Here is a 57,671-nt window from a genome sequence, read left to right as displayed (position 1 = left end):
TCGTCGAGGTGATGTTCCGGGCGGCGTACATGCAGCCAATGCACCGCTTCAAGGTCCTGCGCCGGCCCAAGGGGCCGAACGTGAAGTCGCCGCGACGGCCGGAGCCGCTCAACTTGCAGCCCGGGGAATGGGTGCGGGTGAAGTCACTGGAGGCGATCGAGGAAACGCTCACGACGACGGGGAGCAACCGCGGGTTACATTTCGATATCGAGATGGTCCCATTTTGCAACCAAGTGATGCAAGTGCGGGGGGCAGTCACCCAAATCATTGAAGAGCATACCGGCCGCATGCTGCGCTTTCACAATGAATGCATCAAGCTGGAGGGCGCTGTCTGCTCGGCAAAGCTCAGCACGGGGCGCTTCTTCTGCCCGAGAAAGATCTACCCGTATTGGCGCGAGGCATGGCTGGAGCGCGCCGACGGGCCGCCTGGCACGCCGAATGCAAAGCCCGGTCGTACGGCGCCGGCAACCTGTCTCGGTGGTGTGGCAGCTGCAACGCAGGGGGAGGCGAGCGGAAGCGATGAGCGCATATGATGAGGCGGTGCCGAACGTCAGCATCTGTCTGCCAGTCTACAACGGCGAGAATTACGTAGCTGAGGCAATCGAGTCGCTGCTCGCGCAGACATTCACCGACTTTGAGCTGATTATCACCGACAACGCCTCCACGGATCGGACAGAGGAGATCTGTCGTAAGTTCGCCGCCGCCGACCCCCGCGTCCGATACCACCGCAACGTGCGCAACGTCGGCGGAGCCCGCAACCAGGCGATCGCCATTCAGCTCTCTCGCGGTCGCTACATTCGGCTCTCGGCGCACGACGACAAGATTGCGCCGACCCACCTTGAAGAGTGCATCGCTGCCCTCGAGCAACGGCCCGATGCCGTCATTGTCTTCCCCAGCACCGTCGTTATCGATACGGTCGGCGCCGAAGACAGCCGGTACCGTTCCAAGCGCGGTACTGGTGACACGCCATCACGTCGCTTCCGTGAGTTACTCTTTCGGGATCACAACTGCGACGCGATCTACGGCGTCATGCGCGGTGAGTTCCTGCGCGGCGTGAAACCTCTGGAGAACTTCATCGACGCTGACAAGGTATTCCTCTGCCGGCTGGCGTTCCAAGGACCTTTCGTATCCATCGACCGTCCCCTGTTCTACAAGCGCTTCCACCCGAAGAATTGGGTCGGCAATTGGCGCGACCGGATGGCTTGGTTCAACCCCGATGCCAAGGGCAAGGTCTCGTTCCCGAACTGGCTCGAGCTGTTTAGCTTCTGCAATGCAATCGCGGCGGCGCCGATCCCGCTGAAGGAAAAGTTGCGCTGCGGCGCGAGCATGGTCCACTGGGTCGTGCGCTACTCACCAGGTTTAGCGAAGGATCTGCTTGTTGCAGCAGGCTCGTTGGTTCCGCGCGCACGGCCGCGGGAGGGAATCTACAATTGGGAATAGAGACGGGAAGACTTCATTGCCGTCAAAAACGATCTCAAGCGTCCGGCAGCCTTCGACGGGCATGGCGTGACGGTACGACGTTTGTAAACATCGATCAGGGGGCTCCAGAGCAATCACGTGAAAATCTTTTTGACCGGCCACATGGGCTATATCGGCACGGTGATGACGCCGGCCCTCCTCGCTGCGGGACACAGTGTTACGGGTTGCGACACCGATCTTTATGAGCGCTGTACCTTCGCCAACGGCGGAAAGATCGTCGATATTCCGTCGATCCGAAAGGACATCCGCGATCTTGAACGCAGCGACCTGGCAGGCTTCGACGCCGTCATTCACCTTGCGGCGCTTTCCAACGATCCGTTGAGCGATCTCAACCGCGATCTGACGTATGCGATCAATCACCGTGGCAGCGTGCACGTTGCTCAGGTTGCCAAGCGCGCAGGGGTCGGACGCTTTGTCATGGCCTCTTCGTGCAGCAATTACGGATTGGCGGGCGACGATTTCGTTGACGAAACCGCCGCACTGAATCCCGTGACGGCATATGGCGAATCGAAAGTCTGGTCCGAGCGCGACATCGCGAAATTGGCGAGTAGCGACTTCTGCCCGACGTTCCTGCGCCCCGCTACCGCCTACGGACTTTCGCCAAGAATGCGCTTCGACATCGTCCTCAACAATCTCGTTGCCTGGGCTGTGACAAAGCGGCTGATCTACCTGAAGTCGGATGGCACACCCTGGCGGCCGATCGTGCATATCGAGGATATTTCGCGAGCCTTCGTTGCCGCGCTGGCTGCTCCGGCGGACACAGTCTTCAATCAGGCATTCAATGTCGGCAGCACGTCGGAAAATTACAGGATCAGCGAGATCGCAAACATCGTCGCCGAGGTCGTGCCGGGCTGCCGAGTCGAATATGCGGCCGACGCTGGTCCCGACAAGCGCTGCTATCGTGTTAACTTTGATAAAATCACTCGCGCATTGCCGGATTTCAAACCGCTATGGACGGCGAGGGCCGGTGCTCAACAGGTTTACGAAGCGTTCAAGGCATCCGGCTTGACCCTCGAAGAGTTCGAGGGTCCGCGCTACCTGCGCATCGCGCATATCAGAGGGCTCTTGGCGGACGGCATCATTAATCAAGACCTTCGTCATGTGAGCGCAAATACGGCTCTAGTGCAATAAATCAGGAAGAGCGATCTGATATCAGAATGCACGGCGGGGCATCGCTTTTCAGGAAAAGCCATCGGTCGCGATCCGAGGGAATTACGGATGATCTTCACTGAAACCAAGCTCAAAGGCGCTTTCATCATCGACCTGGAGCGCCGCGAGGATTCGCGAGGATTTTTCGCGCGTGCGTTCTGCCGGAAGGAATTTGAAAACCACGGCCTGAAGCCGGATATCGCTCAAGCCAACGTTGCCTCGAATCTCAAAATGGGAACGCTTCGCGGCATGCACTTCCAGTTTCCGCCGGCAGCGGAGACCAAGCTCGTTCGTGCACCGAGAGGCGCCATTCTCGATATTATCGTCGATCTTCGGCCGGAGAGCCCAACGTTCCTCGAACACATTGCCGTAGAATTGAATGAGGATAATCAGCGCGCAATCTATGTTCCGGAGCGTTTCGCGCACGGCTACCAGGTTCTTCGCGACAACACGGATACGAGTTATCAAGTCGGCGAATTTTATTCGCCGGAAAACGAGTCCGGGTTGATGTACAATGACCGTCGGCTGGGCCTGTCATGGCCTCTGGACGTCAGCGTCATTTCGGAAAAAGATCAGAAGTTCTCGGCCTTCGACGACGTCGAGACGATCGTGAAGAAGCGGATGACTGTAGCCTGATCTCGGCGCACGGAGATCTGGAGAGTTCGCAGCCGATCGCCGGCGGCGATGGAGGAAAGGCCAGATGTATCTTGTCGATACCGCGCTGAAACAGCGGCAGGCGGAAGGGCGCCCGATCCGTGTCGGCATCGTCGGCGCTGGCTTCATGTGCCAGGGCCTGACCAACCAGATTACGAATAGCGTCCCGGCTATGCGTGTCGTCGCGATCTCCAATCGCAAAGTGAACAGAGCGGTCGACGTATTCCGCTACTCCGGCCGCGATAACCCGGCGATCGTCGAAACGCAGCGAAAGCTCGACGAGGCTATTGAGGCCGATGTACCGGCCGCAACCGAAGATGCGATGCTGCTGGCTCGTTCGCCCCATATCGACGTCATTGTGGAGATAACCGGAGCCGTCGAGTTTGGAGCCCGGGTCATTCTCGAAGCGTTCAAGCACGGCAAAGACGTCGTGCTGATGAACGCCGAGGTCGATGCAACGATTGGCCCGATCCTCCAGGTCTACGCCAAGAAATACAACGTTGTGCTTTCCGCCTGCGACGGCGACGAGCCCGGCGTCCAGATGAATCTCTATCGTTGGGTCGTCGGCCTTGGCTTGACCCCGCGCGTTATCGGGAATGTAAAAGGTCTTCAAGATCCTTATCGCAATCCGACGACGCAGAAAGGCTTCGCCGAGCGTTGGGGTCAAAACGCGGCGATGGTGACGAGCTTCGCTGACGGCTCGAAAATCAGCTTTGAGCAGACGATCGTCGCCAACGCGACGGGTTTCAAAGTGAAGTCACGCGGGATGTCACGCGGTCTTGAATACCGTGATGACATCATGCAGATCGGAAAGATCTACGATATCGACGAGCTCCGCGAGATCGGTGGCATTATCGATTACGTGGTCGGGACGCCTCTGACGAAAGTGTACGTTCTGGCGGAGCACACCGACCCCAAGCAGCAGCACTATCTGAACCTCTACAAGATGGGAGAAGGGCCGCTGTACTCCTTCTTCGTTCCCTATCACCTCGTGCATTTCGAGGTCCCGAATGCAATCGCTCGGGTTGTTCTCTTCCGGGATTCGCTGGCGCCGCCTCTGGCTGGCCCCGTGGTCGAGGTTTGCGCGGTCGCGAAGCAGGCTCTCAAAGCCGGCACCGAGCTCGACGGCTACGGCATGTACATGACCTACGGCGAGGCCGTTAATGTCGATGAGATGAGTCGCGGAAGGTATCTCCCGGAAGGACTGGTCGAGGGCTGCAAGCTCAAACGCGACATCCCGAAGGATTCAGTTCTCACTTACGATGATGTGATACTGCCGCCGGACCGATTGGCGGACAGGCTGCGTGCTGAGCAGTATCGCCATTTCCGCGGCGAGACCTGGTTGGATGATCTTCTCACGATTGCGGCCTGATGAACGTAGTTCCGGTGTGAAATCGTTGCGGAAAGCGAAGGCTTAAAGATGCTCATGAAAAGAGGGCGGCAAGAATGAAGGTCGTTCTTTTTTGCGGCGGTCTCGGCACACGCATCCGCGACTATTCGGAAGCGATTCCGAAGCCGATGATCCCCGTCGGTCATCAGCCGATTTTATTGCATATTATGCAATACTACAGCCACTTCGGGCATCGCGATTTCGTCCTGTGCCTCGGTTACAAGGCGAACGTTATCCGGGAATATTTTCGCGATTTCGATCCGTCCGCTTACAGTGACTGCGTCATCTCGGAGTTCGGCAAAAAAGTCGAAGTCCTCGGTCCGCGGCCGCCCGACTGGCGCATTTCCCTCGTCGACACGGGGATGTGGCGCAACATCGGGCAGCGCTTGGTGGCAGTGAAGCATCTCGTTCAGGACGAAGACTATTTTCTCGCAAACTACAGCGACGGCCTCACTGACGCTCCGATCCCCGAAATGATTGATCGCCTGAAGAAAAGCGGCGCCGTAGGATTGTTCGTGGCCGTCCGCCCGCCGTTCAACTTTCACCTTGCGGAATTCGGGGACGACGGATTGGTCCACCGCATGCGGTCAAACCAGCAAAGCGATACATGGATCAACGGCGGATACTTCGTCTTTTCCAATAAGATTTTCGACTACATTCAAGACGGGGAGGAATTGGTGTTGGAGCCGTTCAACCGCTTGATCGCGGAGCAGCGGCTTATCGCATTCAAGCACGAAGGATTCTGGCGGGCGATGGACACCCTGCAGGACAAACGCGTGCTCGAGGAGATGGTCGAGAAGGGCAGCATGCCCTGGCGTAATCATTCGAATGGCACCGGGTAAGGAACACCAGATGCTTCCGCTCAAGCTTCCGGCCGCAGGGGAACGGCTCTCCGTCCTGTGCCTCGGTGCCCATTCCGACGATATCGAAATCGGCGCGGGCGCCACACTGCTGCAATGGATCGCCAAAGGCGCCAAGCTCGATATCATGTGGTGCGTCTTGAGCGGGATTGGCGATAGGGAGGCGGAGGCACGAGGATCCGCGAATTCTTTTCTTCAAGGTGCAGAAACCGCCAGCGTTGAGGTGATGTCGTTCAGAGACGGATTCTTCCCAACGCAGGGAGAGCAAATCAAGGGTTGGTTTGAAGCGCTGAAGGACCGGTTCAAACCGGACCTGATTTTGACGCACCGGCAGGACGACGCCCATCAGGATCATCGGGAGGTCTGCCGTCACACGTGGAATACGTTTCGCGACCACCTGATTCTTGAATACGAGATTCCGAAGTGGGATGGCGATCTCGGCCAGCCGAACCTTTACGTTCCTCTCGAGGAAGTCAATTTGGCCCGCAAGATCGAACTGCTCATGAAGCATTTCGGCACGCAGCGCTCGAAGCACTGGTTCGACAAAGAGACATTTCAGGGGCTCGCGCGATTGCGCGGCATGGAATGCCGGGCGAGCGAGCGCTACGCAGAAGCGTTCGTGGCGCGCAAGCTGACTGTCGCATGACGATGACGCCGCCGGGGGCCCTCTCCATACCAGCACCCGCATGGGTCGAGCGTGCTGCGACGCATGCGTCGCTTCTCGGCCGTCTGAATACCGCAATATTCGGGCAAGGGCTTACCGGGCATGGTGCCGCGAGAGGAATCTTCGGTCATGCTTCCTAGGTCGAGCCCCATATGAGCAAGGCACACGCGCTCAGTATCCCATCGCTTGACGGCATTCGGGCCATCTCGGTTCTGATTGTTGTCTTGTCGCACTCCGGCTTCTCGGCTGTGCCGGGCGGGCTCGGCGTCACAATATTCTTTTTTCTAAGCGGATATCTGATCACCACCCTCATGCTCGCGGAATGCGAGCTCACAGGTGAAATCGATATTTTGAAGTTCTATGCGCGTCGCGTGTTCAGATTGATGCCGCCGCTGCTGATCACTCTCGCGATCGCCTATAGCCTCACATATTTCGGATGGCTGAAAGGGGGCATATCTTTGTACGGGCTGGCAGCCCAAGTTTCGTATTTTGCCAACTACTACGGCATTTTTTTTGATCCGGGAAACACCGTTCCGGATGGAACGGGCATCCTGTGGTCGCTCGCGGTCGAAGAGCACTTCTACATGTTCTACCCGCTGCTGATGTCATTGCTGCTGGGTAGCCATGTGCGTCCACGCACGATTGCCGCGTTGCTCGGCCTCGGCTGCCTCGCCGTCCTGGCTTGGCGCCTCCATCTCATCGCCACTCCAGGCTTTACGTCCCTTCGAACCTATTACGCGTCGGATACGCGGATCGATTCGATCATTTACGGATGCATCCTGGCCATCGTAGCCAATCCCGTCAAAGCCATGCAACGAGGCGGCGCCATGTCTCCAATGCAATGGGCGTTGCTGGCAATCGCGGGGGGCATGCTGCTCGGGACTTTGCTTTATCGCGATGAAGCGTTTCGCGAAGGCATCCGCTATAGCCTCCAGGGCCTCGCCTTGATGCCGATATTCTATTTTGCGATCCGGTTCTCCGATCGCCCACCGTTTCGGTTTTTGAATTGGCCTTTGGTAAAAAAAATCGGCGTCTACTCCTACGTGATCTACCTCAGCCATTACGTGGTCATCAGACTTTTTGCGGCGGATTTCCCCGCAATCGCCGCGAATCCCTACCTCATGTTCCCGATTGCTCTTTTGATCTCGATCGCCTTCGCGGCAGCCGTTGATCGCTTCGTTGACCCCTATTTCAGGCAGCTCAGACGACAGTTCCGCCCTGGGGCTGTCCCAAGACCTGCCATTTTAAGGGTTAGCGAGTGACGGGGGTGGCCCGACCTATTGGGGATGCTGGCCGTTTCGCGATGATCGACGGGCTGCGGGGTATCGCGGCTCTTTCTGTCTTTCTTTATCACTGCAACGAAGGTCAACACCTTACGAACCTGATGGCGGCCGCTCCCGCTTGGCTCGAATGGACTGTCCGGCACGGCCACCTTGGCATTGCGGTCTTTTTCGTCATCAGCGGATTTGTCATTGCACATTCGTTGCGCGGACATGCAGTCACAATTCCTCTTTTAGGCAGATTTTTGCTTCGCCGATCCGTTCGCCTGGATCCGCCGTATTGGTTCGCGATCGCACTCACGATCGCTATGGCCGCCATCTCCGCGCACTTCATTCAAGGCAAGGAGTCATTGTCGATTTCGACAGGGCAGCTCGTTGCGCATGTCTTCTATTTGCAGGAGGTGCTTGGATTCCGCGAAATTGGTCCAATCTTCTGGACGCTTTGCCAGGAGGTGCAGTTCTACCTGATATATGCCCTTCTTCTTGCCGTGACACGCAACGATCCGGCTCAAAGCATGCAGGGACGCGCAACCGCCGTGGGCCTCGCGATGGCGGCACTGATAAGTTTGCTGTGGCCGCTCGGGATCGTCACTTGGGAGCCGTGGCGCGGCAGCTTCCTTCCGCTATGGCATTGCTTCCTGCTTGGCGCCGGCGCCTATTGGACGTGGCAATACCCACGAATGGCAGTCTATTATTTTGCCTATGTCGCAATACTGGCGTTATCCGCGGCCTTGAAACTTGACGAAGTGACGTTGGCCTCCGCGCTGACAGCGGTTGCCTTGTGGTATGCAACCAGATCCGGCGGGATTTATCGCTGGTTGAGTTGGCGGTGGTTGCAGTTCTTGGGGCTCATCTCCTACTCTCTCTACCTCACACATAATCCCGTTTCTGGCGCTCTGTTTCGCATCGGCTATGGCCTGGCGGGCCGCTCGGCTTTAACGGAGGCCTTCTGGTGGGTGATGGTAATCCTGGGGTGCATTCTGTTTTCCGCAGCAATGTGGTGGCTGATCGAGCGGCCGAGCTTGACACTTGCCAAGCGCGTCGATCTTGAGGTGAAGAAGCCGGCGTCATCGCCGCTGCTCCTGGAGAGCGCAGCACGAACAAAATGATGGCCGCAATTCAGCAGCTTGCAATCGGCGGCGCTAGTCCGGATCATTGTTCAGTATCCGCGAACTCAGTCAACTCAACCGTCCGCAGAAAGACCATCATCTTAAAGGTCTACGGCCTATCGCTTGCTGGAAGCCGATGGTGATGGTCGTGAAAGCTCACCCGCCATCGTTGGCTGACCGACCTCGACCTGCCTCAAAGTCATGAGACGGTGTTGGCTCTACGCTGATCATTCGGCTCGTCGGCTCGGAAAATGTTGCACACCGCCCATTTTGACATCGCCCACCCCATTGTTTTTGGGCGCGCTTGCCCCAGCCCTGAAAGGTTTGAATACAACACCAATCGGGCACATGAGATGCCAGCAACAACGCCAGGAAAAAGCACCTAAAGGAAATATTGACGCGGCCGCTCGAGCATTTGCCTCTCTATACGTAAACCACTCTTACATGTTATTCTGGAAGTGTAGGGATTTAATGGCTAACGCATCGCGCAATTCATTGGCCTTCCAGGGTAAATCCGACATCATGCTCGCAACAGACGACAATTTTTCGATGCCGGCGGAGCCTCATAAATCGAGCGTCGGTCAGTTTAACCTCTCAGACATTCGCTGGATATTGAGACGGGCTTGGCTGTTCCCCGTAGTCGGAACTCTAATCGGGTTGCTCTTGGCCCTTACGGCCATAGGGTTCATGCCGCAGCTTTACACGAGCACTGCTCGTATTATCGTCGACCGGAGCGTCAATCGATTTTTGCAGGACAGTAAGATTCTAGACCAGCCAACTCTCGACGATGTCGATATGGCGGGCCAGTTCTACGTTCTGTCTTCGGACAGTATTATTATACCCGTTATCCGCTCGTTGAATTTGACCCACGACCCGGAATTTGTTGGTCGGACTGGCGCGCGTACTGATGAGGCCGAAGAAAATCCTTGCGCAAAGAGTTTGGGTGGCCCGTGTTTCTCATACGGCATCAAAAAACTGAAAGATCAAYTCAAGCAACTCATCGGTTGGAAATCCGTCACCCCGCTTGATCCAGATACCTTGCTCGAAAGGACCGCCGCTGAAAAGTTTCTCCGGCGACTGACGATCGAACGGGGAGACGTCAATAACGTCATCAGCATCAGCTTCAGTTCGGACGATCCGACGAAGGCCGCAAAAATAGCCAACGCCATCGCAGCCACCTATATTGCGAAGATCGGCGAGCGCAAAGTTGCGTCCAACAGGTTGGTCAACCAAACTCTTGAGGAGCGGCTGCAGGAAACCAAGCAGCAGTCGATGGATGCGGATCGAGCGCTCCAGGAATTCAAGGCAGCTAACAATTTAGCGGGCACGGCAACCCCCGATAATGCACTTATCGGACGGCTGCGCGCCGAGTATGTGGACTTGGAGAGAAAGGCCGCCGACATAGCGGACGCCGTCGGGCCGGACCATATGGCCGTTGTGAAGCTTCGCAAGCAGATGGAAGGCTTGAATGCAGCGATCCGCGCAGAAACGGAGCGGATTACCGGAGCCGAAAATCTGGCAACAACGGACCCAAAACGCGAATATCACAACATCGAAGAGGACCTTGCACCGGAAGCGCCCAGCGACGAACTTCTTGCGCGTTTGAAGAAGTTGGATAGCGCGACGCAGGCCAAGTTCCGCGATCTCGATTTCACCGCGCACACTTTGCGCGTTCTCTATCATACTGGTCTGCGCAGGTTCGACGAACTGAACCAAACTCGCCCTGACACCGAAGATGCCCATATCATTACGATGGCAGCTCCGCCCCTGCAAAAGGACGCCAATAAGTCATTGCTGGTGCTCGGCGGCGGTATCGTGTTCGGGTTCTTGGCAGGCGTCGGAGCGGCGGTCGGGCGAGAATGGGCGGCTGGTGTGTATCGCACCCCAGAGCAGGTGACCCGGGACACCGGCGCATATTGCGTAATCCTGCCGACTGTCAAAATGCGAAAAGGTAAGGGTGGGCGTCTCGACGACTACGTTCTCGACGCGCCGTACTCGCGATATACGGAGGCTATTCGCAAAGTCAGAGCGTCGATGCGAGCGTATCCGAGCCCAAATAGCGATAAGGTCATCGGTGTTGTTTCGTCCGTTGCGAACGAAGGCAAGACGACCGTCGCCCATAATTTCGCGTCTCTCTTGAGTGCATACTCGAGGTGCAAAACGCTGATTATCGATTGCGATCTCCACCGGCGGAACCTCACAGCCGAGCTGGCGCCGGACGCACGCGAAGGCTTATTGGAAGCTTTGGACGACCCCACACACTTGGCGAAGTATATTTCCAAGCGCGAGCGATCTGGGGTGGATGTGTTGCCGTGCGCTCTCTCCGAACGCAATCCGAACGTAGCGGAGTTGCTGGGTTCAGCCCCGATGGAGAAACTGCTGGCCGCTGCCCGCGAGTCTTACGACTTCATCATAATTGAGATTGCCCCGATCGTGTCTGTCGTAGACATCAAGATGATTGAGCATCTGGTCGATAAATTTATCTTCGTCGTCGAGTGGGGAAAAACGAAGCGTAGCCTCGTCGAAGAGGCTCTTTCCGAAGCCGAAATCATTCGAGATCGTATTGCGTGCATGGTCCTCAACAAAGCAGATCCGGCCACGCTGCGAACCATCGAATCTTACAAAGGCCAGAGGATTGCGGAGTACTTTGAAGAGTAAGAACTCCCTTCTGAGGGGTGTTCAGTAAATCCAATCCTCCGACACCCCATCGTTAACGGTGATCACGGAGCATTCGGTTAACGCGTGATGGAGGATTGGGCCGCACGCTGTCTATTGTGATGTTGCATAGGCATTCGGGCTCCAATCGGTTCCGCGCCGAGCTGATTCGGTCGTGCTGATCAACCAAAATTTTCCATCAGTTAGGTCGGATTAGACCCCGCTCGTAGCTGGTGACGCGGCTCGGCCACACTTACGCTGCATTCCGATCAAAGTCAGACTCTCAGTAGTCGAATCATTTATATCAGGCCTAGTCTATGTCCGGCTTTGGGAGGCCGGGCATTCGGGTGTCTGTTCGCAACGGGTAAGTTAAGAGGGGGGCGATGATCGTCAGCTGGCCAAAGATCATCTTGCCTATGAGCGTAATCGCCATCGTTGGCATGCTCTCGGGCTGCACCCAGTTGCCCGTAGTGGGCCCCAGTTATCGCGACATTAAAAGCGGTGCAGCCACAACATTGACCAATGGCCGAGATCCGCTCCTGGTTTATACAAGCCGGGACGCCGTGGATTTCAATTATGCGCTCATCGATCTCAATCCGTTTGTTCTAAGTGTCCTGAGTGGAATCTCACCGGATTCATTCCAGGGAACATTTGGAGAGCAGCGTGGCCCGGTGCCCGTGATTAGGGTCGGGGTGGGCGATGTTGTGCAGACGTCCATTTTTGAATCGTCAGCGGGCGGACTTTTCGTTTCTGGGGACGCGACAGGCCGGGCAGGGAACTTCATTACGCTTCCACCCCAAACAGTCGCTGGCAATGGAACGATTTCGATCCCGTACGCGGGCCAAGTCAAAGCCGCCGGGCGGACATCGTTCGAAATTCAGAAAGACATCGAGGCCAAGCTCGCCACGCGCGCTATCGAGCCTCAGGTTGTCATCAATATAACCGAGCAAAATGCCGATGCGGCTATCGTTATTGGCGACGCAGGACACGGCAGAATTAAGCTGACGGGTTCTGGCGAGCGCATCTTGGACCTCATCTCCAAGGCGGAGGCCGGAGGCGGTGGCACTGGCACTGGCAAGCTTGCGCCATATGACCTGGAAATAACGCTACAGCGCAAAAATCGGATTGGAACAGTCCGCCTCTCCAGCATCATCGATAATCCAAGCGAAAACATATACGTCAGACCCGGCGACGTCATTTACGTGCATCGACGGCCAAGAACGTTCGTAGCGTTCGGCGCGTTAGGAAATGCTACGGGCGGGACGACAATCGGCGGAGGCGATGTATCCGGACTGGATGGCATCTTCCAATTTGGCCAAGAGCGGCTGGCACTCAGCGAGGCAGTTGCTAAAGCGGGCGGCCTTCTGGATCAGCGCGCAAATCCATCGCAGATATTCATATACCGCGGAGAGCGACGTCAGACGCTCGAGAAATTGGATGTGAATCTCAGTAAGTTCCCACCCGGTCAGCAATTTATACCAACTGTTTACAGAGTGAACTTTCGAGACCCCTCGTCCTTCTTCATGGCCCAGAAGTTCCAGATGCGGGACAAAGATCTCCTCTACGTTGCCAACGCGGATTCCGTCGAGGTCGCGAAAGCCCTTAACTACATGACCCTCTGGAGTTCGTCCGCGGCCGGTTACGTGGGTAATGCCGCGACTGTCCTGACGAGCGCCCAAATTCTCGGGGGCGGTGGACCGGCCACGGCTTTGATCGTCGGAGCGGGAGCGCCGTAAGTCGATCTTCCCTTCGCTACGCCTAAATTGAATCCGGTTATTTGCGGGCTCAATCTCTAATATTGGGGCGAGCCAGGCATTCTTATCAAGTCGTTCCGGGCCACGACATCACAAGGTGTCGTGGCCATTTTCATACGGTTACCGCGCGCAAACGCGGCGCGAATGGCGGTTTCATATTGATTGATCACCGTCGTTAGGCAAATGCGTGGATTGCAGTTGCAGAATTTTCTTGAAAAGCCCCAACGCCAACCAGCGTTGTCGATGACGCAGGTCAAAGGCTGTCTGGTCAAATCCACTTATTACCGGTATCGGGGCCGAAAGCCCTTTATGACAGCGGCTTCCAGGAGACCGGCTAATCTCCCGCAATAGTCGCGATATTCTCTGGTAATTGAAGACTCTAAGGGTCGTAGCCGCCAAATCGACATTACGCTAAGTACGAATGCGAAGGGATTTAGAGGAAGCTCATGGCCGATGATCGCCGCGTCGTTGTCGTTGGGAGTGGTCCGGCAGGCGCAATGGCAGCGCTCGAGCTTGTGCGCAAGGGCATTCCCGTAACGCTGTTGGAAACCGGAAACGAAATCCAACACGGCACGCTCGTCAGGATCGGCGGGAGAAACCTCTATCGCCGCCTTCCGCCAATGCGAAAGGACGATGGCTTCATTGTAACGGGCGATCCGGACACCAATCTAGACTACACTTACGCGTTGGGTGGCCTTTCGAACCAATGGACTGGCGCCGTGCCCCGCTTCTGTGCCGAGGACTTCACCGCTGGCGCGCAGGTCCACGAAAAATATCGATGGCCGGTTACCTATGACGAGCTCGCGCCATATTATGAGATCGCCGAGCGGACGATGAGGGTGACCGCCGCTGCGAAGAGCGTTCCAAGCTTGCCCGCCGGCTACAGCGATTACCAGCATCAGATTCCGAGCGACTGGCAAGCCGTGGCTCGCTCGGCATTGAAGCACGGTCAAGGATTGACCACGATGCCGCTTGCCGACGGGCCGCCGTTCCTGCTGCTTCGCCGCGGTACCGCGTTCAATAGCTTCTCCGTTCTGTTGGAAAAGCTCCTCGACGAACCCTCCTTTCGCCTCATCACCGGAGCGCATGTATTGCAGCTTGAATGGGACCGGATGAAGAAAAGGGTGGGAGCTGCGGTCTACCATGATAACCAGACCAAGACCCAAAAACGCATAAGCGCCAGCGCATTTGTAATCGCCTGCGGTCCGCTCAATTCACCCAAACTTCTGTTCAACTCGGCCTGCGGTGATCATCCTCACGGTCTTGGAAACAGCGCTGGGTTGCTCGGTAAGTATCTCCACGATCATCCGCGTGAGTGGTGGGCCGTGGACGTCGATAGGCCAATCACTTCTTTGGCGCCGCCCGCATATCTGACACGGCTTCCCCATTCGGCATCCGACCCGCTCCTCGCATGCTCGTGGACGATCGGCGCGTTCGATACGATCGGCAAGATCAAGAGTCGCTTTGGACAAAAGACCAGATCATTCGGAGTTCAAGTTTTCGGAACGATGATTCCCGATGAGAAGTACTACGTCCGCCCCTCCGAAACTCAGAAGGACGAGTTCGGACTTCCAACACTGGCGGTTCACATTAAATTCGAACAGGAAGTCCTGGCGAACGTCATCGGGGCACGGGAGCACTTGCTTCAGCTCATGGCAGACGCTGGCTACAAAGCGAAAATTCGAGATATCGTGCCGCAACTTTTTCCTGGAACGGCTAAGCACTATGGCGGGGCAACTCGGATGCATGTTTCGCCGAAGTATGGCGTGACGGATAGCTACCAACGGCTGCACGACGCTCCAAACGTCCTCGTGGTTGATGCAAGTTGTTTCACGACCGGGGCGGAAAAAAATCCGACACTGACTGTGATGGCGCTGGCGGCACGATCGGCCGACCAGCTTGCGCGCGACCTGAAAGCCGCGTGACGGGGAGGGGCCGGCGTGCAGTACAGGGACTTCGGAAAAACCGGTTGGAAGGTCTCTGAAATAGGCTTCGGAGGCGCGCGGATCGGCGGCCTTCTCGCTCAGGACGGCGGCCGGAAGGGCTCGCTCACGACACTCGCCGCAGCGCTCGACGCCGGCATAAATTTTTACGACACGGCGGACATGTACTCGCAAGGAGAGAGCGAGGTCCTGATCGGGAAAGCCTTTCGGAAGTCCCGAGGCAAAGTCTTCATCGCAAGCAAGGGAGGCTATTGCACGCCCGCGGGGAAGAAACTCATTCAGTTCGTAAAGCCGCTCGCCAAGCCAATTGTCCACGCGCTTGGTCTTCGGCGCATGCGTGCGCCGTCGTCGACTGCTGGTCCCATTCCGCAGGACTTTTCACCGGGCTATCTGCGCAAGGCGGCGGAGGCATCGCTGCGGCGCCTGCAGACGGACTATATCGATCTCTATCAAATGCACAGTCCGTCGCCGGAGACGCTACGTAGCGCGCAATTTCAGGACACGCTCGGAGTGTTGGCGCAGCTCAAGACAGAAGGAAAAATACGGCACTATGGTATCGCGCTCGATGCTGTGGACGACGCGCGGCCCTGCCTCGGCCTGGAGGGCATTTCAAGTTTGCAAATTCCCTTCGGCATTCTCGACATGGAAGCGCTCGACGGCGTCTTTGAAGAGGTTTCGAAACGCCAACTCGGCATCATCGCGCGCGGCTGCTTTGCAGGAGGTGCGCTGAAAGGATCGCTCACGGAGGCCGAGCTTCGAGCCTCGGAACCAAAATGGGAGCGCGTTCTAAATCTTCGGCGCCTGGTCGAGAAGTTAGGTCGTTCGCCGACTGAAGCTGCATTGCAGTTTTCACTGCGCGAGCGCCGCATCGGTGTCAACATCATTGGGATGCGGACCCTCGATCAGCTCGCAACCAATCTCCAGCACTATTCGTCGCCCCCGCTCTCGGATGAAGAGTTTCAAAGGCTGTTGATGCATCGATCCGTTGTTGAGGCGTAGCCTACCTTGCGCCAGCGTGCGCATCGGCGATCGCGCTGTGCCAGGTGCCTCAACGGGTGGCGAGTCAGCTAAGAAAAGACGGAGATTGAGTCTTGCTCATCTCGTCGCGCAGGCCTCGATAGTATTGAAGATTAAATAAGCCGCTGTAGGCAATTTCTTCTAATCTTTCGACACGAAGCATACCCGCGGCATCGGCGGCGAACTTCAGAGCGGACGTCGTGAGGGAGGTCAGTTGCGGTCGGCCCTTGCACATGCCGACAAGCGAGCGGATCAGAACGTGACGCTGATGAAACTCATTCTCGATCGCGGATAGCAACCATTTCTGATTCCGGTCACGCGCAAAAATGACGTCGTTGCCTCCATAGGTATATGCGGCGTTGATCCACGAAGTGAAACTGCGCTCGGCGAAATGCATGCCCACGGCATCCATTGCGAAGACGAAATCCAATCCCCGGTCCGCGAGGCGATAGGCAAGCTCGACATCTTCTGCGCGACGAAAGTTTTCATCGAAGCCGCCGGCGGCCAAAATACGAGCCCGAGGGAGTGAGGCGTTTCCGGTATAGAATTGTCGAGCAGATGCCTGCCAAATACCGCCCTGCAAAGCCCTGTACTGCTTCATAAGCATCTCTTGCTCCCAGCGGACCCAGGGAGTCATCACGAAGCCGTCAGGTGAAAGCAGTGGCCCAATGACAGCCACATCGCGCGCAGCCTCATTGTGTGCGCGCACATGCTCGGCCAGAAGCTGCGGTTGCGGCACGACGTCGTCATCAACGAAGACGATAAGCTCTCCTTTCGCCTTGTCGATGCCGAGGTTGCGCGCGGCCGCGGGACCGCGATTGGCCTGCGTGAACCATCGCAAGTTTCTCTCAGAGCGGTACCCTTTCAAATAGTCGTCGGTGCCGTCGCTGGAGCCGTCGGATACAACAATGACCTCGTAGCATTCCGCTGGATACTGCTGGCGCTCGAGGGCCGAGATGACATGCTGCAATCTGCCGAGGCGATTGTAGGTCGGCATGACGACGCTAATTTGAGGGGTGCGCATCTGCACTGTTTCTATCCCGCGGATTTGCCCCTTCGGATTAAGCCTTTCGCCAAACCGAAGTGGAGCAAAGAGCGCTCGTTGTCCTGATTAGCTTTCAGCAAGGGTGGAGACTGCTAACACGGGATCTCGTGCGCTGTCAGGGGTTCCGCTGCATAAGTCGATCCCGGCCGCACTCTTCGCCAACCAGCAGCCCAGAGTTCATACTGCAGAAATCGAAGCGTCCGCAGATTCGCACCCGCCGGGCGCCACCGATAGCCACGCCCGGACGCTCCCTCTGCACGACTTTCTCAGTATTCTTTGTCCACGAGAGAGCGGGCGAAACGCAAAGCCGCGTAGGTGACCGGAACCTTCACGAACAGCTCCTCGCGAATCCGTCCCGCTCTGGTCGGCTTGAACCAGTTCGGGAGGAATTTGATCTTCCCGCCTTCAGCTGCAAACGGATCAGCGAGGTTGTTGCCGCCGTCCTCCCAGGTCATGGCAAGCATCGGACGCGGGACTTTCGTACGGTTCGCCGTTCCGCGATGCCATACGTTCGAGGTTCGGACCAACACGTCCCCCCGCTTCAACGGAACGCGCACGGCCTTGCGTGCAACGCCCTCCAGGACGAACTGCGTGTACTTATAAAAGCGTTTGTGCGTCCCCGGGATCGCTTCCATGGCGCCATTCTCGATCGTCGAGTCCACGACCGCAACGTTGGCGATCATGAAGTCACGCGTGAACGGACGGTCGAGGTGATAGTGCTGGGTGTGGCTACCGGGCAGATTGAAGTTGCACCCGACATTCGGCATGCGAACAACGCGGGGATCGATCTCTTTGATCAGGTCGATGATGCCCTTGTCCTGCAGCGTATCGTAGACGAACCGCGCACCGGCGCCAGGGAAGCAGTTGAGATGGCCGCTTTTCAGGCCTCCTCCCGAAAACAGCGCGCCCGACTTCGATTGCGCCTCGAATTCCTGCTCGAGGGACTTATGCAATTCGGCCAGCCGCTCCGGCGAGACGACGTTGCGAATGACAAAGTAGCCATCGCGGGCAAACGCCTGCTTCAGATCTTCCTTTTCAGCTGCGGTGAGTGGACTAGCTTTTTCACCTGCCGTGCGTGCACTTTCGTCAACTGTCAGCATCGTGGACCTCCGTCAACTCCCAATGAATTCGGAATGTTTCGCAGCGCTTCACCTCTGGATGCGGCCACGAGATTTTCGTAGTGCCTCGCCACTTCGCGACACTGCTGGCGCGGCGTAAAGCGGAGCCGGATTGTTTGCCGGGCGTGCTCGCCCAATCGCCGGCGGAGTTCGGGATCGCCCATCAATGTCGCGATTTCCCTCGCGACGGCCTCGGCGGAACGCTCCTCCACAAGCCGGCCGTCCACGCCATGCGTAATGATCTCGGGAACACCGCCTGTTCCACAGGCTATGACCGGCTTCTGCATCGCCATCGCCTCGGCGATCGCGAGACCAAAGGGCTCCCCATAGGAAGGATGCACGAACAGATCGAACTCACGAAGGAACGGTCGAACGTCCTTTTGAAATCCGCCGAAATGGAGGCGGTCCGCGACGCCGCCTTCGTGCGCCATCTTTTCGAAGTCCGTTCGGACCTCGGGTACGTCGGAGCCGAGTATCATGATGTGCAGATCGGGGTGCGTGTCACGCAGGAGAGCCGCTGCGCCAATGAGCTCGCGCTGTCCCTTCCATGGATTCATCCGCGCAACAATTCCAGCGAGCGGTGCATTCTCAGGAATGCCGAACTTCAGGCGAATGGTCTTCTGGCCTGCAGGCTCTCTTTGGGGGTCGAAGTGGTCGGTATCAACGGCGTTATGGATCGTATGGATTTTCTCCAGATCGAATCCCATATCACCTAGTCCATTTCGGATATAATCCGAGATCGCGAATATCGCTTTGGCATTGCGCATTCCCCAAAGTGTCGGGCCGGTGTGATAATTACCGAGGTGCGAATGCATGTGTACGACAGAGTTGGCCCCTGTCACATATCCGAGGAGGCTCGCGTAACTGGCATCTCTCGGCCGGTCGGTGGCGTGAATGATTTGAATGCGATTGCGGCGAATGAAGGCGGCGGCCCTCGCCAATGACACAGCACTCGGCCCATAAGCGAGCGCCTTGCCCAGCATGCTTTTGTTCGTTAGCGCGTCGGCGGGTTTTCCAAGCGGCAGAAACGCGCTCGAAACATGAGGCATTTCGGCAAAGCGAATGCGCATTTCGTCTGCATCCGACGCCTCGCTATTCGACAGGACAAAGACCTCGGCTTCGTCCGGAGCGAAGTTGGCCATGAGCGCCATGTGAACGGAAACGTCCGCGCCACAGCTGTCGCGAGTATTTAAGAACAGTACACGGGTTGGCATATAGCGCCCTGCCGCCCAAGGAGTTCGATATCGCCTGTGATACTTTTTTCGCCATTCTCGCACGAGAGATAGCACTCTGTCTCGCGACCGCTTATCCCAGTGCCAACTATCGCAAACCGTCCGCTTGCGTATTACTATTGAACACGCCTCTTTTTGGGGCCGCCAATTTGCCAATTTCGGCGAAGTCGGCGGCTGCAAGTCGTTTGTTCAGAATACTTTTGCGGATTTGTTGCCTTCATAATCGGCTGCCCAAGTCTTGTCCTTGACTGTACGCGGTATTGAGGTCCGCCTCGCACCCTTTTCTAGGCAAAAAGTTAATAGCACATTTGACGATCCGGGGTACATGGATTTCCCGTTGCGAACTCGTGCGCATTTCGCCATCCGAATATGAATGGAGATATGCAACTCAGTTTTGACATCGGTTGCTTTGACGGTTTCGCAAACGAAAGTGGAGCAAGCCGGCAAAGCGGAATGTTCGTGCTGAAGAGACCCTCGAACTTGGGTCTCAGCTTGAACTTCGTGCTGTCACACGCTGCTGCTAATTATCTTCCAAGATGCCGTCCGCGAAACCGCCAGTAAATTGCTAATATTCGTTGACAGTACGTACGTTACTGCCTCACTGGGGGTACATCCGATTTGTGTCCATCGGACCGGCAATCTCAGTCGCGTCAACGCATCGAAACTTCGGATCTTACGCAAGGGACGCCCGTATGTTTGCTCCTTTGGGGCGCCTTCTTATCGGAGGCTTGGTGACGACTGAACGTAGTATGACGACGACCGAAATGCTGGACGACTCGCTCGCGCTGTTGCGGGCCCGGTGGTATCTCCGCAATGCGACTTCACTCGGCGAACGTGTGCGGGTGTGGGGCCGACCCGTTATTCGGAATTTCGGCAGCCTGATTATTGGTCAGCGGGCGAGCCTCGTCTCAGGTGCCGTCCCCATTCAACTCAGCACCGAGCGCGACGGAAAGCTCGAAATAGGTGCGCGAACATTCATGAATTACGGATGCTCGATTGTAGCGACGAAGCTTGTCAGCATTGGGCCGAACTGCAAAATCGGCATGGAGGTTTTGATGATGGACAACGATTTCCATCAGATTGACCCCGTTGAACGAGCCGTTCGGCCAGCCTCCGCGCCAATCGTTCTGGAGGAAAACGTATGGCTCGGCGCGCGCGTCATCGTGCTGAGCGGTGTGACGATCGGAGCCGGCAGCGTCGTTGCCGCGGGAAGTGTCGTGACGCGCGATATACCGCCACGTTCGGTCGCTGCCGGTCAGCCGGCACGAGTCATTAGATCGATCGATGATTGAGAAGTCCCCGCCCGCCACCCGCCCGCAATCACGTTGAGAATGTTGTGAAAACTGAACAAAGTGATCATCCAAAGCCGGTGTTGCTGACGGTCTCCGGAATGATCCCGGAGAATTTGGCTGATCAGATAGCGGCAGGCCGACGTCCGCATGCAGACTATTTGGAGCTCGCGCGGGGCCTGAACGCGGATATTCTTGACTACGCCAAAGCGCGAATTGTTGCCGGACGTTTCACCCCAGCTTTAGAGCGGCTGGGCGGAGCTAACTTGGTCCTCGCGTACGCCTGCTGGAAACTGCGTGCACAATACCGATTGATACTGACCGACGGCGAGCAGATCGGATTGCCACTAGCCGCGTTCATGAAGTTTACGCCGGGCTATCGACCGCGCCACTTCATGATCACGCATATCATCTCAGTCCCCAAGAAGGCGCTGATCGTCGACGTTTTAAGGCTAGCCAGTCATATCGACGGCTTTATCGTATATAGCCGCTGGCAAAAGCGGTTCATCCAAGACCGATGGCGCGTAAAAGACACCCGTGTGCTTTTTACGCCATTCATGGTGGACGACCGGTTCTTTGCCCCGGGCAAAGTCGAGCCCAAGCCATCTCCTCGTCCGTTCATTTGCGCGGTGGGGCTCGAACGGCGTGACTATCCAACATTGCTTAAGGCAGTGGAGGGCCTGGATCTCGACGTAGTGATCGCTGCGGCGTCGCCATGGTCCAAGCGGAAGGATACGACGGCGGGTGAGCGCATACCTGACAACGTCACCGTACGGAAGTTCGACCAGTTCGCATTGCGGCAGCTTTATGCGGATGCCCGCTTCGTTGTCATGCCGTTGGAGCCCGTCGAGTTTCAGGCGGGAGTAACCGCCATCCTCGAAGCCATGGCTATGGGCAAAGCAGTTATTTGTTCGCGAGTTCCGGGCCAGACCGATATAATCGTCGATAGCGAGAATGGCCGTTATGTAACAGCGTGTGATCCGTCTGCCCTGCGCGAAGAAATCTTGCGTCTCTTGGGCCGGCCGGAGGAAGCTACACGTCTCGGCAACAATGGACGCAAGCTTGTCGAGGCTGAGATGAATATCGACCGCTATGTAAAGCGGCTGGCTGAATTCCTGAACGCGGGACAGGGAGACTGATTATGAATTTCGAAATGCGCGGCATCGAGCCAGGCAATCAGGACGTCGACTGAGGGGTGGGGAAGTCGGGGGATATCCCTGCCCAATAGAGTGCGCCCAATTAGCCTTGGATGCGCCTGACGCTTCACAATTTAAGGCTCTGCGATATATGGTTCGGCCTGGCCGCGTATCGATTTTTTACCACGACCGGAGAAGCCCGTGAAATCAAACACCACTAGGCTTCTGGTTCGTAACGTCTTTCACCTTGGAATTGGCCAAGTCGCATCCACGATCCTCGGCGTCCTTCTGACTGCGGTCCTCGGGCGCGCGTTGGGCCCGGCAGATTTTGGCATTCTTTACTCCGTTTTAGCAATCACCGCATTTGTCGCCGTGGCGATCGACTGGGGCCAAACCACATATCTCGTAAGAGAGATGGCGCGAGGGCGCCCTGACGAACCGGTGTTGATTGGAAGTGCGCTCCTAATTCGGCTGGTAACAACCGTCATCGGCTGTGCGGTCGCGGTCGCCATTGCGGCGGCTCTCGGTTACAGCGAACACATAGTAATGCTGACCCTCTTGGCGATGATCGCCGGGCTGCCGGTCATTCTATACGCCCCGCTCAGCTTTAAATTCCGTGGCAAAGACCGGATGGACATCGATGCCTTTGCCAATATCGCCGGCAAGGCACTGACGCTGATCGCTTGCGCCATAGCTTTGTACTTCGGCGGTGGGCTGACGGACGTCATCCTGATGCAAGGCGTTGGCGGCATCTCAACGCTATTGGTCGGAGCATTCTTCGCCCTGCGGCTGGGTTTTGAAGTCAAAGCTCCCGCGACGAAAGTGGTTCGCGAAATTATGGAGCACGGTGTCCCGATCACGGCATTTTCGCTTGTGATCGCCTCGCAGCCCTTTGTCGAAATAATGATGCTTTCCGCTTTCGCCGGGCCGGCAGTGGTCGGATGGTACGGCGCATCTCGCACAATATTGGGCATAATTACCTCGCCGGCGACGATCACGCTAACGGCCTTCTTTCCTGAGCTTTCGCGTGCGTCGCGCTCATTGCCGGACCTCCGGCGCATGATCGATGCGACCGCACGGGTCCTGTTCATCGCGGCAGAGTTGGCGTCCTCGGCTCTATATCTTTTCGCCGATCAGGTTGTTGCGATCATTTACGGGCACGGCCGCTTCGAGCAAACCGCATCGATACTGCGCGCGAGCGCCATCTTTATACCTCTGCTGTTTTTCGTGCTTCTGCTGGCAACCGCCATGACCGCGGTCGGCCGGAATAAGGCGATGGTCGCTATAAGTATTGTCAGGATAGTATTCTGCGTAGTTTTGGGGTGGTTCCTGATTGGCTATGGGCAGCAGCACTACGGCAACGGGGCCATTTTTCTCGTGATTATAGCTGGTGTCGCGGAAATACCGGCGATGATTGCGTGTCTGATTTTGCTTCCTCGGGGGGCCGTTGGAAAAACCACCATTTTGAATCTTGTCCGGGCTTGCGTTGCCGCGATCTGCACGGTTCTGCCGCTTTCGCTGATGGAGCCACTCCAGCTCTGGTACCTCGTACCGCTCTTTACGCTTGTGTTCGCATTAGCTGCCATGGCCACACGGCTCGTCTTGCCAAGCGATCTACAGCACGCGTTGGATCTCGCTCGCGATGGAGTGTCTGGGCTTCGGAGGCCGAAAGCCCAGCTGACGCCAGGCGGCTGAATGCGCTAGCCAGTTGTCGACGGTAACGGCAAGTGGACTTTCGCAACCGGCTTTTATCAGCCCGCTTAGTGGCCCAGTGGAATGCAAGTTCGCGGTTGACCGTAAAAGGGATTGTTCGCGTAATGTCACTCATGACGGTCTCCGCCGCGCTCTTGGTATCGGTCCAAAGCAGCAGTCCGCTGAAATTTTCGATCCACGACTGGAGCCACAGTCGTTCGGCCCAAATCGCAGCTTCGGATTCTCCGCCCACCTCGACGCCAGGCCCGACAATCAATCCGATGCCGGCCGCCGTGCCCGCTCCCTCGGTGGACCCGCTAGCATCACAGCAGAAGCCGCCCATAGTCATTCTTCAGGGCGACATCGCGCTCAAGCCAAATAAATCATTCAAATTTGTTGCGAGTGTCGACGGAGATTCCGGCGACGATGTCATTTGGTCCGTTCGGGAGTCAGCAGCGGGTGGATCGATCTCGGCCGAGGGCATTTACAGCGCCCCAAGTACGCCGGGCGTCTATCACGTCGCCGCGACGAGTGCCGCGCGTGCCAAGAGCGATGAGGTCACCGTCACGGTGACCGACGCAATACCATGGCAGAAGATTACTCCCCCGATCTCGCTCGATTTCAACAATCCGCCAAACAACTACGGCACGCAGATCGTTCTCTCGAGTCCGTCACAGCCAACCACGCTGTATGTGGGGACGAATTACCAGGGCGTCTGGAAAAGCTTCAACAGCGGAAAAACCTGGTTCAAAGCCAACGTGGGTCTGCCTACCAACCCCAACGCCATTTATTTCGACGCCGACGGTCGGAGTGCAGGCAAAGGCGACGGCTGCGAAAGCATTGAACACAGAAATTGGGCGATGGCTATCGACCCGACAGATGCCAACGTTGTCTACACGAGCGATGGATTTGGGTGCGCGCAGGGCCTTTGGAAAACCACGAACGGCGGGGCTACATGGCAACAAATGTTTTCACCGGCCATCATCAAGCAGAGCACCAATGACATCGGCTCGATACATATCGACCCGTCAGATCATTTGCACGTCCTTGTTGGATCCCATAGCGCTTGGGCTCGAACGCCCCGAGCGGCTGGCGTTTGGGAAAGTCGGGATGGCGGCAAGACCTGGAATCTTCATCCGCTTCCCGAGGCAGTCGGGCCGTCGTACCATCATGCGCTCTTCCTGGATTCGAAAACTTGGATCGTACACACGCAGGATACCGGTATCTGGCGTTCAGCTGACTCTGGTGTGAGTTGGAATAAGGTCAGCTCCTTCACCAAGTGCCATGGAGGAAGCGGGCTCTACCGTTCAAGAAACGGTGTGGTTTATTTAGGCGGCAACAATCGCCTCCTTCGTTCGGAGGACTTCGGGTTGACGTGGTCCGATGCTGGAGCGCCCTTCACGCAGGATGGCTACATGGGCGTAGTGGGCGATGGGACCTACATCTACACGGCCAGCGCCAACACCGGGACCAGCACCACCGGACCTGTTAAATATTATTACTCGATCGAAACGGACGGCACGAGCTGGAAGCCTTACAATTCGCAAACGTTCAGCGATGGGCCTATGAGCATGACCTTTGATCGTCAAAACGGCGTGGTGTTCTCGTCGAATTGGGGCGCGGGAGTCTGGAAGCTCACCGGGCGCTAGAGTCGTTCTGATAACGAGGCTGTTGCAGCCAAAGCTTTTGAGCGATTTGGTCCGCCAACCGCGACAACGATCCAAGGCGCATCAGGGAGCCCGCGTCACCGCGGGGGCGCTCCGAGCCGCCTTTACAAGACGTTTATTGCTCCAATTTCTCGTTGGCTGGATCGCCGATTGCCCCGGCTGTGGCAGCAGCCGCTTGCTGGGCAACGAATAGCGGACCGATTCCGCAACCACAGTGAGATACAATAGCCAGACGGGCGTCATCGTAAGCCACGCCGAGTCGGTGAGGTTGATTAATATAACAAACAGCTCGATCGACAGAAAACACCAAGCCCGAACTGGATCAACGCGCCTCACGCGCTCAAGGCAATGCAAGGATGCGTAGATGAATACCAGAAATATCCAATAACCGATCCGGCCAGTCTCGAGCTTGACCTGCAGATACCCGCTATGGCTTGAGGGCATCGCCTTGATGTATCCCGGAGCCTCGTTCTGAGGCGAATTTGGGACGAAATAATAGGAGTGAAATCCCCATCCAAGCCAAGGTTTGCGCGAGATCTGGTAGTTCGTGAAACCCCATATTCCCGTACGCCCTGTGAGAGTGGCGTCTCCATAGAGCCTGTATCCAATTTTCTCGATCGGGTTATGTACGAACAACGACGCAAGGACGACGGCCGCAACGATATAGGCTGGGGTGATCCGCAATTTCTTGCAAGCAACCAACATAAGCCACGAGCAACCAATGGAGAATAATGCAAAGGCCGTGGCGCTCTTTGATTGACTTGCCAAAACGAGCCAGACGCCCAATCCAATAGTGACAATGGCGAGGAGCCTCCGCCAGCCGCGGAACAACAGCTCATGGCTCGATAAAATAATTCCTGCCGCGGCGAGAATGCCAAGTTCCTGCTTGTGCGTAAAATATCCGGGATGACCAATCGGGCTTGCCGGAGTGGTCAAGACATAGATGCCGCTGATTGCAAGAGCGAGAGCGCAGCAAACGTGCAAGCCAGGGATGATGTTCGCCGTGCGGATCGGCAGGGCGAATGGCAGCACGATGACGATCGTGGCCAAAATTGCGACGACAAGCCGACTGAAGGCGAAATACGGACTATACGCCCAAGTTACGCTTGCGGCCGCGAACAAAAAATACGCGGCCAAACTCAGGATCGGCAAGGATCGGAGGAACCGACTATCTACTCGCGACCAATTCTGCAGAACGAGTGCTAGTGTTACTGCGGCGACGATTGGCCATAAGAGAATGTTTTCTGCCCGTCCCTTTCCGTCATCAGGCAGAAATGGAAGGACCAACAAGATATAAAAAAATGCGAACACCGGCATAGCCGCCAGCATTGCGGCGCCCGGAAAACTCCGGCTGGGGGATTGAGCCGTTTGAGCTCGGTAGGTGTTTGGCATTCCGGAGCCACTTTTGTTTGAAATTACAGCTTCGGAAGCTCGTAAGGATTCGGGCAACCGTGACCAGGCGGCTTAGATATCGACGCTCAACTGAAGATTTTCACAATGTTTTTCTTCCGCAAAGCCTAACAACACTGTGCCAACTGTTGGGCGGGTGTCAACGTAAGTGAGATAGCCGTCTAAACGTTCCTGCACAGCGGTCACTCCGGATCATGAATGTGCACTAAAATTGGCTGGGGTACTTCGAACGTCCTCTCGTTTTGTGAATCCTGGCGGGGGCCCTCCGGGTGCAAAAATCTCAATTCTTTCGTTATCGATATTCGATAGCCTTCTGCCCACCGAGTTCTTGCGGCACGACTCTTGACGACATCAACAATCGTCTCTACGCCGCTTCGCGACGCTTTTCGGGAGCCGCCTCGATCGGCTTCGCTCAGTTGAAGAGGACGTGTTGAGTGATCAGGCTTCTCGACGTGCCCTTCAGCCTGTGGGCCACGGCCAAATTCCGCTTAGCTGGTGCCCGGTCTGCCATCGTGACGGTGGACGGGAAACGCCCGGTGATACTCTCCAATGGATCGATCTCCTGTGGGCGTTTGTTTCTCCGCTGCAAGACGGTGCCCGTTGAGATCGGCGCAGCCAAAAATGCTTCGCTGGTCCTTGGCGAGCGGGTCTTCGTCAATATCGGGGCGACGATCATCGCAACCCGAAGCATTGTCATCGGCGACGACTGCCTGATTGGGGATTACGTTGCCATCTTCGATACGGACCACCATCAGCTTGAACCTTCACAGCCGATCCGAGTCGCGCCGGTTCGCCTCGGCAACAACGTCTGGATCGGCCGTTCTGCAACGATCCTCCCCGGCGTGACGATCGGAGACCATGCAGTGATCGCCGCAGGTTCGATCGTGACGGAAGATGTTCCTGCTAGAACCGTGGTAGGGGGCGTACCGGCTCGACCAATCCGTACTCTTGAAGTTCCTGATGGTTGGCGTCGCGAGTGACTGCGGCAGCGCTGTAGTCTGAACTCGTCTTAGGCGATACGGGCTTTCGCTTCCTCTCCTGGCAGCAGCGCCCAAGTACGTTCTGGCGTTCCATCGACCAGGAATTCAGCGATCTCGACGCCTTGCATCACCGAATGGTCGGTGTTCCCGATCTCATAGCGCCAAGCACCAAACCGGCCGCGTGAATAGATCCCGTGTTGGGTGAACCACGGATGGATTTTCGCCAAGGCCCGATCGCGCCCAATCGTGGGGACCGGATAAGAGTAGGGCACGCGGAGCAATTGCCGGCTGACGATCTTCCGCTCGGCTTGCTCGGGCGTCAAAAGCTGGCTGCTCACCATACCCTTGATGGTGCGGTCGACCACATCGTCCGCGTTCTCGTGCTTGAAGGGAGAGGCGGACACTTCGGCCAGCAGCGAGAAATGCGGCCCCGGCGGCGTCATCTTCGGCGAGTAATTCGAAAGGTACGTAACGCGGTAGAATGGTGAGTCCGACTCCGGGAAGTACATCCAGCACTTTGTACTGGGGCACGGGTCGGCGACACCAATTCCAACAAACATGCCTTCGGTATGATGCAGGTCCCGCGTCGCCGCGTGAATCTCTTCCGGACAACCGGCGATCTTTTTCACGAGCTCTTTTATCGGCATCGTATTGATCAAAAGATCGTAGCTGGTCGAGTGGCCGCTTGCGAACGTTACGACTTTGGCCGAGGTATCGATCGAGACCACCTCTTGGCGAAGGTTGACCGGCTTGGGCAGAGCCTCGGCCATGCGGTCATAAAGCATTCCGGTGCCGAGCAGGGGAAACTTGAATTTGTTGTTTGGCCCCCACGATACGTCATCACGGTTCTCGAGGTGGTTTTCGAGAATGCGAGCGATATCGACATTGGGCACACGGTCGCCTTGCCAGGACGCCGACATCACCTCGAGCGGATGGGCCCACACTTTGAAATTGTAAGGCATCATGAAATATTTCGCGATGCCGGCGCCAAAAACCGAATTGATCCAATTCTCGAAGTTGTCGCGGCCTAACTTGCCCTTCTGAGCTTCGATGATGCCCAAAACGCACTCAAGGAAGACTTTCGGGGGTAGCCGGTGGATATTGTTTTGAAACGGGTAGGGCACGAAGCGATCGAACATCCACACCCATGCTTCGCGCAGATGCTGATCGTAGTCGCCACGGAGCATCTTTTCGACGAGGTCGTCGAAGTAGCTGTAATGGCTGAACATGACATGTCCGCCATGGTCCCAGATAAAGCCGTGTTCATCGGTGTAGCTCGAAGCGAGCCCGCCCACATGGTCGTCGCGCTCGAACACCTCCCAGTCTTCATGACCGAGTTCTGCTAACCGATATGCTGCACCAAGTCCGGTAGGTCCCGCCCCGATGATGACGATCTTCTTCCCCACGCGGGATTCCCTCTTTAATTTTTCTCAGTGTACAGCAGTGTCGTCCGGTCAACGCCGAACTTGAGCCCTCCGCGAACTCCTTGGACGAATCCCGCGAGATAATCGACTTCGGCAGGGCGGCGTCCCAGTGCACGTTTGACAAGGATTTTGGTGCCCACGACGGTGAAATTCTTCGCCGCTAGCCATGTCGCATATGCGTCTCGGCAGCGCGCATGTTTGGAGTAGAATGCGCCATCCCCGAAGCCGTAGGCGCGAAGCAATGCTGGCCAGTCTTCCTTCTCGCGACGGCCATCGTGGCGAACGATCACCTCGGGCCGCAGAAGTATGACCGCGTTTCTCCGGAAGGCACGATATGCCAAATCGAAGTCCTGAGATGATTTGAGCGGCCCGCCGCCTCCGAGCGCCTCATCGAATACGCCGGTTCGCTCGAACAACGACCGTCGTGCCGCGAAATTGGCTCCCATGCCGAAGACCCGAAAGCCGTTTGTCCGGTCGAGTCGTTCGGGCTTCTCGATGCGCAGCAGCGGCGTCAGCGCCTCTCCGTCGCCTTCGGGATAAGCGGGGACCACCTGACCATAGATCAGTTCGCCGTCTCGCTGATCCTCAAAGGCAGACACGATCTTTTCGATCCAGTCAGCGGGCACCAGACAGTCGTCGTCAGTGAACGCGATAATTGGACCGGTCGTGCTCGCGATTGCCAGATTGTACGCCCGCGACAGTCCGGATGTGCTCATCCGCTTGTAGCGGACTCGCCCGTCGCGCTCTCCAATGCGGCGGACGATGGCCTCTGTCTCGTCGCTTGTACTTTGGTCTATGATCGTAAGATCGAAGTTCGGATATGTATTGGCCAGAATGGTTTCGATCGCGTTCCCGATCTTGTCGGGCCGATTTCGCGTGCAGATGACGGCTGAGACGAACGGCAAATGAGTGTTTTCCATTTCGCTTCTTCGATCAAAACGGCATGCGGCTCATGCACGATGCAGTGAGCCTAACACCAGTTACCCTTAAACCTCGTTAATCTCACGTCGTCCTATTTCTCGAGCAAGTCGGTTCGACGGCTTTCGGATGGGGCAAGCGAATAACGTGCCAATTTAATTGCTCCGCGTGACAGTCGATTTCTCTTTGAGCCGCGACAGATTCGACATTGTTTCGGATGCTAAAACGGGCGGGCTGTGCCGAATTGGATAAAGAAACGGCGACGGGTCGGAGATACAATATAGACGTCGGCGGAGATCCTTTATTATTATTTTGATCGGCGGATATTGAGGGCATTGCCACCTTCGTGCATCGCTCAATTGACATAGGGTGCCAAGGCCAAGATGTAGGCCGCTTGATAACCGGTGCTCGGCTCAGTGACTGCCCAGGAATTTGCACGCCAAGGGTCGTTAAACTGAAGGTAGGATTTCGCGGACGGTTGACCCAGCGGCGGCGAGAAGCCATGGCGGCACAGAGAAAAAGCACCCGACATGTAACATTTGAAGTTGGGTGTTCCTTGAGCAGCAAAGCAACACGGGTCGAGGGAATAAAACGGGTTCGGCCCCCCGACGAGATAGCCCGGCGCTGGGCCAGGATTTGCTTCGCTTACTTTCGACCAACGACGGGAATTGTATGCGAACCAGGAGTGGTACATCGTGATCGCTGAATTCTCGGCGCCTGCGACTTTCATATTCGTCAGGTAAACGAGGCCGAGCGGGTTCACGCCGTGAATGTAGTTCAGATATCCAAGCGCAGCGGCTTTTGCCAAAGCCGCTAAATTCGGGTCGGGAGCGTAAGACGCAAGAAGCTCATACAATCGCGCCTGCGCCGCTTTCGAGAAGTTACTACCCCAAGTAAAATCCTTTATCGGCGCCCGGTATGGGTCCTTCTTGCCAATAACCATTGGCAATTGGTCGCCGTTTTGAGACATCCGAGCAACGAGTTTCGCTATGATCGCCGACTTGACGCCGTCGCTCGCACCAGGAAGCCGTGCGTAATAGAGCAATGCTTCCTCGCCGACGGCATCCCACTGAGATGGGCCCCAGTCAGGTACGATCGACGCGAAATTCGCCTCGACGAATTTCGTGTATTCCGCATCGTTCGTAATCTCGAAGAGATAGACCGCGGCTTCGAAGCGCGCGGCTAAACGGTGGGCGTCGTCCATTTCCTGTTGACCCGCTGCAAGTCCCTTTGAACCGGGCTGCTTCCCATCGTCATTGTTGTAGTAGAGCACATTGGGATTCTCAGAAGCCCAAGTCCACGCCGCTTTCGCTCGTTTGGCGAGGTCCGCCGCGTATGCTTTCAGCTCTGGTTCGGGGCGAGCCGAAAACACTTTAGACGCATAGGCAAATACGGCTGCCCCCATCAGCGTGGCGCCCGTGGTCGGAGGACCATAAAAGCTTGGCCCCTTAGCTGCCGAGGGCGGACTTCCGTCGGCCAGTGATTGGACGCAAAGCAGTGAGCCGTCCGCATTTTGCATGCGTTCGAGCCAATCCAAGCCCCATTTAGTCTCGTCGAGAATGTCCGGAATTCCGTTGCCCGATTCCGGAATTCCAAAGTCGTCTCCAAACGCGCCCGGGTGCTGGTCGTAGGCGCGCAGCAAAGAGATGATGTTGCGCGCTGCCCAGCTCGTATACTTGTTGTAGTCGCCGGCGTCGTACCAACCGCCTCGCAAATCTTTCGCTTGAGACGGGTCGTCTTTCGCGAGCCACGAGCGCGTGAAAGGATCTTGTCCCGGGCCGAGATGGCTTGCCCGGTCGGCCCATGATTTGCCGGCGGTCTTCTCCGTCTTCTCGAAGCCGGCGCGCTGGTAGAAGAACATTCTCACCGAGTGCTTGAGAACCCGGCGATAAACGTGATCGTCGATTTCGAATTCTACCGATCGCTTGTTACGCTCGGTATCGACGATCGCATATGTTCCAGGCGTTTCCACGTCCGAGAAGTCAAACCACCAAACCTGGTCGCCTGAAACGGGATCCGTCGCGCCGTTGTTCCACTGTGTTGGCGCCCCCGTTTTTACGATTTTTCCAGTGCTACGTTCGACCACCTGATATTCGCGGCCCGGCTTGAAAGAAGCGTCGTTGTCGTAGCCCGATTGAGGGTTTCGAATAATGGCAACCTTGGCGCTTCGCGTCGGGTAGCCGAATTGGTCGACGACGATAACTGGGATCGGCCCATTGACGCCGACCTTCAATCCATCGCTCCAGGATGTGTCAGTGCTTGGCTTGTCGGCCGAAGCGGCAGTTGAAACCTGCGTCTCCTGTTGCTGCTCCCCCTGAGCGGCTCTAGCGACGACAGTAAGCGAGGCGCCCCAGATTGCTGTACAACTAATCGCGATGCAGAACGTGGATCCACACAGCGCCAACTTTCGCATCGACCACATACCTGCGTCCATCACCTTGGTTTGTTCGTACGCGTGGCGACCTGCGATTTAGTTAAGCACCAATTTTGGGCCGCAAAGATTACTAACGACGGATGCGATTAGCCGGCGCCTCAACTGAATTCGTCCTTAACTCCAGGACGTCTTCGGCGCCCGAAAACCCGTCCAACGAGAAAGCGTCGCAAGGACTCGGAGAGAAAGCGACGCAGCCAAACGCGCTGTCAAAACGCTCCGCGAAAAAGCACGAAAATCGTCCGGATCATGATCTCGACGTCGAGCCATATCGACCAATTGTCGATGTAGTAAAGATCGTGTTCCACGCGTTTGCGGATATCCAAGGTCGTCTTGGTTTCTCCGCGAAAGCCGTGCACCTGCGCCCATCCCGTCAAGCCCGGACGAACGCGGCGGCGAAGCGAAAATAGATCGAGCTGCTGATCGAATAACTGATCGTGAGCTAAGGCATGCGGACGGGGGCCGACGATCGACATGTCACCAAACAAAACATTGATAAGCTGAGGAAGCTCGTCGAGGCTCGTACGACGCAGAAACCATCCGATACGCGTAACTCTGGGATCATTGCGTTCGGCCTGCTTGATGTGCTGCCCGTCTTCGGTGACGAACATCGTTCGGAATTTGAAAATCCGGAAAATGCGGTTGTTCTGACCGTATCGGCGCTGGCGGAAAAACACCGGCCCCGGGCTGTCGAGTTTGATGGCGATCGCAATAAGAATGAGGAGCGGAGACAAAAGGAAAAGGCCGATTCCAGCCAAGATGTAGTCGAGCGCCGCTTTGAGAACGCGATTGCTTTCCGACAGCGGTACCAAATTGACGATGTCGGCCCGAAGCGTCCCAATATGCCGAGCGCCTCGAACACTGTGCGGTTCGCGCTCAAGCTTCGTGCAGAGGAGGAGTTCCGTGGAATATGACGCCAAATCGTTCACAGCGGCTTTGATGCGCCCAATCTGTTCCGCCGGAAAACCGATTATAATTGTGTCGTACCTTCGCCGTTCGATCGCGAACTTGAGGTCGTCGAGCCCGCCATCAGAAAGAAGATCCTCGCGACGAGCGTCCGTCGGCGCCAGATAAATCCCTTCGATCGCGGCCGATGGACCTGCAATTTCGGCGTTGGCTTTCATGGCGGCAACGAAGTCGGGATCGCCGAACATTGCAATCCGCTGTCGAATTTTACCCTGCGCCATCTTCCGGCGCACATAATGCATTCCCACGATCCGTACAGTGATCAGGAGCAACGCACTTATGCCGAGCCACGTGAGGAGCCACCCTCTCGAATACCAATCAGCAAATTTGAGAATGAATAAAATTCCGAGAAGAAGAAGGAACGATGTGACAAGCACGCCAAAGATCTTGCCGTATGGCACGACCGGTTGACCGACAGAACTCGAATCGTAGAGGTCGGCGCGCTTCAGAAAAAGATAAAGCGTGGCCGCCAATAGGGGAGCAGGCACCAAATATGGCCACCACGGCTGCATTCGGCCGATGAAAAGATCGAGGTAGAGAAATTTGGCAGCGCCTGCTGCCAAAATGACGGACAAAGCTTCAAAAATTGCGAGCACGGAAACGCACGTATCGAGCTTCGAAAATTTGGAAGCCCAGGCAACCGGGAGACGGAAAAGTTGCCGACGACGAAGGGCGTCAAACTCAACGCGGGCACTAGTATTAGCCATATACGCCGCCACACAACTTAACTCAGATCATCGTCGGAAGAGCCGTAAGGAGGCTTGATGCACCCTCTTGAAAATTGATACTCGATCAATTGTTGGGAAATGCTGTTATTTTTAGGGACGATATTTAGCCATTGTTAGGCATTTCGCAAGCATTAGTCTGTAGTATGATTAAAGCACTATGACAATTAGTCTCCCTGGTAGATACCAAACCGAATAGCCCGTCGTTTTTCTTTCGACGTCTCTCCGTAAAGGAAGGCACCGATTTATCGGTCCCCTCGTGCCGCGACTTAGGCTGCGGCGCAAATTGAACAATGTCTCGTATTCACTCTGAGATTGCAGGCCGTGGGGTTGAAAAACCTACAAGCCGCCCTTCGCCGCCATTTATGAATTCAAGCTCTGAAACGGCAAAAGCGAGATTCTAACTCGTTGCTTGCCTTGGCGATTTGGAGGAAGAGCCTGGAAGAAGTTGCAGCTAAAGGCTAATCACGCGCAACATTGCTTACTGGAAAAAGCGGGGCGAATTACGCATTGCCTACGCGGCCGGTGGCTTGAGGATGTCGTTACATCATTGCAGGATATCGTCGCATGCGTGTGGGATCGATTGTGTGAGGGCATGAACGACAACCTTTTTTATTTGCCCGGGGACAGAGGGTCGGTGCCAAAGGAGAGCCGTAAATTTAAAGCCAGCATTTCGCTCGATTTGTTCATCACCAGCTGCTTCCCGGCGCGGAACAGAATTGCGGCGCATGCTGCCGATCGAGGCGCCGCCGGCACGCAGCTCGTTCATGTAGCCAATTTCGCGGCGGTTCCGCGCCAAGAGCTTGTGGCGCACTCCCGGACGTCGTGTGGACTAATGCCGTGAGATACTTCGCAGAGTTGCTCGATCCCAGAATTGCAATCTCCGAAGCGCCACTGACGGGTGAAGCACCGGACTTGCTGGCCGACGAAGCACTCATCGTCGCCCATGCCGTTCCGCGCCGCCGTTTGGAATTTGCAAAGGGTCGGGATTGCGCGCGGAAAGCCATGGCGTCGCTCGGCCACGCGAACGCGTCTTTGCCCCGAGGACCGGATCGAATGCCGGTTTGGCCGGACGATCTTGTCGGCAGCATCACGCATACGGGCACGTGGACGGCTGCGGCCGCGGCGCGACGCGACCAGGGCTTCCTCGCGATCGGCATCGATCTCGAGCCAGCAGACGAACTCGCATTCGATCTTTGGGATTGGGTTTGCACGCCGGCGGAACGGGAGTCGCTGGCTGTCGTTTGCGGTGTGACGCCTGGCGTCGCAGCTCACCTCATCTTCTGCATGAAGGAGGCGGCCTTCAAGTGCCAGTATCCAATCAGTGGGGCGATGCTGGAGTTCGCCGACCTCGCAGTCGACGTCGACGCTGAAGCCAGCACATTTACGGCGACCTATCAAAGGGCCGTACCCCAGTTCGAGATCCATGATAGGCTTCTCGGACGTTTCGCCATCAGAGACGGTTATATCGCGAGCGCGGTCGTCGTGACGACGGGGCGCGCGCCATGAGGCTGTGCATCATCCAGCTGGGGGTCATTCTCGCGGCTTTGATCATCCTCGGTATCAACGGAGGCTCGGCCATGAGTGAGGAAGCGCGCAGATCCTCCAGCACGTCGACATGGGCCCAGAGGGATAAAGTCGGCGCCTTCTACTCCGGCCACAGCCTCAGCGAAGGTATTCCGGAGGTTGTCGAGCAGATCGCGCGGTCTCTCGGAAACCGGCTGGATTTCGAGACGCAAGTCCTCGGTTATTCCCTCTTGCGTCAGCGGACGAAAGGAGAGGACCCTTCCTCATCCGAATGGCCAGGGTATCGTGCCGGTCATAATCGCCAGGGCACCGGCTTGGACGTCGCCGAAGAGTTGCGGCTGCCCCGTCGCTTGCCGGCGGGCGACAAGTACGACGTGCTGGTCGTCACGGAACGTCATGATCTTCCTGGCATCGCACGCAAGGAGCATACGGCTTTCTATCTGACAGACATCGCCAAAAAGCTCTTGGCCGGCAATCCCGACGGCGAGGCTCTGCTCTATCACACCTGGCTCAACATCGACCCTGATGCGCCATGGCCTTGGATCGACTACGAGCGGGCGGTTGCGCCGATGTGGGAATGCATCGCCAGCCGGGCAAATCTCGACTTGCCCGCGCGTGGCGATGTTCCGCGCGTCCGTGTGCTGCCGGGCGGTAGCGCGCTGGCGGAATTGGCCGCCGCTCTTTGGGATGGCAAGGTTCCGGGCGTCGCAGCGAATACGCCCGGTGCGCGCGTGCGCCTTCTCTTCTCCGACACCGTGCATATGAGCGACATCGGACGCTACTATATCGCGCTGGTCCACTATGCGGTTCTCTTTGGCCGCAGTCCCGAGGGCGCCGCGATACCCGCATTTATCCCGTCGCAGATGGGCGAGTACATGCAAAAGCTGACTTGGCAATATGCGCGGTCGTACGGAGAGCGCGCCAATGCAGCTGCGCAACGCGACATGGCCGCTTGCCGGGCTCTGATGCAGGAGAAAGTCTGCCCATGCTATGCGGCCTTCCGGAATGGCTCGGGCACGCCAATTCTGAGGACGCTGAAGCGCCAGTTAGACACCTATTCTTGCAGACGCGAATACGCCGACGCACAGGATCCGGAAAACCCCTTCGCTGCGCGCAAGGATTAGTCTGCGCCGTCGAGCGCAGACCGCCGTTGTCACGCCGGCTCGCTCAACTCGTGCGCGTCGGATAGCTCGGCTTTGCTGCCGAATTGGAAAACTGCAGCTGGTCTGGATTGATCACCAGGCGGAACGCACGCCTTTTCCAGAGCGGTGTTGAGGTGCCCCATCAGCACTTGCGAATTGGCTCCGAGCATCAGGGTGTCGTGATTGCCGGGGATGACTACGGTTTCAACGCCGCCGGTTATCACCTTGTCCCAACCATAGCAGAGTCCTCCGCTTCTGAAGACGTAGCTCGCGCTTGCCGCCCGGAACAGCATCGCTCGGCCAGACCACGGCTGCGGGTGATATCTCGAAGCCGCGTGTCCAAAATTATCCGTAAGATGACGGTTTCGCAGGTGCAGAGAAACAATCTTATTCTGCCGGAGACAACATGAGATCTGCCGGCGCTCATGTGCTTCGCGGAGCCAATGGAGTCTGACTGAAACGATATCGCTGAGGTAGCCGAGCCCTTCATTCCGCAGGCGTGAAACCTTACGGCCGAAGTCTACGGTTTGGATGGGCATTTGTGGGTGGTAGGTATCGAAGAAGACGACGAGGGGTACGTCCTCGCCGAGTTCGGTCAGCTGCCGCGCCATTTCAAACGCGACCACACCTCCGCCGGAATAGCCCGCCAGCAGATAGGGACCGTGGGGTTGCAGAGCGCGGATGTCATCAAGATAGGCCTTCGCCATCTCCTCTATGGACTCGTGCGGCCGGCTGGAACCATCGATGCCGCGAGCCTGAAGACCGAAGAAGGGTTGTTCTTTATGTAGTGCCCGGGAAATATCTCGGAAGTTGAGAACGTTGCCGCCGGCGCCATGTACGCAGAACAGGGCCGGGCGATTTCCGCCCTTGGCGATGTTGACCAGATATTGAAAGCGCTTCGGCGAGGTTGGTGTTTTCGCGCTGACCTCGCTAGCCGCTTCCGGCAGATTGCTGCTTGCCGCAGAATCCTGAGATGGCTTTTCGTCTCCGGCGGCCTGCGATTGGTCTTCTTTTTCGTCCGCCTTGAATGGACCGCGCAGCAACTCCGCCGTAGATGCGATTGTCGGAGCCTGAAACAGAACGGAGAGCGGCAGCTCGACCGCGAAATGCTTGCAAATCCGATTGAGCAGACGGACCGCGATCAGAGATTGACCCCCGAGGTCGAAGAAGTCGTCCGCGATCGATATACGTTGTACGCCTAGCATCTCCCTCCACATCGCTGCCAGCTCCCGCTCGACGGTGTCGCGGGGCGCGACGATATCGGCGTCGTTGCCGGTGGCGTCCGGCGCAGGCTGGGCCGTGGTCGCATTCGCGCCAGATACTCGATGAGCGCCGGTATCCAAACGGGAAAGCCAAAGCTCGACGTCAAGTGTTGAGGCAATGACTTGCGGAGAAACGTCATTGGCGAGAATGCGGTCGAGCGCTTCCAGTCCCTCTGACGGCGTCATGCCCTCGCGCAGGTAGCCTTCCGTGGCGCTCTCGGTAGCCCGTGGCTTGATCGAAGCGGCGGCATTCGAGACCGCAGCGCCCGTCTGAGCGAACGCTTGTGAGCGTCGCATGATGTAGCGCTCTACTGATACGAGCACGTTGCCGTTCCCATCGAGCAAGGTGACGTCAAAAATCGCACTCTTGCCGTCAGAGGAGCGCAGTCTCACGTGGCTATAGAGTTTTGGCGTGAGGTGCTGGCGCACGAGAACACGGCCATATGAAAACGGGACGTAGAATTCCTCGAGGCCATTGAAGCCAGGGATGAGCATCTGCGCTGCCCCCGTGGCCATGTCGAGCATCCCGGGGTGCAAGCCACACTCTGCAAGATCAGATTTGTAGGCATCCGGCAATGCGATGTGGATCAGCGCCTCGCCGTCTCCCAATTGGATCGACTCGATATTGGCCCAACGGGGACCAAAATCCATGAAATGCTGCACAAGTCGACCGTTCGGAGCCTCGACGGAACGGGAACAACGCTCGCGGATGGCCGTCACGGATTCCTGCGGCGCCGCCGTCTCATCGACGTATCCGACGTGACCCGTCGCAAAAGGTTGCTCCTTTGAATCGCCAAACGCCGTGAAGGTGTGATCGCCATTACGACCGAGCGTGATATTCAACGTGCGCGCTTCGTCGACGCCAAGAGAGAACGGCTGCAGGAAAGTAAGATCCCGGATCTCGATCGGTCTGTCTTCGGGGCGATGGGCTAACGCCGCACGTGCAAGCTCCAGGTAGCCCGTGCCCGGCATCACCGCTTGGCCGCCCTTGACGACATGATCCCCGAGCAGCCAGTGCGTCTTCCGGCTCAGCACTGAGCGGAAACGTGACTGTTCCGCGTCGTCGCTCACGCAATCGCCGAGCGGCGGACCCGTATTGGCGACAGCGCGAACGCTATTCTGCTGCGGCTCGCGAACCAGCGTCGCAAGCATGCCGACTTTCCATGCGTTCCAGTCGATGCTGATGGTGCGCGTGCGGCAACCACGAGCCGAGCGGGCTTTTGCGAGTGCGTCGAGGAATGCGTTCGCAGCGGTGTAGTCCACCTGTCCCGGTAGTCCGAGAACCGAGCTGACCGACGAGAACAGCACCAGGAAATCTAATTCGCTCTCACCGAACAGCGATTGCAACACCAAGGCGCCCTTCGCCTTGACGTCGATAACCGCTGAGCGAGCCACAGGCTGCCTGAGCGCGATCAACTGATCCTGCAGCACGCCGGCACTGTGGAAGACGCCATTGATCCGGCCGAAGCGCGCTCGCGCCTCTGATATGACACCGGCCATGGCCTTCCGATCCGTGACGTCCGCCGTGGCGAGCATCACCTCGGCGCCCATGGCCCGCAGGTTCCTCACGCCTCTGATCCTGCGCGAGGTATCGTCATCCTCGCTGTGCTCTTTCAGCCAGGAATCCCAGGACATTTCATCAGGAAGCGCGGAGCGGCCGACGCATACGAGGCGAGCCTTTCCATGCCGCGCCAGATGCTCCATGACTTCTAAGCCAATGCCACCAAGTCCGCCCGTGATGAGGTATACGCCGCGCTCACGCAGCCAAGTACGTGCAGTCGAAGCCGGTTCAAGCGGCAGTTGCTCGAAACGCTGCACCCACCGTCCGCTCTTGCGCAGGATGACAAGGGGATTGCGATTGTCACCTTGAACCTCGGCCAGAAGGCGATCCGCGAGTTGGGCTTCGGCGTCTGAGCCGGCAGGAGGAACGATCACATCCACGACAGAGCATGAGGCCTCGGGCGTTTCGCGTGGCAAGACGCGGCAGACGCCAGCCAAGGTCGCCTTTTCAGGATGAACCTCACGCTCTCCTTCGAGCGCTTCGATCGCCGTACCGATTGCCGTCAGCCGGAAGCCGTCCGTACCGAAGGCAAACGTCTGCGATAAATAAAACAGGCTATCGTAGTAGCGCGCGAGGTCCCGATCCCAGGCGGCAAGATCGGCGTCGGGCGCCGAACGCAAGAGCCGCCACGGACGCTGCGCCAAAGCCCACATGTGCACGACATGGACCGGAGTCACGTTTGCCTGGCGCAATGCTACCTTTAGGCTCGCGTAGTCTTCAGCATTCGACGGGTCGATGCCAAAGGCCAGTCCATCGCGCGCGCTGAAGCGAGTTGCCGCCTCTACGGTCGCCACCGTCGCTCCCGACTGACGAAGACGGGCCACGAGTACGTTGGCCAACGATGAGCCATCCGTAAATATCAGCCATGGCTTCGCGAGCTCTTCGGTCGAAATCGGATTGGGTTGAACCGAACGATGGAAGGATGGCGCAGAGAACCACGTTGTCAGATCGCTCCTGCGTTTCAACGTCGGCTGAGCCGAGGGAGCCTGGCCCTTTTCGATCCAATGCCGCTGGCGTTCGAAAGGATATGTGGGCAGCGGCACCCGGCGTTGAGAACCGCTCGTCAACCGGCTGAGATCTATGTCGCCGCCCGCGGCCCAGACTTTGCCAACGGCTTCCAAGAGGAAGGCGACATCGGATACGCTCTCTTGGGGATGCCGCAACGTATTGGCGACAATAGCGGCCTTTACCGGCTGCTGCCGGCAGAGGCTGGAAAGGGTGCGTCCCGGACCGACTTCAAGCAGCGCACGGCCACGGGATTGCAACAAAGTCGCCGCGCCTTCATCGAAGCGCACGGTATTGCGCAGGTGACGAACCCAGTAGGTCGGGTCGGTTGCCTCCGCATCGGTGATCCAGGTTCCGGTGAAGTTGGAAACAAACGGGATCCGTGGCTTCTGGAATGGAATCTTCCGGCAGTAGCGTTCGAACTCCGGCAATATGGGTTCAAGCATCGCCGAGTGCGCAGCCACATCGATATGAACGCGCGTGGACTCGACCTCAGCCGCGGCTAGCTTCTGCTCGAGCTGCGCGATCGCCCGAACCGGACCCGATGCGACGCAAAGTGTTGGACCGTTGACTGCAGCGATCGAGAGTTCGTCGCAGAGGAATGCACGCGCTTCCGCCTCGGGAAGCGGAATGGACAGCATCGCACCACGGGGGAGCTTTTCGAACAGCCTGCCACGCATGGCGACCAGAGAAATCGCATCTCGCATTGAAAGAACACCGGCGACGCATGCCGCGGCATACTCGCCGGCGCTGTGGCCGATCATGGCCGCAGGCGTCACGCCCCACGATGCCAGGAGTTTGACCAGTGCGTATTCGGTCGCGAAGAGAGCAGGCAACGCCAGTGATGGTGCAGCAAGCCGAAGGTTCGAAATCTCAGCCGAGCTCGGCGGCGCGAACATCAGCGAGCGCAAATCGACACCAAGTTCTGGCTGAACGACGGCAAGGCATTCGTCGATGGCATTGCGATATTCAGGAAACTTTGCGTAAAGCTCCGCCCCCATCCCACAATACTGCGCGCCGCCACCGGGGAAAAGAAATACCGTGGAATGAGGCTCGCGCGCGGCCTTGCCCGTGAACACTTTGCGCGCATCGTTCTCATCGAGCAGTGCAGCGGCCGAAGCCGTGCTGTCCGCGACGATCGCCCGGCGATGCTCGAACGTCTCTCGTCCATTGATCAGCGTGAAGGCGACGTCATCCAGCCGCTGGTGGTGATCCGCACGCAGATGATCGGCGAGTTTTTTGGAAGCCGCATCGAGGGCCTTGTTGCTGCGCGCCGAAAGCACGAGCAACTGCGGTTCGGTTTCAGCGCCAACGTGTGATCTTCGCGGCGGTGCCTCCTCGAGCACGAGGTGAGCGTTGGTACCTCCAGCACCTAAGCTCGTGATGCCGGCGATGCGCCGCTTGCCCGGCCGCGCATTCCATGGCTGAAGGCTGGCATTGACGAAGAACGGCGTATTCGACAGATCGGCCTGCGGATTTGGCCGCTGGTAGTGAAGAGACGCCGGAAGTTCACGGTGCTCGAGCGCTGAGATCACCTTGATGAGGGCGCAAATGCCGGCGGCCTCTCCCGCGTGCCCGATATTGGATTTGAGCGAGCCAATAGGACACGACTGCTTAGGCACCTCGGAGCCGAACGCCTCGACAAGCGCAGCAATCTCGATTGGATCACCTATCAGCGTGCCGGTCCCGTGGGCCTCGATGTAAGAAACATCGCTGGGCTCGATATCGGCCAGAGCGAGTGCTTCGGAGATCACCCGCGTTTGCCCGCTGACGCTGGGTGCAAGGTAACCCACCTTGTCGGATCCGTCGTTGTTGACGGCAGACGCCCGTATCACGGCGCGGATGCAATCTCCGTCGCGGACGGCGTCCGAAAGTCGCTTCAGCAGAACGCAACCCGTCGCCGAAGCCATGACGGTTCCACTGGCATCGGCGTCGAAGGGACGGCAATGGCCGTCAGGCGAGAGAATCTCCCCCGGTCTATAGAGATAGCCGGTTTGCTCCGGATAAATCGTTGAAGCGCCCGCCAGCGCGACATCGCATTCACCGTTGAGCAGACTCTGACAGGCGACGTGCACAGCGACCAGGGACGACGAACAAGCCGTCTGCACGTTCATGCTTGGGCCGCTGAGGTTCAATTCATACGAAACGCGCGTGGCGAGGAAATTCGAGTCGTTGCCCGTATGGCGCAAAAGCCATGCTCCGACAGTTTCCAGCACCTCTTGGTTGGTGACGAGATTGTAAGTGAAATATTCGGTGGCACCGGAGGCGGCAAAGACTCCGACTCGTCCGTCAATTTTTTCGCCGACGTATCCTGCGTCCTCGAAAGCTTCCCAAGAACATTCCAAAAAGAAGCGGTGCTGAGGGTCAAAGACCGCGGCGTCGCGCGGCGACAATCCGAAAAACGCAGCGTCGAATTGGTCTATCCCGTCTAAATAGCCGCAAGCTTTGACATATGCCGGATCGCGAACGGTTTCGAGTGAAACGCCGGAGGCAAGCAATTCTTCTTCGCTGAATACGCGAATGGACTCGCGACCTTCTCGGAGATTTTTCCAGAACGCAGCAACATTGGATGCGCCGGGAAACCTGCCCGACATGCCAATGACTGCGATCGCATGATCTTCGTTCTCGGTCGGATCCCCCTGAGCCATGCTACCTCCGTTTACCCCGTACCAATTTCCCGATAGCAAATCCCCAATCGATGTGTTGGACGAAGAGGCGCGTGGAAAAGACGTCTTAACTGAACCTGTTTCAGCCCTTAATCAATGCTGGCCGTTATTAGCACGGGGTAGACTTAAAATTAATGTAAAGGATAGAATGTAAAGAATGGATTGCATTCTATCTGCACGGCCAGCCAGCGACTTCTACACCCGTTAAGGACACGAGTTCTATACCCTTTCAGGCATAGGCCGGGCACAAATCATCTGTGCAATGTCTGCTCTGGTTTTGGGTACGGGACGAAGTGCCAATTCAATAATTCAGCGTAGCGCGCATGTACTCGGAAACTCGGACCATGGTCGAAGATTCGTATCCTCTGTCGCCCCTCCAGCAGGGAATGCTGTTTCACCATCTTGAGGCGCAGGTTCCCGGCGTTGACGTGGAGCAGCTCGAGGTCGAACTCAACGAGCCGATCGACGCTGACCTGCTGGCACGCGCATGGGCCGTTGTCGCCGCGCAGCATCCGATCCTGCGCACCCGCTTCAGCTGGAAGGATTTACGGAATCCGATCCAGGAGGTTCTAAGCGAAGTCAAAGTTCCGTTCGACGTGCGAGATCTATCCGCATTGCCGGCGGCCAACCAAGTGGCGGCGCTGAATGCGTTCCTGACGGAAGATAGATTGACGGCTCTGCCTTTGGATCAGGCTCCGCTCTGGCGCGTAACCATGTTCCACCTTGGCGCAAACCGGCACCAACTTGTTTTCACATACTCTCACGCGATCCTCGACTCCTGCTTCGTGTTCATTATCCAAGAGGTGTTGGACACATACGCCGCGCTGGATCGGGGTGAACAACCTTCATTTCAAAGTCGGCCGCCATATCGCGATTTTATAGCCTGGCTAGGCGAGCACCTTGCGTCCAACGCGGATGCCGCTGAGACCTTCTGGCGGACGGCCCTCGCCGGGTTTCAGACTCCCACCAACTTGGAGGCGCTGCGTCTTCCGGGTGGCTCGACGCGCACACCCGGGCCTCACGGCACGCTCGCGCTGGAGCTGTCTCCCGAACAGACCGCAAAGCTCCACGCGCTCTGCGATAAGGCTGGGCTGCGAACGTCCACCGTCATAGAGGCGGCCTGGGCGCTCGTGCTTTCGGCGTTTTCCGGTCGTGAAGATGTAGTTTTTGGCGTTACGCGGACTTGCCGTCGGTCAACAATTCAGGACGCCGATCGGGTCGTCGGGCTTTTCATCAATACGGTGCCTGTGAGGGTGAAGCTGGACGGCGATATCCGTGCGCTCGAACTCTGCCAACAATTGCGGCGCAACCAGGTGGAAACGCGCGCCTTCGAGCATTCCCCCTTACCGGATGTTCTGCGCCACAGCGAGTTGCCTCGCACGCAGTCTCTCTTTGACACCATTATCGTCTTCAACGCTGAGACCAACGACGCGCGCTTCAAGTCGATCGGACCGGAGTGGCAACACCGGCACTTCAAGCTCCACGACCAGACGAATTTTCCATTCAACGTGATGGCCTATGACGGGCCTCAGATAACATTCAAGTTGTCTTACGATACCAGTTGTTTTTCGCGGTCGGCGGTCGACAGGATCGGCGATCTGCTGCACGTACTGCTGGCGGCAATCGCTGACAATCCGGATGCGAAGATTGGCGATCTGCCGCGACTCCCATCGCAAGATGCCCGGTTGGTGCTGGAGACGTGGAACGCTACGGACAAGCCGTTGCCTGGCCCAAACTGCGTTCACGAAGCCTTCGAAGCGCAGGCCGATCGGACACCGGACGCGGTGGCACTCGTTGATGGCGACAGGTCGATTACCTATCGCGAGTTGGACAAACGCGCCAATCAGCTGGCCCACGAGATCCTCGCTCAAGGCATCGCGCCGGATCAGATGGTCGGCATTTTCATCGAGCGCTCCATCGAGATGATGGTCGGCCTTCTCGGCATTTTAAAAGCCGGCGCGGCCTATGTGCCGATGGACCCGTCTTACCCCGCCGAGCGCCTCGCGATCATTCTCGAAGATACGCGGGCGCAGATCGTCGTTACGACAGCGGATCTGCGCAGCAAATTGCCCTCGGGATTAAATCTCATCGGCGCTGACTCGGCCGGGGAGCATGGAAATGCCGAGCGGCCGCGAACTGCAGTGGCCGGTAACAATCTGGCGTATGTCATATTCACGTCTGGCTCCACCGGACGCCCCAAAGGCGTGATGCTGGAGCACCGCAACGTAACAAGCTTCTTCACCGCGATGGATCAAGCGCTCGGAACGACGCCCGGCGTGTGGCTCGCGACAACCAGCATCGCCTTCGACATTTCGGTACTTGAGCTGTTCTGGACGTTGGCGCGCGGATTCAAGGTGGTGATCCAGAAGGAAGCCGAGCGCGAGGGACGCGCGGCCGCCCAACGAGCAAGCAGCACACCCATCGATTTCAGCTTTTTCTATTTCGCAGCCGACTCCAACGAGGCTGCCGATAGGGTCGGCGGCAGATACCGTCTGTTGCTCGAAGGCGCAAAATTTGCTGACGAGAATGGCTTTTCCGCCATCTGGACACCGGAACGCCACTTCCATCCGTTTGGCGGTTTATACCCAAACCCTGCGGTGACGGGCGCAGCGGTTGCCGCAGTCACTCGACGCATCGCCATCCGCGCCGGTAGCGTCGTGCTTCCCTTGCACAGTCCACTCCGTATCGCTGAAGAGTGGTCAGTGGTGGACAATCTCTCCAATGGCCGCGTCGGTCTGAGCTTCGCCTCCGGCTGGCACGTACGTGATTTCGCTCTGCAGCCGCAAAACTACAAAAACCGCCGCGAACTTTTTGCCCGCGGCATCGAAACGGTCAAAGCGCTCTGGCGCGGCGAGGCGATCGAGACGATCGATGGCGACGGACAGACGGTTGAGGTGAAGACCTTCCCGCCGCCGGTGCAGAAAGAACCGAAATTATGGGTAACTGCGAGTTCCCACCCAGATACGTTTGCGCTCGCAGGGCGGCTCGGCGCCAACATCCTGACGAACCTCCTGGTGATGAAGCCCGAGCAGTTCGTTGAGAACGTTGCCGTTTATCGCAAGGCCTGGGGCGATGCGGGCCATGCCGGCACGGGGTCGGTGACGCTGATGCTGCACACCTTCGTGGGCACAAATGAAGAGGAGGTACGCCGCAAGGTTCGCGGTCCCTTCATTGAATACCTCAAGACGTCCACCGACTTGGTCGCGAAAATGAGGTGGGAGTTGACGCCCTTCGCCAAGCGCGATGACCGCGACGCTTCCGACCCTCGTATGGCCCTGGCGGATCTTCAGCCCGAAGAACTCGACGCCATCATGGAGCACGCCTTCGCACGCTATTTTGAAACCGCGGGCTTATTCGGAACTCCGGCGTCTTGCGTCGCCAAGGTCGAGAAGCTGAAGGCATATGGCGTCGACGAAATTGCCTGCCTGATCGATTTCGGTATCTCGACCGATGAGGTATTGGTTAACCTTCCGCATCTCGATGAATTGCGCCGTTTGTCCAATCCTGACGTCGATGAACTGAGCCAGGATATTCCCTCGCAAATCGCCCGCCATGGCGTGACTCACCTGCAGGCCACGCCATCTCTTGCGAGCATTCTGGCGTCCGACGATGCCTCACTCGGTGCGCTGACCAATTTGCGCATGCTGCTGCTGGGCGGTGAGGCGCTTCCGCCTGCGCTGATCGAGCGACTACGTTCCAGATATCAGGGGCCGATCAACAATATGTACGGCCCTACCGAAACCTGCATCTGGTCGACGACAGCCAAGGTCGGCGGTGCCGGCGATCCGATCACCATTGGAGGGCCGATCGCGAACACCCGTGTCTACGTGGTCGATCAATTCCTCCGCCCACAGCCAATTGGAGTTCCCGGCGAAATTGTCATCGGTGGCGCGGGCGTTGCGCGCGGCTATCTGGGACGCCCAGAGCTGACCCAAGAGCGGTTCGTCCGCAATCCGTTTGGCCGGGACGATGAGCGTCTCTACCGCACGGGCGATCTCGGGCGTTGGCTCCCCAATGGCACGATTGAGTATCTCGGCCGGCTCGATCACCAGGTTAAGATTCGTGGTCACAGGATTGAGCCCGGCGAGATCGAATCCGTGCTGAGCCGGCATCCGTCGGTGAAGCAAAGCGCAGTCGTCCCGCGGTCCGACGAAGTGAGCAGCGAGCAACGGCTCATCGCCTATGTCGTGCCTGCAGCCAGCGGCAACGGAGCGTCGGCAGCTCCGAGCACGGCGCATTGGGAAACAATCTGGGACGAGACATATCGCGGCGGAGGTGAGGCGGTCTCTGAAACGGTGGGTTGGAGGAGCAGTTACACCGGCGAACAAATCCCTGAAGAGCAGATGCGGGATTGGATCGAGCGGACGGTTGAACGGGTCCAGGATCTCCGGCCGAAACGCCTCCTCGAGATCGGCTGCGGAACGGGCATGATCCTTTTGCGCGTTGCTCCGAGCTGCAATCGCTACCACGGGATAGACCTGTCCGCGGCGGCCCTTGCCCGCGTGAGAGCCGAAGCCGATCGCAAGGGGCTGGGCAACGTTGTCCTCGATCAGATGGCCGCGAACGCGCTCGCTTCTTTGGACGGCGGACCGTTCGACACGATCGTCATAAATTCCGTGGCGCAGTACTTCCCGAACGTCGAGTACTTTGTCGATGTTCTCAAGCAGGCTCTCGAGAGGCTGGCGCCAGGCGGCGCGATCTTCGTCGGCGATGTGCGCAGCCGGGCCCTTCTTGAGGTCATGTTGGCAGAAATCGAATTGCTCAGGGCCTCGCCCGAGACGCAGGTGGACGAGCTTCGCACGCGTCTGCGCAAGCGGAACGATGACGAGGCGGAATTGGTGCTCGACCCCGAGCTGTTTCGGGCGTTACCGAGGTTCATTCCCTCGGTCGAAAGTGTCGAAGTGGAACTGAAGACCGGGCGCGCGCCGAGCGAGATGACGCGCTTCCGCTACGACGTCGTCATCCGCAAGAAAGGCGGAATTTCGCTTTCCTCCCCGGCGACCACGACCAAGCAGGCACCCGAACGATGCACGCTCGAGGCGTTGGGCGACATTTTAAGATCTGCACAATCGCCCATTCGCGTGACCGGGATTCCAAATGCCCGGGTGGCATCGGCCGTAGCGGCACTCGACGAGCTCAATGCTTTGTCACCTTCGGAGAAGGTAGGTCTTCTAGCTGGTCGCTCTAGCAACGGCCTTCCGCACCCCGAGGGGATCGACCCCGAAGACGTGAGATCGCTCGCTGAAAATGGCGATGTGGCCATCGAGTGGTCAGCCGCCGGACGAGGGTTTTTCGACGCAGTCTATCGTCCTCGCGTGACAGGAGCGACACACGCGAATGATACGGGCGCCATTGGGATTGTCGCGCCGGTTGATGGCGCTTCGCCGGATTGGTCTCAGTATTCCAATCGCCCCGTGCTGCGTGGGACCGGGGAAGAGTCACTCGCGTCGGCTTTGCGTCAGCATCTTCGCAAAACGCTGCCCGAGTACATGGTGCCCTCGGCCTTTGTCACGCTCGACGCGTTGCCTTTAACTCCGAATGGCAAACTCGACCGGCAAGCTCTGCCGGCGCCCGATCGCGCGCGTCACGAGACCGCGACGGTCTTTGTCGCGCCAACGACGGACGTCGAACGCGAGCTTGCGAGCATCTTTGAGGATGTTCTGGGGTTGGCCGAAGTCGGGCTCGATGACAATTTCTTTGACCTTGGCGCCAGTTCCTTGACGATGGTCAGCGTGGTTGAGAAAATCCGCACGCAGATGGGCACGAAAGTGTCGCTTGTGCGCCTGTTTCAGTTCCCCACTTTGCGAAGTTTAGCCGCTTCGCTCGCAAACCGCGAACGCGATGCTGCATCTGTTACGCCGGAGCAGAGCCGCGCCAGTTTCCGCAAGGACTTGATGCAACGCCGGCGTGAAGCACGCGTCCGATAGTCGATTGATTCACAGGTGCGCGCGCTCCAACGCGCGCACGGGGATTCAACGATTACGCGACAAATAATAATCCCAGCGAATCCGGGAGCTGGGGAGCAACCAGAACGGCGCCAATCATCGCTCGGAGCGATCTCTCACGGAAGCGGGAGATCACATCGAATAAAGTTCTGCTCCTATAGCCTTTGCGAATCGAAAATCCGCCGAAATAGGAGATGACGTCCGGCTCCCAGCGAGCTTTCGAAATATCGGCACCGGTCGAGAGATTCACGATCCGAAATTTATTATCGATCGCCCATTTAATCGCTTCCACGACGACCGTCGTCATTACGCTGTAGCGGCCCCAGTGGGGATCGTAACCAGAGTAATAGAGATATAATTCGTCCCCGAATTTGAAGCCGATCCTGGTTGCCACGACCTCGTCGTTTATTACGAGCTGAAAAATTCGCAGCGCTCCGCGTCGAGCGAGTTCGGTGCAATACTGAAGCATGAAGGAACGGCTGACAGGCGAGGCAAAGACGTCGGGGTGTTTGATTGAGGCGCCGACGTTGGAACGAGCTGCATGAAGAGCAAAAAGCCGATCAAGCGCTGCTGGCACGTCTCCCGGCTTGTCAATGATGCGGAGCTGGAACGCAATTTTTTCGCTCGCAAGCGAATTGTAGCACTTTCTAATGGCCTGCTTCATATTCCTGGATAGGTTCGCTCTGAGCTGCTCCCAGCTCGATGGCAGATGCAGAATATGAACTGTCGTTTCTAGGTGTGGCGTTTGACGTATTTCTGCGGGCAATATCGTCGATGCATGTTCCAATCTGAGCCCGCGCCACTGCACCCAGTCGGCACCATTTGCATTGTCCAAAAATGCAGAGATCGAGCGAACGACCGCCGGAGTGTGTTCAGGCAGACAGAGGGGCCCGCGAAATTCTGTGACGTTCGAGTCCGCTCCAAAAAACTGAAGCTCCTTGGCGCTGAGCGGCCCATACCCCGGGCGTTGAGTCACAACCATCGGGGCGACAGCGGCAAGCTCGCCACTTTCGTCACGCAACAAGAAAAGGCGGGGGAAATCCTTCGCTTTTACATTGTTGCGTCGGTAATTCTGCCACCAAGTCGAAGCCCATAAATGCGTCGTAAACGGGAGACGAGGAGAGATACGCTCATGGAGCGCATCCCACTGCGCAATCAATTCGTGCAGGCCGGAGTCGTCAATTATCGTCTCGACGCTCAGCATCGGATCGCCTTCGGCACAAAAATGTGCGTGCGTTGTGATGCTTGCCGCTGATTTCATCATCGTCATTCTGGTCGTCGATATTGCGCTCGGGTATCGGAATTGAACACGGTAATCTTTACGCAGCTAGTGAAAAGCTTGGTAATTACGTTCCTAAGCCAGAATTTAGAAATTATAGGTGAATCGCGGGAACGACCGTGATGCGTACAGCAGGATGAACAGCATACGGTTCACAAGGGTAAGCCGCAACAGAAGCAGTGCAAAGATAACTTGAAATGCCGAGCTAGTTGCTGCTCGGTGCCTTTCCGTATTTGCTAATGAAATGACGAGGAACGGTTCCTCAGGGACGACGCCCTTCCGAGGACCCGCAGGCGATTTCAAACTCTCGATTAGGCACGTTCGGCAGTAGAGACCGCCGGCGAACTCTTCTCGCCGTCATGAGAAAACCTTGCCTTGAGCTTCTCGAGCAGCAGGTAAATCACCGGCGTCGTGTAGAGCGTCAGCACCTGCGAGACGACAAGCCCACCGATGATCGTGATACCGAGCGGACGTCGCAATTCCGACCCAGGACCGATCGCGACGGCGAGCGGAATAGCGCCGAGCAGAGCCGCGAGCGTCGTCATCAGGATGGGTCGGAAGCGCTGCAGGCATGCGTCGTAGATCGCGTCATGCGGCGAGAGCCCGCGCTCGCGTTCCGCGTGCAAGGCGAAATCGACGAGCATGATGCCGTTCTTCTTCACGATGCCGATCAGCAGAATGACGCCAATCAGCGCAATGACCGAGAGGTCCATGCTTGCCATCTGCAACGCGAGCAGCGCACCGAGACCCGCGGAAGGCAGGGTTGATATGATCGTCAGCGGATGCGCAAGGCTTTCGTAGAGAACGCCGAGCACGATGTAGATCGCGACGAGCGCCGCCAGTATCAGCAGCGTCTGCATTCGCGCCTGTTCGATGAAGGCCTTGGCGTCGCCCGCGGCTTCGCCGTGGATTGTCTCAGGCAGATGCAGGCGTTGCAGCGCCTCGTCGATGCCTTTGAGGCTCGTATCCAGGCTGACGCCCGGCCGCAAATTGTAGTTGATCGTCACGGCGGGGAAGGGACCCTGATGGTTGACCACCAGCGGCGCGATGCTTTCGCTCATCGAAACGAGGCTCGACAGCGGGATCTGCTGCGTGCGGTCGATGGTCGGCACATAAAGGCGCGAAAGATCCTTAGGGTGACCTTGCAGCTTTGGATCGATTTCGAGAATGACTTTGTATTGGTTGCGGTCGCCGTAAATCGTCGAGAACTGCGTCTGCGCAAAGGCGTTGGAGAGAGCATTATCGATGTCGGCAATCGCCACCTTCAGCCGCGACGCGACATCGCGATTAATGTTGACGTTGAGCTGCAGGCCGCCCGCCTCACGGTCGGACGTGACGTCTGCCAGTCCCGGCACGGCCTTCACCGCCTCGATGACTTTCGGTATCGACGCGTAGAGATCGTCGGCATTGAGCGACCATAGCGTATATTGATAATCCGCTTTGCCGGCGCGCGCTCCGGCGCGAATGTCCCGCGACGGCATCAGCCGCGTTGCGAGGCCGGCAACCTTACCGAGAGGCGCGCGCAGCCGGTCGATTACAACCGCCGTCGAAACGCCGCCACGCTCTTCGATTGGCTTCAGGCTGATGAACATGCGGCCTTGGTTTTGCGTCGGATTGGGGCCGCCCGCACCGATCGAGGAGCCAACGTTATCGACCGCAGGATCGGCAAGGATGATATTGAGCGATTGCTTCTGCAGTCTGCTCATCTCGGCGAATGAGACGTCGGTGCTGGCTTCCGTTGCGGCGATGATAAGGCCCGTATCGTCATCCGGCAGATAGCCCTTCGGAAGCACGCTGTAGAAATGGATCGTCAACACTATGGTCGCGACGAAGACCGCGAGCATGACAAGCTGATTACGGAGCGCAATTCGGAGCGTAAAGGCATAGGCCCTGACGACGAGCGCCAGCGCGCCTTCGAAAATCCGGTCGGCAAGGTTCCGGTGCTCTTCGGCCCCTGCTTTGATGAAGTGCGCGCAGATCATCGGCGTCACCGTCAGCGAAACGATCGCGGAGATGACGATTGCGAACGTGAGCGTCAACGCGAACTCGTGCAGCAGCCGGCCGACGATGCCGGTCATGAACAGCACCGGAATGAACGCCGCGATCAGCGATACCGATATTGAAATGACGGTGAAGCCGATCTGGTGCGATCCGGCGAGTGCCGCCGCGTAGGGCTTCATGCCCTTTTCCATGTTGCGATAGACGTTCTCGATCATCACGATCGCGTCGTCGACGACGAACCCGACGGCGACGGCAAGCGCCATCAGCGTCAGGTTGTTGACTGAGAACCCGGCCGCCCACATCGCGGCGCACGTCCCGGCGAGCGATAGTGGAACCGTTATTCCGGCCGCGATCGTCGGTGTCGAACGCCTGAGGAAAACAAACACGACGGACATGACGAGCAGGATCGTCAAGCCGAGCGTGAACTGCATGTCGTGCACGGACGCGCGGATGGTTGCCGTCCGGTCGGTCAGGATCGATATGTCGATACCCGCCGGGATCCATTCCTTGAGCTGCGGCAGCAGCGCCTTCACGCGGTCGACAGTATCGATGACGTTCGCCTCAGGCGTCTTTGTGATGATCAGCAGCACCGCTGGATCGTGGCCGAAACGCGCCGACGAACGCGCGTTCCGCGTCGCCTTGATGACCTTTGCAACGTCGCCGACCTTCACGATATCGCCGTTAGGCGAGTTCTTCACGACGATGTCTTTGTATTCGTCGGGCTCGGTCATCTGCGCGTTGGATTGCAGGATGATCGTCTGACGCTCGCCGTCAACCGAGCCGATCGGCGATAGATCGTTGGCATTGGCGACGGCATTTTTCACGTCGTCGAAACTGACCCCCATCGAAGCGACGAGCGTGGGGTCGACCTGGATGCGTGTCGCCGGCTGGTCGGCGCCGCTCACCGTCACGTCCGCCACGCCCTGGACCTGCGAAATGCGCTGCCCGATGACCGTGTCGGCGGTGTCGTAGATGTCGCTGGTCGTCATCGTCTTCGACGTCAACGCCAGAATGAGAATGGGTGACGCGGACGGATTGGCTTTGCGGAATGTCGGAACCTGCGGCAGGTCGCCCGGAAGATCCGCAGTCGCAGCGTTCAACGCGGCCTGCACGTCGCGGCCCGCGCCGTCGATATTGCGATTGAGATCGAACTGCATTGCGATCGTCGTCGATCCGAGCGAGTTCGTCGAGGTCATCTCCGTGACGCCGGCGATCTCGCCGAGCCGCCGTTCGAGCGGCGAGGCGACGCTCGACGCCATGGTGGCCGGATCGGCGCCGGGGCGCGTGGCCATGATGCGCACGGTTGGAAAATCGATCGCCGGCATGCTGGCAACAGGAAGGAGACCGTACGCCACGGCTCCCGCGAGAAACAAGCCGACGGCGAGCAGCGCAGTTCCGATAGGTCTCTCGATGAAGATGCGTGAGACGTTCATCGCCTACTCCGCGGCCTCCGAAAGGCTATCCGGTCTCTCCGCCAATCCGGCCATTGCGGGCTCCGCGGCCTTCCCTTCCCCCGTGTCGATACGGCGACCGCTGAGGCGCGCGCGAAGGCGTTCCATCGTGAGATAGATGACCGGCGTGGTGTAAAGCGTCAGCAGCTGGCTCAACAACAGACCGCCGACGATCGTGATGCCGAGCGGGTTTCTGAGCTCCGAACCCGTTCCGCTCTCGAGCGCCAGCGGCAGCGCGCCGAAAAGCGCGGCAAGCGTTGTCATCATGATCGGCCGGAAGCGAAGCAGAGCCGCTTCTTTGATCGAATCCCGCGGCGACAGCCCGCGCTCGCGCTCTGCTTCGAGCGCAAAGTCGATCATCATGATCGCGTTTTTCTTCACGATGCCCATGAGCAGAATGATGCCGATGAGCGCGACGAACGAAAGATCTTTGCCGGTGAGTTCCAGCGCCAGGGCCGCGCCGATGCCGGCCGATGGCAGCGTCGTCAAAATCGTGAACGGATGGATGAGGCTTTCGTAGAGAACGCCGAGCACGATGTAGATCGTCACGATGGCGGCGAGGATCAGCCAGGGCTGGTTCTCGAGCGACTTCGAGAATTCGGCCGCATCGCCATAGAAAGTGCCCGTCACCGACGCGGGGAGGTCGATGGACTTCTTGGCGGTGTCGATTGCCGCAAGCGCATCGCTGAGCGAAGCCTTGGGCGCGAGGTTGAAGCTGATCGTGATGGCCGGAAACTGATCCTGATGGCTGATCGCAAGTGGCGCGCTGTCATACTTCACCGAAGCGACGGAGGTCAGAAGAACCTGCGTACCCGTCGTGCTCGAAGGTACGTAGAGCCGGTCCAGCCGTGACGGGTCGCTGCGATATTCGGGCGCCGCTTCAAGAACGACGCGATACTGGTTGGCCTGTTCGTAGATCGTCGAGACCTGACGCTGGCCGAAGGCGTTGCTCAATGCATCGTTGACGGCCTGCATGGTGACACCGAGCCGCCCCGCAGTGACGCGATCGACATCGACGCGCGCGATCAGGCCGCCGTCGACCTCTTCGGATGCGACGTTGCGGAAGACCCGCGACTCATGAAGCGCGGCAGCCATTTTCTTCGCCCATTCGGACACCTCGTCGACGTCGGTGCTCGCGAGCGTGTACTGGTAGCGGGCGCGGCTTGCCTGCGTCGAGATCTGTACGTCCTGCACGGGCTGGAAGTAAACGATCGTGCCGGCAGTCGGTCTGACGGCGTGTTTCAGCCGCTCGATCACCTGCACGACATTCGATTGTCGTTCGTCGCGCGGTTTCAGCATGATCTTGAGGCTGCCGACGTTCTGCGTCGCGTTGAGCTGCCCGATGCCGACGATGGACGCGACGCCGGAAACATCGGGATCGGCCGCGGCGATGGCAGCGATGTCCTTTTGCAGGCGCGTCATCTCGGCGAATGAAATTTGCGGGCCGCCTTCGACCACGGCCGTAATGGCGCCCGTATCCTGGTCTGGCAGGAAGCCCTTCGGCATGATGACGTAAAGCCAGACCGTAACGACGACAGTGAGTAGCGCCACCAGAAGCGTTGCGACCTGATGGCGGAACACGAATTCCAGAGAGCGACCGTAGCCGCTGATCACGCGCTCGAAGAAGCGGCCGATCACGCCCGCCTTTTCGTCATGCCCGCCGCTGTGAAGAAGCCTGGAGCACATCATCGGCGTCAGCGTCAGCGACACGACGGCCGAGACGACGACGGCGATCGTCAGTGTCATCGCGAATTCGCGGAACATGCGTCCGACGAGGCCCGTCATGAACAGCAGCGGGATGAAGACGGCGATCAGCGACAGCGTCAGCGATATGACCGTGAAACCGATTTCGCGCGCACCGTCGAGCGCGGCCTTCATCGGCTTCTCGCCCTTTTCGATATGGCGCACGACGTTTTCGATCATCACGATCGCATCGTCGACGACGAAGCCCGTGCCGATGGTCAACGCCATCAGGGAGAGATTGTCGAGACTGAAGCCGCAGAAATACATGACGCCGAACGTGGCGATCAGCGACACCGGCAATGCCACGCCCGCGATGATCGTCGCCCGCATCGAGCGCAGGAACAAAAGTACGACCATGATGACGAGCCCGACGCTCAGAACGAGCGTGAACTGCACGTCGTTGACGGAGGCCTTGATCGTGCCGGTGCGATCGCTGACGACCTGCAGATTGACGCCCGCAGGCATGCTGCTTTCGACGCGCGGCAGCTCTTGCTTGATCCGCGCAACGGTATCGAGGACGTTCGCGCCCGGCTGTCTTTGCACGTCGACGATGACGGCGGGCTTGCCATTGTACCAGCCGCCGACGCGCGTGTTCTCGAGACCATCGGAGACGCGTGCCACGTCCTTAATGCGAACCGGCGCGCTGTTGCGATAGGCGATGATGACGTCTTCGTAGACGTGCGCCTGGTCGATCTGGTCGTTGGCGGCGATCGTGTACGATTGCTTCTCGCCGTCGAGCGAACCTTTGGGACCGGCGACGTTGGCGCTTGCAATCGCGGTGCTGAGATCGGCCATGCTGAGGCCGTAGCTCGCGAGACGCGACACGTCGGCTTCGACACGAACGGCGGGCTTGATGCCGCCCTCAATGGCGACGTGACCGACGCCCGACACGGAAGCCAGCCGCTGCGCCAGCAGCGTATCGGCGAGATCAGACAGCTGGCGGAGCGATTGAGTATCGGACGTTAGCGCCAGCGTGACGATCGGCGTGTCGGCAGGATTGACCTTCGAGTAGGTCGGCGGGTAGGGCAGGTTGCGCGGTAGCGTTGAACCGGCAGCGTTGATGGCCGCCTGCACGTCCTGCGCCGCCGCGTCGATATCCCGGTCGAGATTGAATTGCAGCGTGATCCGGCTGAGGCCGAACGAACTCGTCGATGACATCGACGCCAGCGATTGGATCTGCCCGAACTGGCGTTCGAGTGACGCCGTGACGAGCGTCGACATCGTCTCCGGGCTCGCACCCGGAAGCTCGGTCGTAACCTCGACGGTCGGAAAATCGACCTGCGGCAGCGACGATACCGGCAACGAGAGGTAGCCGAGGATACCGCCGAGAATGGTCGCGACCGCGAGGAGGAATGTCGCGATCGGCCGCTCGATGAAGGGCCGGGAAACGCTCATGGCGACGCGCCGTTATCCCGATGTGAATGATGATGTTTGCCGGAGGTTTTGCCGCCTTCGTTCGTCGAACCCGTCACGAGGGCCGCATCCGGTGCTGCGGCCGGAGCCATCGCCTGCGCGGCTTGCACGCTGGCGGTTGACGCGTCGCCGGCGCTGGCAGCCTTCTTGCCGTCCTTGCCGTCGGCCGATTTCTTCGACAGCGCGGGCGGGCTCGGCTGGGGCGCATTGCCGTCGCTGACCGAGACGATCGCGCCATCCTTGAGCCGGCCGAAGCCGCTCGTGACGACCTTCTCGCCCGCAGTCAGCCCATCGGCGATGACGGCGTATTTCTCGGTCTGCCGCGAGATCTTCACCTGACGCATCTCGGCCGTGTTGTTGGCGCCGACGACGTAGACATATGTGCCGTCGGGTCCGCGCTGCACGGCTTCCGGCGGAGCGACGATCACGCCCTTCAGCGTATCGACGAGCAGGCGGACATTGACGAACTGCCCCGGCCAAAGCTGCCGCTTGTCGTTCGGGAAATCGGCTTTGAGGCGGATCGTGCCGGTCAGCTGATCGACCTGATTGTCGATCACCTTCAGCGTGCCGGTATCGAGTTCGGTCTGGCTATCGGTCGTCAGCGCAGAAGCGACGAGGGCGCTTTCCGCGATCGATTTTGTCAGTGTGGGGAGCTGCTGCTGCGGCAGGGTGAACAGGACGGAGATCGG

The 57,671-nt window shown here is 58.0% G+C and carries 34 protein-coding genes and 1 pseudogene (2 of these 35 only partly in view); 21 read left to right on the top strand and 14 right to left on the bottom strand.

Going from position 1 to position 57,671, the window contains the following annotated elements; all coding sequences use genetic code 11:
* The 13 genes from AB4Z24_RS11220 to AB4Z24_RS11160 form a co-directional block, all read left to right on the top strand.
* Positions 1-533, top strand: the end of a protein-coding gene (locus AB4Z24_RS11220; protein WP_441708259.1) for a hypothetical protein. The gene continues 535 nt to the left of window position 1, outside the view; the window shows 533 of its 1,068 coding nt (coding positions 536-1,068); its start codon lies off the left edge, out of view; its stop codon occupies positions 531-533.
* 7 nt (positions 534-540) lie between these two features.
* On the top strand, positions 541-1,440 hold the full coding sequence (locus AB4Z24_RS11215) for a glycosyltransferase family 2 protein (protein WP_441708258.1): 900 nt from the start codon (positions 541-543) through the stop codon (positions 1,438-1,440).
* A 117-nt stretch (positions 1,441-1,557) separates the two neighbouring features.
* The gene (locus AB4Z24_RS11210) at positions 1,558-2,610 is read left to right on the top strand and encodes an NAD-dependent epimerase/dehydratase family protein (protein ID WP_441708257.1); all 1,053 of its coding nucleotides are present in this window, start codon (positions 1,558-1,560) and stop codon (positions 2,608-2,610) included.
* Positions 2,611-2,697: 87 nt separating this feature from the next.
* Positions 2,698-3,264 carry a dTDP-4-dehydrorhamnose 3,5-epimerase gene (rfbC, locus tag AB4Z24_RS11205; protein WP_441708256.1) on the top strand — a complete coding sequence of 189 codons (567 nt, stop codon included), beginning with the start codon at positions 2,698-2,700 and terminating at the stop codon, positions 3,262-3,264.
* A gap of 64 nt (positions 3,265-3,328) precedes the next feature.
* The gene (locus AB4Z24_RS11200) at positions 3,329-4,654 is read left to right on the top strand and encodes an NAD(P)H-dependent oxidoreductase (protein WP_441708255.1); all 1,326 of its coding nucleotides are present in this window, start codon (positions 3,329-3,331) and stop codon (positions 4,652-4,654) included.
* 74 nt (positions 4,655-4,728) lie between these two features.
* Entirely contained in the window at positions 4,729-5,514 is a 786-nt protein-coding gene (locus AB4Z24_RS11195; protein ID WP_441708254.1) for a sugar phosphate nucleotidyltransferase, read from the top strand.
* Between the two features lie 10 nt (positions 5,515-5,524).
* Positions 5,525-6,178: a PIG-L deacetylase family protein gene (locus tag AB4Z24_RS11190; RefSeq protein WP_441708291.1), complete on the top strand. Its 654-nt coding sequence runs from the start codon at positions 5,525-5,527 to the stop codon at positions 6,176-6,178.
* Between the two features lie 170 nt (positions 6,179-6,348).
* A complete protein-coding gene (locus AB4Z24_RS11185; RefSeq protein WP_441708253.1) occupies positions 6,349-7,458 on the top strand; it encodes an acyltransferase family protein in 1,110 nt (369 codons plus the stop codon).
* Positions 7,459-7,463: 5 nt separating this feature from the next.
* Positions 7,464-8,585, top strand: a complete 1,122-nt coding sequence (locus AB4Z24_RS11180) for an acyltransferase family protein (RefSeq protein ID WP_441708252.1) — start codon at positions 7,464-7,466, stop codon at positions 8,583-8,585.
* Between the two features lie 270 nt (positions 8,586-8,855).
* Positions 8,856-11,243, top strand: a complete 2,388-nt coding sequence (locus AB4Z24_RS11175; protein ID WP_441708251.1) for a GumC family protein — start codon at positions 8,856-8,858, stop codon at positions 11,241-11,243.
* Between the two features lie 380 nt (positions 11,244-11,623).
* Positions 11,624-12,976 (top strand): polysaccharide biosynthesis/export family protein, encoded by a 1,353-nt coding sequence (locus AB4Z24_RS11170; RefSeq protein WP_441708250.1) that lies wholly within the window; start codon positions 11,624-11,626, stop codon positions 12,974-12,976.
* Positions 12,977-13,440: 464 nt separating this feature from the next.
* Positions 13,441-14,919 carry a GMC oxidoreductase gene (locus AB4Z24_RS11165; protein WP_441708249.1) on the top strand — a complete coding sequence of 493 codons (1,479 nt, stop codon included), beginning with the start codon at positions 13,441-13,443 and terminating at the stop codon, positions 14,917-14,919.
* A gap of 15 nt (positions 14,920-14,934) precedes the next feature.
* Positions 14,935-15,936, top strand: a complete 1,002-nt coding sequence (locus AB4Z24_RS11160; protein WP_441708248.1) for an aldo/keto reductase — start codon at positions 14,935-14,937, stop codon at positions 15,934-15,936.
* Between the two features lie 64 nt (positions 15,937-16,000).
* On the opposite strand, the gene AB4Z24_RS11155 is transcribed toward AB4Z24_RS11160, so the two are convergent.
* The 3 genes from AB4Z24_RS11155 to AB4Z24_RS11145 form a co-directional block, all read right to left on the bottom strand.
* Entirely contained in the window at positions 16,001-16,978 is a 978-nt protein-coding gene (locus AB4Z24_RS11155) for a glycosyltransferase family 2 protein (RefSeq protein ID WP_441708247.1), read from the bottom strand.
* 287 nt (positions 16,979-17,265) lie between these two features.
* The gene (locus AB4Z24_RS11150) at positions 17,266-18,099 is read right to left on the bottom strand and encodes a phytanoyl-CoA dioxygenase family protein (protein ID WP_441708246.1); all 834 of its coding nucleotides are present in this window, start codon (positions 18,097-18,099) and stop codon (positions 17,266-17,268) included.
* A complete protein-coding gene (locus AB4Z24_RS11145) occupies positions 18,093-19,331 on the bottom strand; it encodes a glycosyltransferase family 4 protein (RefSeq protein WP_441708245.1) in 1,239 nt (412 codons plus the stop codon). The genes AB4Z24_RS11150 and AB4Z24_RS11145 overlap by 7 nt, the downstream gene beginning before the upstream one ends.
* Positions 19,332-20,080: 749 nt before the next feature.
* On the opposite strand from AB4Z24_RS11145, the gene AB4Z24_RS11140 reads away from it, so the two are divergent.
* The 4 genes from AB4Z24_RS11140 to AB4Z24_RS11125 all read left to right on the top strand — a co-directional run bounded on the left by AB4Z24_RS11140 (position 20,081) and on the right by AB4Z24_RS11125 (position 25,115).
* The gene (locus tag AB4Z24_RS11140; RefSeq protein ID WP_441708244.1) at positions 20,081-20,641 is read left to right on the top strand and encodes an acyltransferase; all 561 of its coding nucleotides are present in this window, start codon (positions 20,081-20,083) and stop codon (positions 20,639-20,641) included.
* Positions 20,642-20,685: 44 nt separating this feature from the next.
* Positions 20,686-21,777, top strand: a complete 1,092-nt coding sequence (locus tag AB4Z24_RS11135) for a glycosyltransferase family 4 protein (RefSeq protein WP_441708243.1) — start codon at positions 20,686-20,688, stop codon at positions 21,775-21,777.
* 198 nt (positions 21,778-21,975) lie between these two features.
* Complete coding sequence (locus AB4Z24_RS11130) at positions 21,976-23,469, top strand: oligosaccharide flippase family protein (RefSeq protein ID WP_441708242.1); 1,494 nt, start codon at positions 21,976-21,978, stop codon at positions 23,467-23,469.
* 122 nt (positions 23,470-23,591) lie between these two features.
* Positions 23,592-25,115, top strand: a complete 1,524-nt coding sequence (locus AB4Z24_RS11125; protein ID WP_441708241.1) for a WD40/YVTN/BNR-like repeat-containing protein — start codon at positions 23,592-23,594, stop codon at positions 25,113-25,115.
* An 81-nt stretch (positions 25,116-25,196) separates the two neighbouring features.
* Here the strand turns inward: AB4Z24_RS11125 and AB4Z24_RS11120 are convergent, their stop codons facing one another.
* On the bottom strand, positions 25,197-26,270 hold the full coding sequence (locus AB4Z24_RS11120; RefSeq protein ID WP_441708240.1) for an O-antigen ligase family protein: 1,074 nt from the start codon (positions 26,268-26,270) through the stop codon (positions 25,197-25,199).
* Positions 26,271-27,319: 1,049 nt separating this feature from the next.
* On the opposite strand from AB4Z24_RS11120, the pseudogene AB4Z24_RS11115 reads away from it, so the two are divergent.
* Positions 27,320-27,487, top strand: a pseudogene (locus AB4Z24_RS11115) (DapH/DapD/GlmU-related protein); the annotation flags it as partial.
* A gap of 65 nt (positions 27,488-27,552) precedes the next feature.
* Here AB4Z24_RS11115 and AB4Z24_RS11110 read toward each other — a convergent pair.
* From AB4Z24_RS11110 to AB4Z24_RS11090, 5 genes are all read right to left on the bottom strand, one after another.
* Complete coding sequence (locus AB4Z24_RS11110; protein ID WP_441708239.1) at positions 27,553-28,929, bottom strand: protoporphyrinogen/coproporphyrinogen oxidase; 1,377 nt, start codon at positions 28,927-28,929, stop codon at positions 27,553-27,555.
* Positions 28,930-28,943: 14 nt separating this feature from the next.
* On the bottom strand, positions 28,944-29,867 hold the full coding sequence (locus AB4Z24_RS11105; protein WP_441708238.1) for a glycosyltransferase family 2 protein: 924 nt from the start codon (positions 29,865-29,867) through the stop codon (positions 28,944-28,946).
* Positions 29,868-30,220: 353 nt separating this feature from the next.
* Entirely contained in the window at positions 30,221-32,098 is a 1,878-nt protein-coding gene (locus tag AB4Z24_RS11100; protein ID WP_441708237.1) for a glycoside hydrolase family 9 protein, read from the bottom strand.
* Positions 32,099-32,505: 407 nt separating this feature from the next.
* Positions 32,506-33,969, bottom strand: a complete 1,464-nt coding sequence (locus tag AB4Z24_RS11095) for an exopolysaccharide biosynthesis polyprenyl glycosylphosphotransferase (RefSeq protein ID WP_441708236.1) — start codon at positions 33,967-33,969, stop codon at positions 32,506-32,508.
* 565 nt (positions 33,970-34,534) lie between these two features.
* Positions 34,535-34,756, bottom strand: a complete 222-nt coding sequence (locus AB4Z24_RS11090) for a hypothetical protein (protein WP_441708235.1) — start codon at positions 34,754-34,756, stop codon at positions 34,535-34,537.
* Positions 34,757-34,827: 71 nt separating this feature from the next.
* Between AB4Z24_RS11090 and AB4Z24_RS11085 the strand changes: the two genes are divergently transcribed.
* Both AB4Z24_RS11085 and AB4Z24_RS11080 read left to right on the top strand, forming a co-directional pair.
* Positions 34,828-35,496 (top strand): 4'-phosphopantetheinyl transferase family protein, encoded by a 669-nt coding sequence (locus AB4Z24_RS11085; RefSeq protein ID WP_441708234.1) that lies wholly within the window; start codon positions 34,828-34,830, stop codon positions 35,494-35,496.
* Positions 35,493-36,638 carry a hypothetical protein gene (locus tag AB4Z24_RS11080; RefSeq protein WP_441708233.1) on the top strand — a complete coding sequence of 382 codons (1,146 nt, stop codon included), beginning with the start codon at positions 35,493-35,495 and terminating at the stop codon, positions 36,636-36,638. The genes AB4Z24_RS11085 and AB4Z24_RS11080 overlap by 4 nt, the downstream gene beginning before the upstream one ends.
* A 29-nt stretch (positions 36,639-36,667) precedes the next feature.
* On the opposite strand, the gene AB4Z24_RS11075 is transcribed toward AB4Z24_RS11080, so the two are convergent.
* On the bottom strand, positions 36,668-43,132 hold the full coding sequence (locus tag AB4Z24_RS11075) for a type I polyketide synthase (RefSeq protein ID WP_441708232.1): 6,465 nt from the start codon (positions 43,130-43,132) through the stop codon (positions 36,668-36,670).
* A 362-nt stretch (positions 43,133-43,494) separates the two neighbouring features.
* Between AB4Z24_RS11075 and AB4Z24_RS11070 the strand changes: the two genes are divergently transcribed.
* The gene (locus AB4Z24_RS11070) at positions 43,495-49,077 is read left to right on the top strand and encodes a MupA/Atu3671 family FMN-dependent luciferase-like monooxygenase (RefSeq protein WP_441708231.1); all 5,583 of its coding nucleotides are present in this window, start codon (positions 43,495-43,497) and stop codon (positions 49,075-49,077) included.
* Between the two features lie 52 nt (positions 49,078-49,129).
* Here the strand turns inward: AB4Z24_RS11070 and AB4Z24_RS11065 are convergent, their stop codons facing one another.
* The 4 genes from AB4Z24_RS11065 to AB4Z24_RS11050 form a co-directional block, all read right to left on the bottom strand.
* Positions 49,130-50,365: a GNAT family N-acetyltransferase gene (locus AB4Z24_RS11065; protein WP_441708230.1), complete on the bottom strand. Its 1,236-nt coding sequence runs from the start codon at positions 50,363-50,365 to the stop codon at positions 49,130-49,132.
* Positions 50,366-50,685: 320 nt separating this feature from the next.
* On the bottom strand, positions 50,686-53,808 hold the full coding sequence (locus tag AB4Z24_RS11060; protein WP_441708229.1) for an efflux RND transporter permease subunit: 3,123 nt from the start codon (positions 53,806-53,808) through the stop codon (positions 50,686-50,688).
* Positions 53,809-53,811: 3 nt separating this feature from the next.
* Positions 53,812-56,964 (bottom strand): efflux RND transporter permease subunit, encoded by a 3,153-nt coding sequence (locus AB4Z24_RS11055; RefSeq protein ID WP_441708228.1) that lies wholly within the window; start codon positions 56,962-56,964, stop codon positions 53,812-53,814.
* Positions 56,961-57,671, bottom strand: partial view of an efflux RND transporter periplasmic adaptor subunit gene (locus tag AB4Z24_RS11050; RefSeq protein WP_441708227.1) — the 3' portion only. 651 nt of this gene lie beyond the right edge of the window; only the last 711 of its 1,362 coding nucleotides appear in the window; its start codon lies off the right edge, out of view — the gene reads right to left on this strand; the stop codon is at positions 56,961-56,963. The genes AB4Z24_RS11055 and AB4Z24_RS11050 overlap by 4 nt, the downstream gene beginning before the upstream one ends.

The sequence above is a fragment of the Hyphomicrobium sp. 2TAF46 genome (assembly GCF_052114865.1).
Lineage (GTDB): Bacteria > Pseudomonadota > Alphaproteobacteria > Rhizobiales > Hyphomicrobiaceae > Hyphomicrobium_B.
This window is presented reverse-complemented; position numbering and strand designations above follow the sequence as displayed.

Excerpts from the sequence above, each read along its gene's own strand:
- AB4Z24_RS11125 (WP_441708241.1), top strand. The coding sequence starts at position 23,592 with ATGTCACTCATGACGGTCTCCGCCGCGCTCTTGGTATCGGTCCAAAGC.
- AB4Z24_RS11090 (WP_441708235.1), bottom strand. The coding sequence starts at position 34,756 with ATGAACGAGCTGCGTGCCGGCGGCGCCTCGATCGGCAGCATGCGCCGC.
- AB4Z24_RS11155 (WP_441708247.1), bottom strand. The coding sequence starts at position 16,978 with ATGCGCACCCCTCAAATTAGCGTCGTCATGCCGACCTACAATCGCCTC.
- AB4Z24_RS11075 (WP_441708232.1), bottom strand. The coding sequence starts at position 43,132 with ATGGCTCAGGGGGATCCGACCGAGAACGAAGATCATGCGATCGCAGTC.
- rfbC (WP_441708256.1), top strand. The coding sequence starts at position 2,698 with ATGATCTTCACTGAAACCAAGCTCAAAGGCGCTTTCATCATCGACCTG.
- AB4Z24_RS11080 (WP_441708233.1), top strand. The coding sequence starts at position 35,493 with ATGAGGCTGTGCATCATCCAGCTGGGGGTCATTCTCGCGGCTTTGATC.
- AB4Z24_RS11165 (WP_441708249.1), top strand. The coding sequence starts at position 13,441 with ATGGCCGATGATCGCCGCGTCGTTGTCGTTGGGAGTGGTCCGGCAGGC.
- AB4Z24_RS11105 (WP_441708238.1), bottom strand. The coding sequence starts at position 29,867 with ATGGAAAACACTCATTTGCCGTTCGTCTCAGCCGTCATCTGCACGCGA.
- AB4Z24_RS11070 (WP_441708231.1), top strand. The coding sequence starts at position 43,495 with ATGGTCGAAGATTCGTATCCTCTGTCGCCCCTCCAGCAGGGAATGCTG.
- AB4Z24_RS11185 (WP_441708253.1), top strand. The coding sequence starts at position 6,349 with ATGAGCAAGGCACACGCGCTCAGTATCCCATCGCTTGACGGCATTCGG.
- AB4Z24_RS11190 (WP_441708291.1), top strand. The coding sequence starts at position 5,525 with ATGCTTCCGCTCAAGCTTCCGGCCGCAGGGGAACGGCTCTCCGTCCTG.
- AB4Z24_RS11095 (WP_441708236.1), bottom strand. The coding sequence starts at position 33,969 with ATGGCTAATACTAGTGCCCGCGTTGAGTTTGACGCCCTTCGTCGTCGG.
- AB4Z24_RS11170 (WP_441708250.1), top strand. The coding sequence starts at position 11,624 with ATGATCGTCAGCTGGCCAAAGATCATCTTGCCTATGAGCGTAATCGCC.
- AB4Z24_RS11145 (WP_441708245.1), bottom strand. The coding sequence starts at position 19,331 with ATGCCAACCCGTGTACTGTTCTTAAATACTCGCGACAGCTGTGGCGCG.
- AB4Z24_RS11195 (WP_441708254.1), top strand. The coding sequence starts at position 4,729 with ATGAAGGTCGTTCTTTTTTGCGGCGGTCTCGGCACACGCATCCGCGAC.
- AB4Z24_RS11065 (WP_441708230.1), bottom strand. The coding sequence starts at position 50,365 with ATGACGATGATGAAATCAGCGGCAAGCATCACAACGCACGCACATTTT.
- AB4Z24_RS11200 (WP_441708255.1), top strand. The coding sequence starts at position 3,329 with ATGTATCTTGTCGATACCGCGCTGAAACAGCGGCAGGCGGAAGGGCGC.
- AB4Z24_RS11060 (WP_441708229.1), bottom strand. The coding sequence starts at position 53,808 with ATGAACGTCTCACGCATCTTCATCGAGAGACCTATCGGAACTGCGCTG.
- AB4Z24_RS11150 (WP_441708246.1), bottom strand. The coding sequence starts at position 18,099 with ATGCTGACAGTTGACGAAAGTGCACGCACGGCAGGTGAAAAAGCTAGT.
- AB4Z24_RS11055 (WP_441708228.1), bottom strand. The coding sequence starts at position 56,964 with ATGAGCGTTTCCCGGCCCTTCATCGAGCGGCCGATCGCGACATTCCTC.